The following is a 54591-nucleotide window of genomic DNA, read 5'->3' as shown; positions in this document are numbered from 1 at the left end:
CAGCATGCGCTGCAGGGCCTGCCCGGAACGCAGCCAGTCCGTGCGGCGGTCGTGGGGCGTGGACAGGACGACGACGGTGCCGGTGCCGGCGGAGCGGCTGCGGACGGAGACCCGGCGCCGGCAGGCCCGGGGCAGGTACGCGCGGCCGACCAGCAGGGTGGTGTCCGGGTGGTGGCGGCAGACCTCGACGGGCATGCCGTACGGGCCCACGCAGCGCGCCAGTTCGCCGGCATGCCCGATGTCCGCGCGGTGCGTGTCCTCCGCGGTGCGCACCAGCTCGGCCAGGAATGCCAGCTGCTCCGGGTCGTCGACGATCTGGAGGGTGGCTCCCTCGACCCGGGCCTGCTCGTGCAGACCGGCCAGCAGCTCGTCCGCGACCGGCTCGGCACCGAACCGGCCCCGGTGGGTGCGGCGGCGGTGCATCCCCTGGACGAGCAGCGCCTCGTCGGGGGTGCTCGGCAGGTGGGCGGCGTAGCCGACGCGGGCCAGGTAGTGGGAGTCGGCGGGGTCCGGCAGGAGGTCGACGACAGGCCGGAAGCCGAGATGCCGCACGGCGACCCGCACGTTGAACAGGGCCGCCCCGCAGGCGATGACGGCCTCCCTGCCGAACGGGTCGGTCAGCACCATCCGGCGGCCGCCGTCCAGGTGCACCTCGAAACCGCGGTCGTGGCCCTCCTCGACGAAGAACCAGGGCTGGCTGTTGTGCGGCGAGGGCGCGAGCGAGGCGGCGCGGGCCAGGTGAAGGGCGGCACGGCCCGGTTTGACGTGGGTCACCGACATGATGCATCCCGCCTTTCGCTCAACGTTCACCTCCAGCGTCGCCGTGCGCCGCGCCCTGGCACATGGGCCGTCCGACCCCGCCTGCCCGGGCTCAGCGACCCTGCTTGGGCCGTGGCACCGGCCGGCCGCTCCCGGACCGGCCGCCGGGCGGACCACGCGCGGGCAGCCGTGGCCCCGGGCCCCGAACGGCTGCGGGCGGCGCGGCCGTCCGGCCCTGCGGGGCAGGCCGTGCGGCACTTCCGGCGGCGGCCGGCGCGCGGTTCGCTGGAAGGGTCGGAGGAGGTTGCCATGTCCTGCCAGCCATGGTCCGTCGCCCGCGCCCGCCGGCACCGCCGCGCCGCCCTGCTCACCACGGCGCTGACGCTCCCGGCCCTCGCCCTCACCGCCTGCGGAGCGCAGCCCGCGGCACCCGGCGGCCGTCCTTCCGGCTCGTCCGCCGGCACGGGCACCTCGGGCGGCACGTCGGGCGCTCCCGCGCCCCTCACGTCCGTCCCGTCGACGCCGTCCGCGCCCACGCCGTCCGCGCCCGGCACGGGCGGGTCCGGCGGCACGTCGGTGAAGACCGTCGGGACGGCCGTCTACTTCCTGCACGGCGAGCAGGTCTCGCCCGTCCCGCGCGCCGTGACCGCACCCGCGACCGCCACCGCGGCCGTACGGGCCCTGCTCGACGGCCCCAACGGCTACGAGGCCCGCCACGGCCGCACCACCGCCGTCCCGTCCGGAACACGGCTGCGCTCACTCGTGATCCGCGACCACGTGGCCACCGTCGACCTCTCCGGCCGCTACGACGACGGAGGCGGCAGCCTGTCCCTGCGCGAACGGCTGGCCCAGGTCGTGTTCACCGTGACCCGCTTCCCGTCCGTGCACAAGGTCGCCTTCGAGATGGACGGCAGGCCCGTGCACCACTTCGGAGGCGAGGGCATCGTGCTCGACGGCCCGGTGGGCCGCGCCGACTTCGAGAACGTGTCCCCCGCCGTCCTGGTCGAGTCCCCGCTGATCGGCGATGCCGTCCGCACCCCGGTGCGGGTGCGGGGCAGCGCCAACACCTTCGAGGCCGAGTTCCGGCTGAAGGTCACCGACACCGCCGGGCACACCGCCGCCGACGTCCAGGTCAGGGCGACGTCGGGCACGGGCACCCGCGGCACCTTCGACGTGACCTTCCCCTACAAGGCCGCCCGCACCGGACCGGGCCTGCTCACGGCGTACTTCATGTCGCCGGCGGACGGCCGGCCCGTGACCGTCGACACCGTGCCGCTGACCGTGAACCGCTGACACCGGCCCCCGGCACGAGGACCCCGGCACGATCGTCGCGCCGGGGTCGTCCGGTACGGGTCGTACGTGCGGGCCGTTCGGCCCGCCGTCAGGTCCCGCATGCCGCGGCGGGCTACGCCTTGGCGGCGGGAGGGTGGTGGCCACGGCCCAGGCGCCGGGCCAGCAGGACCAGCGCGACGATGACCGGGACCAGCAGCGGGACCAGCGGCAGACCGATCACCGAGGCGACCAGCCCGAGGCAGAAGAACGCCAGGATCGTGGCGATCAGGTACAGCGCCGCCTCCGCCGTCATCGTGGGGATCTCACGGAAACTCATGATGCGCCTCCCTCCGGGGAGTTGTGCCGTGCGGGTCAGCGGTCCTCCCGCTCCCCGATCAGTTCGCCGGCGACCCGCGCGGCCCACGCCTCGATCGCGGGGAAGTCGCGGAAGTCGCCGCCCTTTCCGTTGCGCACCAGCATCCGGGCCAGACGTCCCTTGGCGCCCTCCTGCAGGCAGCCGCCGAAGGTGACGTGTTCGCGGGCGCCGAGCCGGTCCATGGCACGCCGCACGCCGGGCACCGGCGGGATGTCCTTCTCGGACGCCGAGGGGTCCAGCGGGCCGCTGCTGAAGAACCACACGGGGCGCTCGGCCAGTGCGCGGCGGTTGCGGCGCACGAACCGGCGGGCGTCCTTGTGCCAGCGCCCGGCGTACAGCCCTCCGCCGACGACGACCGCGTCGTAGCGCGTCACGCCGTCGACCGAGGCGGCCGGCTGCGCCTCGGCGGCGAGCCCCGCCTTGGCCATGACCTCGGCCACGGCCTCGGCGATCTGGGCGGTCGATCCGTTCGTCGTCCCGTAGGCGACCAGAACATGGGCAGGCATGGCGGTCCGCCTCCTCTCACAACCGGCGCAGCCAGTCGTCGGCCACGCCGTGCAGGGCCTGCTGCTGGGGCTGGATCTTGGCGTCGTCCAGCCGGAAGGTGAGCTTGTCGACCACGGCGACGACGCCGTCGATCTGCCGGGTCATGGACAGCGCGATCTCCTTCTCGCTCTTGCGCTCCATATGGCCCGCCAGCGTGACCACGCCTTCGGTCACGGAGACGTCGATGCTGCGCGGCGGCAGCCACAGGGCCCGTACCAGCACCTCTTCGATCACCTCGGTGCGGATCTTCGTGTCGGGCCGCAGGAAGACGGTCAGCAGGTCGCGGCGGGTGACGATGCCCACGAGCCGGTCCGCCTCGTCGAGCACGGGCAGCCGCTCGACGCGGTGCTGGACCATCGTCCGTGCCGCCTCCACGATGGTGTCGTCCGCGTACACCGTGACGGCCGGTTCGGTCATCAGCTGGCCGGCGGTGCGCGCGCCGGCCTTCGCGGCGTGCCTCCTGGCGCTCCGTGTCAGGCCGGCCAGCCGGGACCGCTTCTTCGGTTCGAAGGAATCGGGGGTGTCCGCCTGGCGGGCCATCAGGTCGGTCTCGGAGATCACTCCGATGACCTTGTCGTCCTCGTCGACCACCGGCAGTCCGCTGATGCGGTGCTCGCCGAGCCGGCGCGCCACCTCCTTGAACGGGGTGCCGTACTCGGCGCGGACGACCTCCGTGGTCATCACGGAGCCGACCTTGTTGTGCTTCATGACTGTCCCTCCTCAGCGGAGTCGGCGCAGATACGGGTCGTGGGGCCTGCGCGGCACCAGGCGCACCCGTGCGTCCAGCACGGTGACACCTCCCGGGGCCGCGAGGACGGGGTTGAAGTCGGCCTCGGCCAGCTGCGGCAGGTCGCTCGCCATCCGGGACAGCCGCAGCAGCAGGCGTTCGAGCTCCTCGAGGTCGACGGGCCGTGTGCCGTCCGCCCCGAAGAGAAGGGGGGCGCAGCGCGGGGCGGTGATCAGGTCGTGCACGTCGTGGTCGGTGAGCGGGGCGAGCCGCGCCGCGTGATCGGCGAGCACCTCGGTCGCGGTGCCGCCGAGACCGAACAGCACCAGCGGGCCGAAGACCTCGTCCTGGACCACGCCGGCGAACAGTTCGGTGCCGCGGTCGGCGAGCGGCTGGAGCACCACGCCGGTCAGCAGGCCGGCGAAGCGCGTCTCCAGGTCCCGGAAGGCGGCGCGCACCTGGGACTCTCCCCGCAGGTCGAGGTGGACCGCGTGCTCGACGGTCTTGTGCAGCAGGCCGGGCCAGTACCCCTTCATCACCACGCGGCCGTCCGCGCCGCGCAGCCGGTCGGCGGCGAGGGCGGCGTCGTCCTCGGTCTCGGCCCAGGCCCACGGCGACTGCCGGATGCCGTAGCAGCCGAGCAGCGCGGCGCAGGTGCGCGGGTCGAGCCAGCCGCCGTCCGGGTGGGCGTCGAGGTAGGCCTCGACGACGGCGTGGGCGCGCGTCGTCTCGACGCCGTCGAGCGCGGGGACGGTGCCGGCGGGCCGGGCCAGCCAGTCGGCGCGCCGGACGGCGTGGGCCAGCGCCCGTGCCGCCGCGTGGGGTTCGGCGTAGGACGGGACGGTGCCGCCGCCGGCCTGCAGCAGTTCGACCGGCAGGGCCTGTTCGAGCCGGATGACGGCGACGGGCTTGGTCCGTCGCGCGGGAGCGCGGGTGATCGCGCGGACGAGGTCGTCGCCCGTGGCCGCGGCCACCGCCGTGGGGACGAGGGCCACGAGCACGGCGTCGACTCCGCTGTTGCGCATGATCAGGTCGACGCAGTCCGCGAGCTGCTCCTCCGTGACGGCGGCGCTCGCGTCGACGGGGTTGCCGACGGCGGCGCCTTCGGGAAGCACGGCGAGCACGTCGTCGACGAGCCGGGGCGTGGGCGCCGGCAGCATCAGCCCGGCCTCGGCACAGGCGTCGGCCGCGAGCACGCCCGCTCCGCCGGCGTTGGTGACGATCGCGACGCGTCCGCCGGCGGGCAGCGGCTGGGAGTGCAACAGGGCCGCGGTCTCCAGGAGTTCGCCGACCGAGCGGGTGGCGGTGACGCCCGCCTGCGTGAACAGCGCGCCGCGCGTCATGGTGCGGGTGGCGGCGGCCGCGGTGTGCGAGGCGGCGGCGCGGCGGCCCGCGTCGGTGCGTCCGGCGTCGACGGTCAGCACGGGCATGCGGCGCGCCACGCGGCGGGCGGTCCGGGAGAAGGCGCGCGGGTTGCCGAACGACTCCAGGTGCAGCAGCGCCAGGTCGGTGCGGTGGTCGCTCTCCCACCACTGGAGCATGTCGTTCCCGCTGACGTCGTACTTGTCGCCCAGCGACGCGAAGGTGGACACGCCGATGCCGAGCCGGGACAGCCCGTCCAGCAGGGCGATGCCGACGCCGCCGGACTGCACCGCCACGCCGGCCGTGCCGGGGCGCGGGTGGCCGGCGGCGAAGGTGGCGTCCAGGCGCAGCCGGGAGTCGGTGTTGGACACGCCCAGGCAGTTCGGCCCGACCATGCGCATGCCGTAGGTGCGGCAGGCGGACACGAGGGCCCGCACCTGGTCGGCGTCGAGGCCGCCGGTGACCACGAGCAGGGCGCGCACGCCGGCCTTGCCGCACTCCTCGGCCACGGGGGCGACGCCCGCCGCGGGTACGGCGACGACGGCGAGGTCGGGGGTCCTGGGCAGGGCGCTGACCGAAGGGTGGGAGGGCACGCCGAGGATGGAGGTGGCGGCGGGGTTCACAGCGAACACGCGCCGGGTGTAGCCGCCGGCCTTCAGATGGTGCAGGATCGCCCGGCCCACCGAGCCCGGTGTGCGTCCGGCGCCGATGACGGCGACGGTCCTCGGCCGCAGCAGCGGTTCGAGGCTGGCCACGTCGGCGGCCCGCCCGCGCTCCTCCACGGCCGTGAGGTAGGTGTCGTTCTGGGTGAGTTCGATGGTGCAGCGCACCTCGGGGCCCTCGAAGCGGCGGGCGGTGCGCAGTCCGAGGTCGGCGAAGAGCCGGAGCACCTCGCGGTTCTCGCTCAGCGCGTCGGCGGTGAAGGCGGTGACGCCCTCGGCGCGCGCGGCGGAGACGAGGTGTTCGACGAGCAGCGTGCCGACGCCGCGGTGGTGCAGCCCCTCGGCGACCGCGATCGACATGTCGGCCTCGGTGCCCGAGCCGCCGGTGTCGAACTCGGCGAGACCGATCACCTGGCCCGACCGTTCGGCCAGCAGCGCACGGTATCCGGGATGCGGGGCGGCGCAGGCGCGGTCGGCGGCCATCTCGGCCGAGCGCCGGCTCACGCCGAAGAACCTCAGCCGCAGGTTCTCCGGGGACATCTCCTCGTACAGTCCCTGCAGTTGGCCGTGGTCGCCCGGCGCCACGGGACGGATGCACACGGTGGTGCCGTCCGCCAGCAGGGCATGGACCGGGGGGCCACTGGGCTTGTCGTCCGTCATCGCGGATCTCCTCCAGGTGTCTGTTCTCTTCGAGCGTCCGGCGGAACGGTGCGGGGCCCCATGGGCTGACCGGCGGTGACTTGAGGGCCGGACGGCCCTCGGTCCGCCGCGCCGGCGGAGGGGTCCGCCCCGTTCACGGTCGGGCGGCCCGGTCCGGCACCACGGCGACGGGGCAGTGGGCGCGGCCCACGAGGGTGCGGCCCGGGGAGCCGGGCGCCAGCTCCAGCGACCGGTGGCGGGACGCTATGACGACCAGCTGGGCGCCGGCGCTCGCCCGGACGAGCGCGTGTCCGCTGCGGCGCCGGGTGCGCCGGTCCCGGACGCTGACGCCGGGGTACTTCTTCCGCAGCCGGGTCAGCGGCCGTCGCAGGGCTTGCGCCCGCGTGCGCAGGACCAGCAGCTCGGCGCCGCGCTCCGCGGCTTCCGCGAAGGCGAATTCGGCGGCGTCCGCCGAGGTGGCGTCGGCCAGCACCACGGGGCCGTGCCGCCGTGTCCGGCCGCGCACCACCAGCAGCGGGACGCGTCCGTGGGCGGCCAGCCGGCCGGTGAGTCCGATCGCCCGCCGGTCCCCCACCACGGTGAGCGACGCGCTGCGCGACTCCGTCTCCAGCACCCGGGCCGCGTCGCCCAGCAGGACGTCGCTGGTGACCGTCACGTGCGGTGCGGCCTTGCGGGCGCGCCGCTCGGCCTCGCTCAGCCTGGCGTTCAGGCTGTCGCGCAGTGCGGCGCCGTCCGGGTCCCAGGGCGGCACGCCGGGCTGCACGCGCGCCGTCGCCCAGGCCAGGGCGTGCGCCAAGTGCAGTTCCGTACCGCGCCGTTCGGCCTCCAGTGCCGCGGTCTCCACCGCCGCCAGGCTCGACGGCGAACCGTCGACCCCCACCACGACCGGCCCGTTCATGACAGTCCTCCCGCCGTCGGCCCGTTCCGGGCGGGCTCGGGTGCGAGGCCCGGCCGGAACGGCATCGTGCGGCGGGGACCGTGCCCGCCGTTTCCGGCGGGACGGCCCCCGCCTCCCCTGACGCCCCTCAGCGTCGGGCCGCGGACCACCGGCCGCAGTGGGCCGTACGGGCCCAATGGCGCACCGTCCGGCCCTGCCCCGGCGCTCGTGCCGCGGCCAGCCTGGAGATGGGAGGCACCTTGCGCGGCGGACGCCGCGCGGAGAGTGGAGGTGTGCCATGACCGGACCCGTCGTCGTCGGACTCGACGGCGCCCCCGCGAGCGTCACGGCCGCGTGGTGGGCGGCGCGCGAGGCCGCGGACCGGCATCTGCCGCTTCTGCTGCTGCACTCCTGGACCAGCCGGCCGTTCGACGTGCCCGCCGCCCGCAAGGCCCTCGCCAGGCAGCGCCGGGGAAGTCAGATCCTGCAGCGGACGCAGTCCGAACTGCTGGAGCGGTACGCGGATCTCGACCTGGTGACGGAGCTGGTCCCGGTCGACGCGGCGCAGGCCCTGCTGGACGCGAGCGGCACCGCGTCGCTGCTGGTGCTCGGCTCCCAGGGACACGGGCCGTTGACCGGCTTCGTGCTGGGCTCCATCAGCCTGCACGTCCTGGGCCTGTCCCGGTGCCCCACCGTGACCGTACGGGCCGACGATCCCGCCGTGGAGAGCGGCTGGGGGCGCCCGGCCGCGGCCGACCGGCAGGAGATCGTCGTCGGCGTGCGGGAGGCCGGGCCGGCCTCCGCCCCGCTGCTGGAGTTCGCCTTCACCTCCGCCGACCTGCACGGCGCGCGGGTGCGCGCGGTGCGGGCGCTGCCGGTGTCGTCCCTGGTGACGCATCCGCCGGTCGGCCGTGCCGACGAGGGCTACGAGACGGACGAACACGGCCGGCTGGCCGCCGCGCTCGCACCGTGGCGGCAGAAGTTCCCCGGCATCGACGTCGTGGACCATGTCGCCCGCGGCCCGGCGGCGCAGGTGCTGCTCACCGCCTCCGCGCAGGGCATGCTCACGGTCCTGGGCCGACGGCGTCACCCGTCGCCGCTCACCTGGAAGCTCGGCCCGGTCGCGCAGGCCGCCCTGCACCATGCGCCGTGCCCCGTGGCCGTCGTCCCCCACGACTGACCCGCACCGGCCGAGCGAGCCCGTCATGACCACCGTCACCGCGAAGAAGCAGCTGCGCCGGCTGTTCACGGCCCTGTTCGTGCCGCCGACGCCCGAGTCCGTCCTGTTGTCCGTGACCACGACCGCGCTCCTGGCGGGCGGCGTCTGCCGGCTCGCCGGCGCTCCCGGCCTGGCCGACCTGTGCTGGGCACTGGGCACGGCCGCCGCCGTGCTCCCGGCGGTCGGCTGGGTGCTCGACGCCCTCCGGCACGGCCACGCCGGCGTCGATCTGATCGCCGTCCTCGCGCTCGGCGGCACCCTGGCCGTGCGCGAGTACCTCGCCGGAGCGCTCATCGCGCTGATGCTGGCCTCCGGCCGCACCCTGGAGGCGGCGGCGCAGCGGCGCGCCTCGCACGATCTGCGGGCGCTGCTGGAACGCGCGCCGCGCACCGCGCGGGTACGGACCGGGACCGAGGTGAACACCGTCCCCTCCAGCGAGGTCGCGGTCGGCGACCTGCTCGTCGTGGGCCCCGGCGAAGTGGTGCCCGTGGACGGCCGGGTGGCCGACGTGCCCGCCGTGCTGGACGAGTCGGCGCTCACCGGTGAACCCCTCACGGTGCGGCGGGTGCGGGGCGAGACGGTGCGCAGCGGCGTGGTCAACGGCGGCGACGCCTTCGAACTGCGCGCCACCGCGGTGGAGGAGGACAGCACCTACGCGGGGATCGTGCGGCTGGCCCGGCAGGCGGGCGCGGAGTCGGCCCCGGTGGTGCGGCTGGCCGACCGGTACGCGGCCTGGTTCCTGCCGCTGTCCCTGGCGGTCGCGGGGGTGGCCTGGCTGGCCAGCGGCTCCGCCGTGCGGGCGGTGGCCGTCCTGGTGGTGGCGACGCCGTGTCCGCTGCTGCTGGCGGCGCCGGTGGCCGTCGTCTCCGGGCTGTCCCGGGCCTCGCGGCTCGGGGTGGTCGTCCGCGACGGAGGGGCGCTGGAGAACCTGGGCCGGGCCAGGACCCTGCTGCTGGACAAGACGGGCACGCTCACCAGCGGCCGGCCCCGCGTCCTGGACGTGGTCGCGGCGCCCCGGTGGCAGCCCGCCGAGGTGCTGCGGCTGGCGGCCTCGCTCGACCAGTACTCCCCGCACGTCCTGGCACAGGCCGTGGTCGACGCGGCGCGCGAGCGCGGGCTTCGCCTCTCCGTGCCCGCGGACGTGTCGGAGGAGCCCGGCCGGGGCGCGTCCGGCACGGTGGCGGGACGCCGGACGGCGATCGGCCGGCGTGAGGAGGACGCCCGGCCGCCGGACTGGGCGCGGTCGGTGGAGAACCGGGCGCTGCTGGACGGGGCGGCGGTGGCCTGGCTGTCCGTGGACGGCGACCCGGTCGGAGCCGTGCTGCTGCGCGATCCGCTGCGTCCGGACGCGCCGCGCACCCTGCGCCGGCTGCGCGCCTCCGGCATCCGGCGGCTGGTGATGCTCACCGGTGACCGTGCCGCCCCCGCGCGCGAGGTGGGCGCCGTCCTCGGCCTCGACGACGTACGGGCCGGACTCACCCCGGCCGGCAAGGTCGCCGCGGTCCGGGCGGAGCGCGAGCGCGCGGTCACCGTCATGGTGGGCGACGGGGTGAACGACGCTCCGGCGCTCGCCGCCGCGGACATCGGCGTGGCGATGGGGGCCCGGGGCTCCACGGCCTCGTCGGAGGCGGCCGACATCGTCCTGACCACCGACCGGGTGGACCGGCTCGCCGACGCCGGGGCCATCGCCGTACGGGCGCGGCGCATCGCCGTGCAGAGCGCGCTCGGCGGCATGGCGCTGTCGCTGGCCGCCATGGCCGCGGCCGCCTTCGGTCTGCTGGCGCCGGCCGCCGGCGCGCTGCTGCAGGAGGGCATCGACGTGGCGGTGATCCTCAACGCCCTGCGGGTGCTGCGCGACGACCGGCAGGGCCGGCCGGTGCTGTCGCCGTCCACGGAGGCCCTCATCCGCCGCTTCGCCGCGGAACACGACGACCTGCAGGACGTGCTGGACGCCGTGCGCGACGCCGCCGACCGGCTGTCGGACGGGGCGGGTGCGGAGTCCCTGGCCGCGGTGCGCGAGGTGCACCGGCTGCTCACGGAGCGGCTGCTGCCGCACGAGTACGCCGAGGAGCACCAGTTGTATCCGGCGCTCGCCCCCACCCTCGGGGGCCCGGAGGCGACCGCCACCATGAGCCGCGCGCACGCGGAGATCGAACGGCTCGCCCACCGCGTCGCCACCCACCTCACGCTGGCCGGCCCCGACGGAGCCCTGTCCCCGGAGCAGCTGGACGACCTGCGGGCCTGCCTCTACGGCCTGCACTCCGTGCTGCGGCTGCACTTCACCCAGGAGGAGGAGAGCTACTTCTCCCTCTCCACGACCGGACAGGGCCCGATCGGCCGGCCGTAGGACCGGTCGGCCCATCCCGGTGGCGGTGCCGACTGCGCACCATGACGGTGTGCCCCGTCCCGCGGCAGAGGCCGAGGGCGTCGCGAAGGTCTCGGAGGTGACCCCCATGAGCACGGTTCCCTCGCGGCGGTCGTCCGGACGTCCCGCCACCGTTGTGCACCTGCCCTGTGCCCGGCGCACCGTCGGCGTGGAGGCGGCGCTGCGGCTGCCCAGTGTGATGGTGCTGGTGGTCGAGGACGCGTGCACCGTGATCGCCCTGCACGACTGGCGGCGGCGCGAGCCCCACCGCCTGCGCCCCTTGGCCCGCCGCCGCTGGCGGGCGGAGGGCAGGCGGCTGCGCGCCAAGGAGCAGCGGATGCGGGAGCTGGCCGCGCAGTGCCTGGACGCGCCGGACTGACCGAAGGGGGTGCGATGAAGGAGACCCTGCCGCTGGGGCGGATCGCCGGTGTCCGGGTCGGTCTGCACTGGAGCGTGCTCGTCATCGTCGGCCTCGTGACCGTGATGCTCGCGGGCGGACGGTTCCCGGACGCCCACCCGGGCCACTCCGCCTGGGCCTACGACGTCCTGGCGCTGCTGACGGCGCTGGTCTTCCTCGCCTCGCTGCTGGCCCACGAGCTCGCGCACGCGGTCGTCGCCCGGCGCAACGGCGTCCAGGTCGACGGCATCACCCTGTGGATGCTCGGCGGCGTCGCCCGGCTGCGCAGCGAGGCGCCCACCCCGGCGGCGGAGCTGCGCATCGCCGGTGTGGGCCCGCTGACCAGTGCGGTGCTGGGCGCGGCGTTCACCGGCCTGGCCCTGTGGCTGGACGCGATGGGCGTCTCCGGCCTGGTCGTGGAGGCGGCCGCCTGGCTGGCCGCGATCAACGTCGTCCTGGCGGTGTTCAACGCCGTTCCCGCCGCCCCGCTGGACGGCGGACGCCTGCTGCGGGCGTATCTGTGGCACCGCACCGGCGATCCGGTCCGGGCCACCCGCAGTGCCTCGGCGGGCGGACGCGCCGTGGGCTGGTTCCTGGTCGTGGCCGGCTTCGCCGCGGTGCTCTTCCAGGGCAGCCTGTCGGGACTGTGGTCCGCGCTGATCGGCTGGTTCCTGATCACCGCCGCCACCGAGGAGGCCCGCCGGGCCGAGCTGGGCGGCGTACTGGCCGGGCTGCCGGTCCGTCAGGTGATGACCCGCGACCCGGTCACGGTCCACGACTCGACGACCGTCCTCGCGTTCCTGGCCGAGGGGCCGTTCGGCGCCTACCGTCACTCCGCGTTCCCGGTGCTCGCCGCGGACGGCACGCCGGCCGGACTGGTCACGGTGCGGCTCGTCGACCGGGTCCCCCTGCAGGCCCGTTCGGCGACCACGATCGCCGATGTGATGCGTCCCCTCACGGACGTCGCGACCGCGTCCCCCGACGAGCCGGTCGTGGACCTGATCCCGCGTCTGGAGGCGAGCCGGGACCGCCGGGCCCTGGTCCTCGACACCGGGCACCTCGTCGGCATCGTCACCCTCGCCGACGTCAGCAGGGCGCTGACCTGGCTGACGGCGACGACCCGGCCGCGGGCGTGAGAGTGCGGCCCCGCCGCCGGACAGGGCCCCTCGGACACCGGCCCCGGGCCCTTCGGCCCGCGCGACGGCCCTCCGGCGCGCGGCACGGTGGGATCGAAGGCCTTTCAGGGGAGATCTGTGAGGAGGCAGCCGTGTCCGGATGCGCCGATGACAAGGGCATCGTCGTGGGCGTCGACGGTTCCGCGGCCTCACGCGCCGCGCTGCGCTGGGCCGTTGAACAGGCGCACGCCCTCGGCGTCGAGCTGGTCGCCGTGCACGCCTGGGAGCCGGCCAGCGGGTTCGCCCCCTACGCACCCGTCTCCGCGCGCCCCACCCCGACGGAGCAGCGCGCACGGGCCGCCGAGGTACTCGCCGCCACCGTGCGCGCCGTCTTCGGCCCGCACCCGGGCACCGGCACGCACGCCGTGCTGGCGGAGGGCCCACCCGCGCGGGTCCTGCTGCAGCAGGCGCGCGGGGCGCTGCTGCTCGCCCTGGGCCGCGGGCCCCGCGAGCAGGGGGAGGCGCGGGGGGTGGGCCCGGTGGGCCGCGAGTGCCTGCGCCACTCCACGGTGCCCGTCGTCGTGGTGCCCGCCCCCGAGCGGCCGGAGCGTCCCCCCGAGGGCCGACGGGGCGCCAGGTCACTGCACACGGCCGGCGTCACCCGGGGGCACCGGACGAACCGGAACGCGCGGGACCGCGCGATCGACACGAGGTGATGACCCATGGACGTCCTGGTGGGATACGCGACCGCCCACGGCTCGACGCGCGGGATGGCCGACCGTGTGGCGGCCGGACTGGACAAGGCCGGTCTGCGGGTGGAGGCCAGGGAGCTGGGGACGGTCGACGACGCCGACGCCTACACCGCCTTCGTCCTCGGCAGCGCGGTGCACGGGCAGACCTGGCTCGAGCCGGCCAAGGACTTCCTGCGCGACAACGCGGACATCCTCGGCACCCGCCCGGTGTGGATCTTCAGCGTCGGGATGCCGGCCGCGCTGCACGGGCCCTGGAAGCGCCTTGGGCCCAAGGAGGAGCCGGTGATCGTGGAGAGCCTGCCCGGCGAGCTGCCCTACCGCGGCCATCGCCTCTTCTCGGGTGTCATCGCCCCGGAGCAGCTGCCGTTCACCGGGCGCCTGATGTTCCGCCTGGTCGGCGGCCGGTTCGGCGACTACCGCGACTGGGCCGCCGTGGACGCCTGGACGTCCGGGATCGCCGACGACCTGACGCGCTGACGGCTGGGCCGTTCGGTCCCGGTTCCGGTCCCGTACCGGCCCATGATCCGGGGTCGATGGCCTCATGACGGCGCGACCTGTCCCGTACCAGGCTGGTCGGTGCGGGGCGGACAACGGGGCGGCCTCCGCCCCGCCGAGCGCGAACGAGGCGGTGACCATGCGATTCGACGACCGTACGGATGCGGGACGCCGGCTGGCGCCCCTGCTGGCACACCTGCGCGGCCAGGACGTCGCCGTCCTGGGACTGCCCAGGGGCGGGGTACCCGTGGCCTTCGAGGTGGCACGGGAGCTCGACGCTCCATTGGACGTCCTCGTGGTACGGAAGCTGGGCGTGCCCCGGCAGCCCGAGCTGGCCTTCGGTGCCGTGGGGGAGCACGGGGTCCTCGTGCTCAACGACGACGTGATCGAGGAGGCGGGGCTGGGACCGGACGAGCGGCAGACGGTGGAGCGGGTCCAACGGGCCGAGGTGGAACGGCAGTCGGAGCGCTACCGCCGCGACCGTGTGCCCGTGCCCGTGGCCGGGCGGAGCGTCGTGGTGGTGGACGACGGGCTGGCCACCGGCGCCACCGCCGAGGCCGCGTGCCGCGTGGTCCGCGGTCAGGGGGCGAGCCGGGTCGTGCTGGCCGTACCGGTGGGGACGGAGCGGACCGTGCTGCGTCTGCGCCGCACGGCCGACGAGGTGGTCTGTCTGCACTCGCCGCGCTTCTTCGGCTCGGTCGGCGCCTGGTACCGCGACTTCACCCAGGTCCCGGACACGCAGGTGGCCGCCCTGCTGCACCGGGCCGTCCGGCCCGCACCGCCGGCCGCGTCCCGTCCCCCTGCCCCACCACCCGCCACTCCACCACCCGCCACTTCCCCGCCCACCACTTCCCCGCCCGCCGACTCCCCGCCCGCTGCCGAACGCCCGCCCCGGCACCGGGAGATCGAGATTCCCACGCGCCATGTGCGGCTGGCCGCGCGGTTCGTCCTGCCCGAGGAGGCACCGGCCGTCGTGGTGTTCGCGCACGGCAGCGGCAGCAGCCGCCACAGCCCGCGCAACCGGTACGTCGCCGACGTCCTGGACCGGGCGGGCCTGGGCACCCTGCTGCTGGACCTGCTCACCGAGGACGAGGAGGGCGACCGGCACAACACCTTCGACATCGTCCTGCTGGCCAGGCGGCTGCGCGCCGCCGCGGACTGGCTGCGCCGTGAGACCGGCCTGCCCGTCGCCTACTTCGGGGCCAGCACCGGCGCGGCCGCCGCGCTGCAGGCCGCCGCGGTGGACCCTGCCATCCGCGCGGTCGTCTCCCGCGGCGGCCGCCCCGATCTGGCCTCGCCCGCCGCGCTGGCGCACGTGCGGGCCCCCACGCTGTTCGTCGTCGGCTCGCTCGACACGCGGGTCCTGAGCCTGAACCGGCTGGCCGCCGACTGGATGCACTGCGACCACCGCATCGCCGTCGTCCCCGGTGCCGGTCATCTCTTCGAGGAGCCGGGCACCCTGCCCACGGTCGCGGCGCTGGCCCGCGAATGGTTCACCGGTCACCTCGCGTTCGACCCCGCTGTATATGGTCGGGCGACGGCGGAGGGCGACAGGGGGCGGGTGGGGCATGGGCCAGGCGTCGCGGGGCGGCAGGACGGCTGAGCTGGAGCGGCGGCTCGGTGTCTTCGACGCCGTGGTCATCGGGCTGGGGTCGATGATCGGCGCGGGCATCTTCGCCGCGCTGGCGCCGGCCGCGCGGGCGGCGGGGTCGGGACTGCTGGTGGGGCTGGCGGTCGCGGCCGTGGTGGCCTACTGCAACGCCACGTCCTCGGCCCGGCTCGCCGCCCGCCATCCGCAGTCCGGAGGGACGTACGTGTACGGCCGCGAACGGCTGGGCGCGTTCTGGGGGTATGTCGCCGGCTGGGGATTCGTGGTGGGCAAGACCGCGTCGTGCGCGGCGATGGCGCTGACCGTGGGGTCGTACGTGTGGCCGGAGCAGGCGCACGGCGTCGCGGTGGCCGCGGTCGTGGCCCTGACCGCGGTCGACTACGTGGGCGTGCAGAAGGCGGCGTGGCTGACCCGGGCGATCGTGGCCGTGGTCCTGGTGGTGCTGGCGGCGGTGGTCGTCGCCTGCCTGACCTCGGCCGACGCCCGCGCCGGACGGCTGGACACCGGCCCGGACACCTCCGTCCGCGGCGTGCTGCAGGCCGCGGGTCTGCTGTTCTTCGCCTTCGCCGGGTACGCGCGCATCGCCACCCTGGCCGAGGAGGTGCGCGACCCCGCGCGCACGATTCCGCGGGCGATCCCCCTCGCCCTGGGCATCACCCTCGTCGTGTACGCGGCGGTCGCCGTGTCCGTGCTCCTCGTCCTCGGTCCCGCGCGGCCGGCCGGGGAGAGTGCGCCGCTGGCCGAAGCCGTGCGGCAGGCCGGAGCGCCGGGCCTGGCCCCGGTCGTGCGGGCGGGTGCGGCGGTGGCCGCCCTCGGGTCGCTGCTCGCCCTGATCCTGGGCGTCTCGCGCACCACGCTGGCCCTGTCCCGGGACCGCCGTCTGCCCCATGTCCTGTCCGCCGTGCACCCCCGGTTCAAGGTCCCCCACCGCGCCGAACTCCTGGTCGGTGCGGTCGTGGCCGTCCTCGCCGCCACCACGGACGTACGCGGCGCCATCGGGTTCTCCTCCTTCGGCGTGCTCACCTACTACGCCGTGGCCAACGCCTGCGCGTGGACCCTGACCGAGCGGGAGAACCGGCCGCCGCGGGTCGTCCCCGTCGTCGGGCTGGCCGGCTGTCTGGTCCTCGCCTTCACCCTGCCCGCCTCCTCGGTGGCCTGGGGAGCGGCCGTACTGCTCCTGGGAGTCGCCGCCTACGGGGTGCGCAGCCGCATCACCGCGCGCGGAAGGTCCTGAGCCCGCGCACGGCCCGCGGCGCACCGCTCACCCGCGGGCGCCGAGGCCACCCGGCCACCTCCGCGACCGGCCGTCGGTCCGCCGGCACGGAGGGGGCGCGGGTGGCGGGAGCTCAGCGGTCCCGGCCGGGCGCGGGCGCACGGCAGAGGTGCCGGGCGATGCGTGTGGCGGCGAACTCGGTCCCGGCGACGAACCGCATCATCGGGCCGAACATGGGCGCGGCGAGCGATCCGGTGAAGTACAGGCCCGGCACCGACGATTCGAGGGCCGCCGAGAGGTGCGGGGCCCTCGAACCGCGCACGCACACCACGGAGTCACGGACCGCGGCCGACAGGAACGGCACCGCGTCCAGGTCGAGCCGGTAGCCGGTCGCCGCCAGCACGTGATCGACGGTCATGGTGCCGGGTCCGCCCGGCCCGTCGACCTCCAGGCGCACCCCGGCCCGTACCGCTTCGGCACCCACGACGCGGCAGGAGGTACGGACCGCGACGATGCCCTCGACCCTCTCCCGCAGCCACCAGCCGCCCGAGGGCCCGAGCGCCCGGCGGAAGAGCAGCAGGCGTGCCGCCGCGGGCATCCGGCGCACCCCGCCCGGGGCCTTGCAGACCGCCGCCAGGATCCAGCCGGTGCCCAGCGGCGAGGCGGGTTTGGCCACCCGCTCCGTCAAGGGCCGGGCGAGGTCCGGCTTCATCCCCCACAGCACCCGCGGCTCGCGCACCAGGACCTGGGCCTTCGCACCGGCCTCGTGCAGCAGGGCGGCGCTCTCCAGCGCCGACTGCCCGCCCCCGATCACGACGACGCGCCGGCCGGCGTAGTACGACAGGTCGGTGTGCTGGCTGGTGTGGGAGACCAGGGCGTCCCTGCCCGGGCCGTCCGGGGCGAGCCGCCGCAGCTCCGCGGGGATGTGGGCGAGGCCGTTGAGGCCGGTGGCGGCCACGACCGCCGCCGCCTCGATCTCCCGTCCGTCGTCGAGGCGGACGAGGAAGGCCGCTCCGGGTCCGGGCCGGTCGACGGCGGTCACCCGGGCCTGGTCCACCTCCCCCACGTACTGCTTCTGGAACCACATCCCGTAGCGCACGAAGACGTCGCACGGGATCGGTGTGAGCTCGGTCAGCTCCGGCTCGCCGTGAACCCGGCGGAAGTCCGCCAGCCGGCCGCCCGGCCCCGGCGCCGAGAGGTCGGTGGCGTCCGGAGTCGATTTCAGGAACATCCCGGTGGCCATCGCGTGCCGCCAACTGCCCAGCACTTCACCGAAGACGCGCACCGGCACGCCCGCTGCCCGCAGATGCGCGGCCACCGAGAGACCGTACGGCCCCGCACCCACGATGACGACCGGAAGCCCCCCGCGCCCGGTCAACGCCTGCTCGCCGACGGGGCGTTGCCCCGGAAGCGACTGCGTCATGCATCCCCCACTTGGTCCTGACGCCGCCTTCCCCAAAGCAGCGCGACATGTGGGATGGTGCGTCCGGCGCAGGCCCGTCGCACCCGTCCCCCTCCGTGGCTCAGTGTGACGTGTCGCCGCGCTCCCGGTCGACGATATCGGCACACGTTGTCCAAAACGTGGTCGAAACGTGGACGACGAATTGCCTACCGATCCCCCGTGGCCTCGTCCCACGCACAAGCGGGCGTCCGCGAACAGATTCGATCAATGGCATGGGACCGGCTCACCGGTCCGCGGGGTCCGGCCGCCCGTCGGCCGGCGTGCCGCGCGCGCCCGCCGCCCACCGTCTGCGGACGGCGTCCTCGTGCTCGCTCTGCTCCAGTGCGCGGTCCGCGGCGGCCAGGGCCGTCTCCAGGCGCGGCACCCAATGCCGGCGCAGGGCCCGTAGCCGGCGCCGGGTGCGGACGACCTCGTCGCCGACGGCGCGGGAAGCGGACCGGGCGGCGGCGTAGGCGGCCGCCGCCCGCACCGCTTCGGCGTAGGCGGCCTCGGCGTGGAGGAGGGCGGTGTTCGCGGGCGTGGGGTCGTCCGGCTCCCGGGGCGGCACCGCGCACGTCACGCTGCCCGGGTGGCGTACCCCCATGGTGGAGGCCCAGGAGACCTCCAGCTCGGCGCGGCGGGTGAAGTCCGTGGTGTCCAGTGCCTCCTCGCCGTTCAGCAGCAGCCCGCGCCGCAGCCATCGCTCGGCCTGCCCCAGCCGCTGCCGCCAGCGCTCGCCGGCGTCCTGCTCGGCGCGCAGCAGTTCCGCGTGGCGGGTCCGCAGGACACGCAGCTTCTGGTCGAGCAGGTCCGCCCCGCGCCTGGCGACGTCGAGGCTGCGGCGCAGGCGCAGCCGGCCGGCCCGGCCGGGCGGGACACGCGGTTCGGCCATCGTCTCACCCGCCTTCCTCCGCGCCGTGGGCGTCGAGGAACGCGGCCGGGAGCATGGCCAGTTGGCTGCGCGGAAGGGTGAGCAGCACCTGCCAGGCGCGGTCCAGCGTCTGCTCCAGGGTGCGCCGTTCGTCCCGCCCCTGGTGCACGAGGCCGTGGGCGAACGCCTCGTCGAAGTCCAGGTAGGTCCGGTCGGCGGGGCCGAGGGATCCCTCGCCCACGAGATCGGCCAGTTCCCTGACCTGCCGGGCGCGGGCCAGCGCGGACAGCAGCTGGGCGGCGACGTCGAGATGGTCCTCGCGGGTACGGCCGGGCCCGGCTCCCTTGCGCATCAGCCGGGACAGCGAGGACAGGGCGTCGACCGGCGGATAGACACCCCGGGCGTGCAGCTGCCGGGAGAGCACGATCTGCCCCTCCGTGATGTATCCGGTGAGGTCCGGGACGGGGTGCGTGATGTCACCGGCCGGCATGGTCAGCACCGGCAGCACGGTGACCGACCCCGGCAGGCCGCGGATGCGGCCGCAGCGCTCGTAGAGGGAGGCCAGGTCGCTGTAGAGGTAGCCGGGGTAGGCCCGGCGGGCCGGGGTCTCGCCGCGGGCGGCGGACACCTCCCGCAGCGCCTCGGCGTAGCTCGTCATGTCCGTCATGACCACCAGGACGTGACGGCCCTCGGCGAACGCCAGCTGCTCGGCGACGGTGAGCGCGATGCGCGGGGTGAGGATGCGCTCGATCACGGGGTCGTCGGCGGTGTTGAGCAGCAGCACCAGCTCGCCCGCGGCCGACCGCTCCTCCAGCGCGTCCCGCACGAACTCGGCGTCCGGGTGCGTCACCCCCATGGCGGCGAAGACCACGCAGAACGGCTGCCCTCCGGCCGTCGACCGGGCGGCGATCTGCGTCGCCAGTTCGAGGTGGGGCAGGCCGGCCGCCGAGAAGACCGGGAGCTTCTGCCCCCGCACCAGTGTGGTGAGCGCGTCGACGGCGCTCACGCCGGTCAGCACCGGCTCGGCGGGCGGCTCGCGGCGCAGGGGATTGACCGGGCGGCCGGCGACCGCCGAGGCGGTGGCCCCGAAGACGGGCGGGCCCCCGTCGAGCGGCTCGCCGCGGCCGTTGCACACCCGGCCCAGCCAGCCGGGACCGACGGGGATGCGCAGGGGAGAGCCGGTGAAGACGGCGCCGACGCGCGCGGGGTCCATGCCGGCGGTGTCCTCCAGCACCTGGACCACGGCCGTGCCCCGGTCCACCTCCAGCACGACACCGTGGCGCCGCTCCCCCGACCCCAGCGTGAACTGGACGAACTCGTCCCAGCCGACGCCGTCGACCTTGTCGATGACCGCCAGCGGGCCGCTCAGCTCACGCACCGACGTGAACTCGGCGCGGCCCCAGTCGGGCCTGTCGTTCACGACACCTCCCCGAGCCGGGCGAGCATGTCCGCGCGCAGGGTGTCCACGGTCGCCGCGTCGTGCGGGCCCGCCTCCTCGCGGGCGCGCAGGACGGGCGAGAAGTCGGCCTCCTCGATGTGGGCGGCCGGCACTCCCGCGTCGGCCAGTTCGTGGCAGCGGGCGACGACGGCCAGCACCGCCTCGGCCAGTGCGGCCGTCTTCCTCGCACCGCTGTAGGCGTCCCGTTCGGACAGCGCGCTCTGCTGGAGCACGCCCTCGCGCACCAGCCGCCCGCCCAGGACGCTGACGCGTTCACGCGCGGGCAGGGCGGTGATGCCGAGCAGGTCGACCAGGTCGGCCAGCCGGTCGGCCTCGGCGAGCAGCCCCGCGACCCGGGCGCGGCGGGCGGGCGTGTCCGGGTCGTCCGTGGCGGCGCGGTGCGCGTCGAGCGCCTCGGTGTCGCGGGAGAACGACTCGGCCCAGGAGACGGCCGGGTAGTGGCGGGCGTAGGCGAGTTCGCGGTCGAGGGTCCACAGGCAGCGGACGAAGCGCTGGGTGTGGGCGGTGACCGGCTCGGCCATGTCGCCGCCGGGCGGGGAGACCGCGCCGATCACGGTGACGGAGCCGGTGCGGCCGCCGAGGGTGGTGACCGCGCCGGCGCGCTCGTAGAACGCCGCGATCGCCGAGGCGAGGCCGGCCGGGTAGCCCTCCTCCGCGGGCAGGGCGCCGGTGCGGGAGCCGAACTCGCGCAGCGCCTCCGCCCAGCGGGAGGTGGAGTCGGCGATGACCACCACGTCCAGGCCCATGTCGCGGAAGTACTCGGCGACCGTCACCCCGCTGTGGATGCTGGCCTCGCGGGCCATCATCGGCATGTTGGAGGTGTTGGCGACGATCACCGTCCGGTCGGCGAGGCGCCCGCCGGTGCGCGGGTCGGTGAGCGCGCCGAACTCCTCGATGACGTCGGCCATCTCGTTGCCGCGCTCGCCGCATCCGACGTAGACGATGACGTCCGCGTCGCACCACTTGGCGATCTGCTGGAGCAGCACGGTCTTGCCGGTGCCGAAGCCGCCGGGGACGGCGACCGTGCTGCCCAGCGCCACCGGGAAGAGCAGGTCGATGACGCGCTGGCCGGTGTTCAGCGCCCGGGTGCTGCGCAGGCGTTCGCGGACCGGCCGCGGTGTGCGCACGGGCCACCGGGTGGTCAGCGGGACCACGGTCCCCGCCACCGTGGCGACGTCGTCGTCGGCGGCGAGGCGGCCCGCGGCGGCGATCCGTTCCACCCGTCCCGCGCAGCCGGGCGGGACGAGCACCGGAAGCGGCACGGGCCCGGCGTCGTGGATCTCGCCGAGGACGTCTCCCGGCGCGAGCTGCTCGCCCTCGGCGGCCCGCGGCGTGAACGCCCAGGTGGGCCCGGGGCGTCCGCTCCGGCCGCCGGCCCCGGGTTCCAGCCAGGCCCCGGCCGTCCGCAGGGGGCGCAGCAGTCCGTCGAAGATGCCGCCGAGCAGGCCGGGACCGAGCGCCGCGGACAGCGGCCGGCCCAGCGGGCGGCAGGGCATCCCGGGGGCGAGGCCGCCCGTGTACTCGTACGCCTGGATCGTGATGACCGCGTCGCGGATCGCGACGACCTCGCCGGGCAGTTCCTCCTCGCCCAGGGCGACGAGGTCGTGCATGGCGGTGCCGCCGACGTGCTCGGCCTGCACCAGCGGGCCGGCGACCCGCAGGATGCGGCCGGTGACGTGCCGCGTGGACGTCACGGTGCCCACAGCCGGTCCACCTCCCCGCCGGCCCGGTCCAGCGCCCGCTGGGCGATCGCGGCCAGGCCGCAGTCGAGCCGGCGCCCGGGGGCGTCGCCGACGACCCCTCCGCCGGGCGCCTCCGTGATCCGCGCGTCGGGCCCCAGCACCTGCCGTACATACGCGGTCAGGCGCCGGCGCACGGCGGGGTACGCGGCGGTGCCGCGCAGTGCCTCGACACGGTCCACGACCTGCCGGCACAGGTCCTCCCAGATCTCCCGGCGGGCGGCGAGCTCCCTCGACCGTGCGGCGCGCCGGACCCGGTTGCGGGCGGCGGCGCCGGAGACCTCGGCGTCGTGAGCGCCCTGGCCGCGGGCCTCGGCGAGGACGGCGGACGCCTGCGTCTGCGCCGCCAGGACGGTGGCCCGGGCGTCCTCGGCGGCCGCCGCGAGCAGGGCGTCGGCGTCCTGCGCGGCGTCCCGCAGGAGCCGGGCCCGTACCGGGTCGAGCGCCGGCGAGGCGGCGGCGGGCAGCGGAGGAGTCCTCATGACGGCATCACCGCGGTGAGCGGGTCCTGGGCGTCGCGTGCTCCGGGTCCGAGCGCGGCGGCCGCGGCGGGCGTGAGGATCACCAGGCCCACCTCCGCCGGGAGGCCGCTCCAGGCCGCCCGCACCGCCTCCGGGTTCTCCGCCGGGAGGACGACGACACCCGCCGTCGCCAGCCCGATCACGCGCTGCCGCTCGCCGATCGCTGCCACGTGCGTCATGGTCAGGACTTTCCGATCAGGATGATGGCGACGACCAGGCCGTAGATCGCGATGCCTTCGGCGAGGCCGACGATGACCATGGCCCGGCCGAACAGCTCGGGCCGTTCGCTGAGCGCCGCGATGGCCGCGGCACCCGTGTACGCCACGGCGATCGCGGCACCGATCGAGGCGCCGGCGACCGCGATCGCGGCGCCGATCAGGGCCGCCGAGCCCGAGCCGGAGCTCTGGGCCGCGGCGGCCGTGGCGGTGTGCGCCTGTGCCGCGCCGCCGCTCAGGGCGACGAGCAGGAGCGCGAGGGCCCCGGAGAACAGCGCCGCGTCCGCCGCGAGGACCCACCGCAGCGCCGCCTTGTCGCGGCGGCGCAGCAGACGTCGGGTCCCGGCGAACGCCACGACGAGCACGGGGAGCGCGATCAGCCAGGCGATCATGTGGTCACCTCCATGGCGGGTGGGGTGGCTGGGGGCACGGACGGTGCCTGGGTGGGCACGTGCCAGGGGCGGAAGGGCCGGCCCTCGGCGTCGAAGACCCGGGAGAACAGCTCGTAGAACTCCAGGCGCAGGGCCTGTACGCCGGCGACGAGCGCCTCCAGGGCGAAGGCGAGCGCGTTGCCGAGCAGCAGGACGAGACACCCGGCGACCACGCCCGCGGGCCCGGAACCGGTCAGTGCCGTGGTCCCCTGCCAGACGATGGCGCCCAGGGCCGCGTGGGTGAGGCCGAAGGCCGCGAGCCGGGCGAAGGACACCGTGTTGGAGCCGATGCGGATCACCACGTCGAAGAGCTGGACCCCGGTCTGCAGGGCGCCCGAGGCGCCGCCGCCGGAGGCCGTGAACAGCCCGGTGCCGGCCAGCGCCAGCCCGGCGAGGGCGAGCAGCGCGCCGCCCGCGGCGAGGACGCGTGCGTGGCCCGCGGTGCCCGCCGCGAGGAGCGCGAGGCCGAGGAAGACCGCGGCTCCCGCGATGCCGGACGCGGCGTACAGGGCACGGCTCGGGCCGCCCTCGCGCCAGCGGTTGACGATGCCCGCCGCGTACGCGAGGGCGAGCAGGACCGCGCCCACGGCGATCGCGGCGGCGAGCAACCGCAGGGGTTCGTCGAGGGGGTTGAGCCACAGCACCGGCAGCACGCCGGTGGGGCCGAAGAATTCGCCGTACGCGAGTCCCGCGAGGGTGCTCGTCACCCCCGCTCCGGCCAGGAACGGCCAGACGGGGCGCAGGGACGCCAGGCGGCGTGGCCGGCCGGTCCGCAGCAGGAGCGCGCCGAGCAGGAGCAGGAGGCCGTGGCCGGCGTCGCCGAACATCATCCCGAACATGGCGACGTAGGCGATCCCGGCGGGCACGGTGGGGTCGACGTCGGCATACGGGACGGTGCCGTAGGTGCGCACCAGCGGGACGAGGGAGCGGCGGACCGTGCTCGTGTCCCGGAGCCGGGTCGGCGGGTCGATGCCGCGGGGCGCGCGCAGCGGCACGAGGGCGCCTCCGGTGTACGCCAGCCGGGCGGACAGGCGCGGCACCTCGGCCGCCGGGCACCATCCGGCCAGCGCGGCGACGGTGCCGTGCCGCACCGCCGCCTCCCGGTACGCCTCCAGTTGGGCCTCCCCCGCGAGCAGGTCGGCCCGGCCCGCGGCCCCGAGTGCGTCGAGGTCGGGTGCCGTGGCGGACAGCAGGGGGCGGACGGGGCCCGGACCGAGCGCCTGGAGCCGGCGGGCAGCGGGTCCGGGCCTGCCGTGCCCCGGCTCACCGGCTCCGTCGAGTTCGACGCAGCCCGCGTCCGCCACGCACACCAGGGCGTCCCGGAGCACGGCGCGGGGGGCGACGACGGCCACCCGGTCCATGCGCGCCGGTGTCAGGGAGTCGGCCCAGGAGTTCATCGTGGACCTCCGGCGCCCGGCCGCCCCGCGCGGCACGGACGACACCCCGCCGGCCGCACACGCGCCGGAGCCGTCCGATCAGCCCAGAAGTTCATCGAAAGCCTCCAGCCCCCGGCCGCCCTGCGCGGCGCACTCCAGCCCCGCGCGCACACGCCAGGCGTCGGTGCCGAGCACCGCCACCGCGCCCACGACGGGTGTCGTGTCGAAACGTGCCTCGTGCAGCAGCCGCAGGCCGTCGCGCTCGACCGTGCTCCACCAGCGCGCCTCGGCCCGCCACAGGTCGCCGGGCGTCTCGACGCCTTCCAGCGCCCACTTGGCCGGCGCCGTCAGGCCGGCGCGGAACGCGCCGAAGGCGGTCGCCCGCACGGCCGCCGTGCCGAGCAGCCGGATCGCGTGCCGGGTGGTCGGCCGGCGACCGGCCACGAAGGCCTCACGGGCCCACAGCAGGGCGGCCTCGCCCGCCGCCCAGCGGGCGGCCGACGGGACGTTCGCCGCGGTGCGGGCGGCCGCCGACCACCGCATGGCGGCGATCACCGCCGCGGGCGACTCGGAGCCGGGGTCCCCCCACGGGGAGGCGGCGAGTTCGGACCGCAGCTCGGCCGGGCTGCCGGCCCGGGACAGCCGGGGCCAGACCGTCGACAGCGCCCCCAGCCGGTAGGGCGGCGGCTGCGGCGCGCCCGCCAGGGCGCGCAGCCGGGCGCGGGTGTTCGCGATCTCGAAGGGCGACGCGAGCAGGCGTACGGCGGCGGAGCCGGGCCGTGGCTGCCAGCCGGCCAGTACCCGCAGCTGCCACAACAGGTTCTCCGCGACCGCCCGTTGGGCCTCGGCGATACCCGCCTCGACGTCGATCCCGCGGCGGTAGGGGGTGGCGGCCAGCGCCCGCAGGGCGTCCGGCAGGCCGGGTGCCGCGGCCAGGCGCCGCGCCGTCGCGGGTCCGGCGCGGCCGGCGGCCATGGCCTCGGCCCGGGTCACCCCGGCGACCCATCCGGCGCCCATGGCGTTCCCCTGTGCGGTCCGTCCGGCCCGGCGTCGGGCGCAGCGGTCAGTTCGCGAACGGTCCGGGCCGCCAGACGTTCGGCCAGGTCGTGGGTGCGGCCGAGTGCGCGCTCCCGCATCCGCGCCACGGCCCGCGCCGCCTCGGCGTCCGCGCGGGCCGCCGCGGCGGAGGCCTCCTCGCCGAGCCGGGCCGCGGTCGCCCGCCTGACCTCCGGGGCCTGTTCCCGCGCGGTCCGCACGATGCGCTCGGCCCGCCGTGCCGCCGTACGCCGACGTGTCGCGGCGTCCCGCGCCGCCGTCTCGCGCAGCGCGGCGGCCTCGGCGGCGGTGTCGTCCAGAAGCGCGAGCGGGGGCCTCAGCTCGGCGGCGAGTTCGGCGGACCGGTCCGCGGGCACGGCGCCGCCGACGGCGGGGCCGGGTGAACCGGCCGGCCGGAAGCGCGCGAGGAACTCGCGGAATCCAGGCATGACGACCTCCGAGCCCGACCACGGCGTCCGCTGGTGGCCTGCTTTCACGCTACGAAAACGGCGTGGCGGCCCACAGGGGCCGTTTGACCTGCGGAAGGGGCCGGGCGGCCCTGTGCCCGCCGGCGGCGCGGGCGCGATGGTGAGTACAGGAGACGCGTTGCGCGCGGACCACGGGAGGCTGCCATGAGCGACCATGACGCCCGGGAAGCAGGCGCGGCATCGGTGGAGGCACGCCGTTCGGTGCCCACCGCCGCCCCCAAGCCCGCCGAGGAATCCCGCCAGAACCTGATGGTGCGCTATCTGCAGGCCATGGCCTCGCACGAGTCGCACGCCGACCGGCTGCCGCCCGCCCCGCGCACCATGACCGGCCCGGCCCGGCGGGACGTGCCGCCTCCGGGGACGATCTCGGAGCTTCAGATCGGCCACATCGCGCGGCGGACCGCGACCGGGGTCACCCCCGACACGCCGTTCGCGGACGTCGCCCGCATGCTCGCCCGCGAGCAGCTGGGGGCGGTTCCCGTCGTGGACGCCTCCCGGCACGTCGTCGGCGTGGTCGCGGAGTCCGATCTGCTGGCCGAAGCGGCCACCCTCGCCACCGCGGACGAACACACCGGCACGCTGGGGAAGTTGCTCGGCCGCCGCCAGCGGGGCCTGGGCGCCGGTATCACGGCCGCCGCGCTGATGACGGCACCGGCGCTCACGGTGCACCCGTGGACGCCCGTCGTCGAGGCGGCCCGTACCGCGGCCCGCTCCCGGATCAGGCAGGTGTACGTGACCGATCACAAGGACCGCCTCGTGGGCGTGGTCAGCCGCGGCGAGCTGCTGCACGCCCTGGTGCGGGACGACGCGGCCCTCCGGGCGGAGATCGTCTCCCACGTGCTGCGCGAGGAGCTGGAGGTCGATCCGAGGAACGTGGGCGTGCAGGTCAGGCACGGGGTCGTCACCCTCACCGGTTCGCTCGCCGCGGACCTCGTACCGCGGCTGACCGACGCGGTGGCACGCATTCCGGACGTGCTCGAGGTGGCGGACCACCTCACGGCGGTCTGAGCCCCGGCGCGCCCTTCGGGTGGAGCCGCCGACGCCGACCAGGAAGGACCGGCCATGACCCACACCGCGACGGAGACCGTCCGGCAGACCCCCGGCAGGTACCGCCTCGACGTCACCCACGTCCACGGCGACGCCTACGACGTCGACATCCGCGGCCATCGGCTGCTGGTGGACCAGCCCACCGAGGCGGGCGGCACGGACGTGGCGCCCACACCGGTCGAGCTGTTCGCCGCGTCCCTCGCCACCTGCGTGGCCTTCTACGCGGGCCGTTATCTCGCGCGGCACGGCCTGCCCCGTGGCGGACTGCGGGTGCACACGGAGTTCACGACGGCATCCGACCCGCCGGCCCGGGTGGAGTCGCTGCGGGTCACCGTCACTCCCCCGCCCGCACTGTCCGACCAGCGGCATGAGGCCCTGCGCGCGGTGGTTTCGCACTGCACCGTGCACAACACGCTGTGCCTGCCGCCACGGGTCGAGATCGAGCTGGCGGCGCCGGGGCACTGAGCGCGGCGCCGCGCCGGGCGAGGCGTCCGCGCGGCGGGGCGAGGCGGGTTGGTCGAGGCCGTGACGCGGCAGGCCGTGACAGGGCAGGCCGTGACAGGGCAGGTCCGCCCCCTCCTGCGGGCCGGGTGGCCCATGGCGGGCCCCGGCTCCCGCGGCGAAGCGTGGAGGGGAGAGCCGTCCGACCAGCCTGGGGGTCCGGTGCCGAGTCGTCCCACAGCGAGTCTTCCGGGCGCCCGCGGCGCCCCGGCGGCGGACGGTGCGCCGCCGTCCGGCACACCGGCCCCGCCGGTGCAACGGCTGCGTACGGACGAGGTGTTCACGGCGTTCGGCGGCTCGCCGCGCGGGCTGTCCGCCGCCGAGGCGGGTGAACGGCAGGGAACGTACGGTCCCAACGAGTTGCCCCGCCCGCGCCGCAAGGGCGTGTGGCGCCATTTCCTCGCCCAGTTCACCGATCTCTTCGCCCTGGTGCTGATCGCGGCGTCGGCGCTGACGTTCCTCGCCTACGCGCTGCAGGACCCCCGCGACGCCGGCAACCTGCAGCTGGCCTTCGCGATCCTGGGCGTCGTGGTGCTGAACGCGGTGATCGGCTTCGCCCAGGAGTACTCGGCCGAGCGGACCGCCCAGACGCTGCAGGCCATGGTGCCGCACACCTGCCGGGTGCTGCGGGACGGGGAGCTCCTGGAGCCGCCGTCCGCCGCGCTGGTGCCGGGCGACCTCGTCGTCCTGGAGGCGGGCGACGCGGTCTCCGCGGACTGCCGGGTGGTCGCCGCGCACGGTCTGTCGGTGAACAACGCGCCGCTGACCGGGGAGAGTTCGGCGGTCGGCCGGGTCGGCGGGCCGACCGCGGCCGACACCGCCCTCGACTCCCGCAACTGCGTCTTCATGGGCACCACGGTGGTGGCCGGGTCGGGCAAGGCGGTCGTCTACGCGACCGGGGCGGCGACGGAGTTCGGCAGGATCTTCCGGCTCACCGACGAGGCCCCGCGCCAGAGGACACCCCTGCAGCGCGAGGTCGCCGTGATGGCACGGCGGGTGGCGGCTCTGGCCGTGGCGATCGGCGCGGGCATGTTCGCGCTGCGCCTGCAGACCGGGCAGCCCCTGGTGTCGGCCTTCGTCTTCGCGCTCGGGGTGATGGTCGCCCTGGTGCCCGAGGGGCTGCCCGCGACCCTGTCGGTGTCCCTGGCCATCGGGGTGCGGCGGATGGCCCGCCGGCAGGCCCTGGTCAAGAAGCTGCTGGCGGTGGAGGCCCTGGGCTCGACCACCGTGGTCTGCACGGACAAGACCGGCACCCTCACCCAGGCGGAGATGACGGTCACCCGGATCTGGAGCGACGGGACGTGGCACGAGGTGTCCGGCGTGGGGTACGCGCCGGCCGGCGTCGTGGCCGGCGCGGAGGATCTCGGTGAACTGCTGCGCAGCGCGGCGCTGTGCACGGACGCGCGGCTGGTGCCCCCGGCGGGGCCGGAGGGCTGGCGGGTGCTCGGCGACACCACGGAGGGCGCGATCCTCGTCGCGGCGGCCAAGGCGGGTCTGCACCCGGCCGCGGAGCGGGACGCGGCGCCGCGCATCGGCGAGTTCCCCTTCGATCCCGTGCGCAAGCTGATGAGCACCGTCCACCGGACACCCACCGGTGACGTCCTGTGCGTCAAGGGCGCGCCGCAGGAGGTGCTCGCCCGGTGCCGGCGCATCCGGCTGCGCTCCGCCGAGCACGCGCTCGACGGCCCGCTGCGGGACGGCGTTGTCGCGGCCGACGACACGATGGCGGCAGCGGGGCTGCGGGTGCTGGCGGTGGCCGTCCGCCCGGTGGACGGGCCGCCGCGCACGGCGCAGGAGGCCGAGTCGGATCTGGTCCTCCTCGGCCTGATCGGCATGCTCGACCCGCCCAGGCCCGAGGTCGCCGAGGCCGTGCGGGCCTGCCACCGGGCCGGCATCCGGATCGTGATGGTGACCGGTGACCACCCGCTGACGGCGGAGGCGATCGCCCGCCGCGTCGGCATCGTGTCCGGTCCCGCGCCGACCGTCGTGACCGGCCCCGGGCTGGACGCCATGGACGCGGCCGCGCTGGACCAACTGCTCGCGGCACCCGGGCAGTTGCTGCTGTGCCGGGTCAGCCCGGAACACAAGATGCGCGTGGTGGGGGCGCTGCAGGCGCGCGGCGAGGTGGTGGCGGTCACCGGGGACGGGGCCAACGACGCCCCCGCCCTCAAGCACGCCGACATCGGCGTGTCCATGGGAGCCACCGGCACCGACGTCGCCCGCGAGGCCTCCGAAATGGTGCTGCTGGACGACTCGTTCGCCTCCATCACGGCGGCCGTGGAACTCGGGCGGTCCGTGTACCGCAACATCCGCAAGTTCCTCGCCTACCTCTTCAGCCACAACATCGCCGAGCTCGTCCCGATCCTCGCGGCGGCCTTCGCCGGCTTCCCGCTGGTGCCGCTGACCGCCGTGCAGATCCTGGCCATCGACCTCGGCTCGGACGTGCTGCCCGCCCTGGCGCTGGGCGCCGAGCCGCCCGAACCGGACACGATGGACCGCCCGCCCCGCTCGCGCCGCGAGCGGCTGTTCTCCGCCGGACTCGTGCGCCGGTTCCTGTTCCTGGGTGCCGTGCAGTCGATCGGCGTGTGCACGGTGTTCTTCTGGCAGGTGCACGCCTCGGGGATCGCGTACGCGGACTTCACCGGCGACGACCCCGCCTACCGCAAGGCCATCACGCTCACCCAGGCGGCGATCGTGGTGAGCCAGTTCTTCAACGCCCTGGCCGTGCGCACGGACCGGCAGAGCGTGTTCACCGTCGGGGTGTTCTCCAACCCCCGCCTGATCGCGGCGGGTTGCTTCGGCATCGGGCTGATGGCCGCGATCAGTTACATGCCTGTTCTGCAGGACGTGTTCAACACCGCGGCCCTGAGCGCCGCCGACTGGGCCGTGCTCGTCGGTTTCGGCGTCCTGCTGCTGGCCGCGGAGGAGGCCCGCAAGTGGTGGGCGCGCCGCAGGTCCGCGCCCGCCGTCACCGGAAAGGAGGCGACGCGATGAGGGTCATCGTGGTGGGCTGCGGCCGGGTGGGTTCCCAGCTCGCGGTCCAGCTGGTCAACGAGGGCCACGACGTGCGCGTCATCGACCGCGACCCGAGGACCCGGCGGCTGCTGCCGTCCGGCTTCGCCGGGCAGGTCCTGCACGGCAACGGCTTCAGCCGGACGCTGCTGGAGTCCGCCGGCATCGCGCTCGCCGACGCGTTCGTGGCCGTCACCTCGGGAGACAACACCAACATCGTCAGCGCCCGCACGGCGAAGGAGACCTACCGGGTGCCGATCGTGCTGGCCCGCATCTACGATCCCCGGCGGGCCGACATCTACCGCGGCCTGGGCATCCCGACGATCGCCAGCGTGCGCTGGACGGTGCACCAGCTGCACCAGATGCTGCTGCACCGCCACCTCACCCCGGAGCTGGACTTCGGCAACGGCGAGACACTGCTGGTGCGCTCCCGGCTGCCCGCCTATCTCACCGGCCGGCGGCTCGGCGGCCTGGAGGTGGACGGCGAGATCCGCGTGGTCGAGGTGACCCGCGGCGGACGGTCGTTCCTGCCCGCCTCGCACACGGCCGCCGAGGCGGACGATCTGGTCACGTTCGCCGTCGCCGCCGACGCCCTGGGCCGGCTGCGCGGCTTCCTGGACAAGGAGCTCGGCACATGAAGGTCATCGTCGCCGGGGCCGGACGCCTCGGCACCCAGATCGCCCAGGTGCTCGGCGCCGCCCGCAACCAGGTCACGCTCGTGGACCGGGACGACGAGCGGGTCGCCGCGCTGGAGGGCCGGGTGCCCGCCCGGCTGTGCGCCGGCGACGCCTGCGAGCCGGCCGTGCTGGAGGCCGCGGGCGCCCACGCCGCCGACCTGGTCGTCGCCACCACCGGCGAGGACGAGGACAATCTGGTCGTCAGCCTGCTCGCCAAGCGCCAGTTCGAGGTTCCCCGGGTCATCGCACGGGTCAACGACGACGAGAACGCCTGGCTCTTCGACGGGCGCTGGGGCGTCGACACGGCCGTACCGGCCGCCGCGCCCCTGGTCTCCCTGGTCGAGGAGGCGACCAGCGCGAGCGACACGGTGGCCCTGCTGCGGCTGAGCAAGGCGGGCGTCAACGTGATCGAGACGAGCATCGGGCCGCACTCCCGGGCCGCCGGGCACACGCTCGCGGAGATCGCCGTACCGCACGGCATCGTGGTGGCCACCGTCGTGCGCGCCGGGGATCCGCTGGCACCCGCGCCGGAGCTGGAGCTGCGGGAGGGCGACGAACTCCTCGTGGTCTCCCACACCGCCACTCCGGGCGAGGTGCACGCGGTCTTCCAGTGAGCCGCCGCGGGAACGGGCCCGCGGCGTGTCAGTCGCCGTCGCCCTCGCCGCCGGAGGCCGTCTTGGAGTAGCCGTTGTGCCAGGCGGCCTTGGCCCCCGAGTCACCGATGCGGTAGACGTCCACGACGGCTCCCGCGGCGATCACGACCGACAGCACGGCGGCCGCGACGCGCACCGGAGCGGCGGTCCAGCGTGTGCCGCGCGCGTCCCCGTCCGCGTCCGCGGACGCGACGGTCCGGCGGGTCGCCCACCAGACGAAGACCGCCAGCAGGAGCAGGCCGCCCGCCCACGGGAGCATCCCGTCACCGAGCTCGGCGTGCCGGCGTACCAGGGAGTTGCTGTCGACGTGTGCCTCCAGCCACTCCCCCGCCTGGGTGGTGAGCGGCACGCTCGCGAGCGTGACAAGGGCGAGCAGCGGCAGCACGACGCCCATGCGCCGCGCCGCCGCCGGCCAGAGCGCGCACACGACGAGTGCCAGTGCGGTCAGGGGGACGAGGACGACGACGAAATGCACGAGCAGCACGTGCGCCGGCAGGCCGTTTACCAGGCTCATAGGTTTCCTTCAACAGGTTGGACGCATGATTTTTTTCGATCAGGCGCGTCACCCTGGCACAGGAAGTTCTCAGCTTCTTCTGAGAGCGGCGCTTTCTTGTCAGCGCCCTCGATACGCCCGGAAACGGTGGCGCGGCGCGGTCGCCCGGCGCGGTCTCAGCCCCGGTCTCCGCTGCCGTAGGGGGCGTACAGATCGAGCAGCCGGGCGCGGGCCGCGCTCAGCCTGCGGTTGACGGCCTCGCCGACCCACAGGGCGATCCAGCGTCCCATCTCGGGATCGGCCTCGCACATCCGCAGGACCGCCCGCGCGTCGAACTCGTGGGCCCGCACCGGGCCCACCGTCCGGGCGCCGAACCGCCACCGGTAGGGCCGGTAGAGCCACGAGCAGCCGAGGAGTTCGCCCGATTCGACGGTGTCGATGACGGCCGCGCGGCGCCCGGGCACCCTCGTGTCGAGGGCCACGGTGCCCGACTCGACGATCCAGAAGTGATCGGCCCGGCCTCCCTCCACGAACAGGCGGGTGTCCGGCGGGTAGCGCACGTCGTGCGCCATGCTCATGAGCCTGCCCCGGTACACGGCGGGGAGCTTCCTGGTCGTCCGGGGGGTGATCGCGGTGGTCATGGCTGAGCCTCCTGGTGCGCCGGGCCGGCACGACGGCCGTCACGGGGACGTCGCCTGTCTTCAGCGTCGGCCACGACCGGGGCCACCACATGGGCCGATCGGTCCCCGCCGCGGGGGCCGACGGGGCCCTGTGGAGGCGCGCCGGCCGCCACCGGGTCCCGTCGCCACGGGTCAGCCGTTCCAGGGTCAGCCGTTCCAGGTCCAGTCCGCGACCTCCGGCAGGTCCGTGCCGTGCACGCGGATCCAGTCGTGGTGCCGCTGGCGGGCGTCCTCCATGCGCTGGCGCACGGCCGCGGCGCGCACCGCGAGTCCGGGCACCCGGTCGATGACGTCCATGACCAGCCGGTAGCGGTCCAGGTCGTTGCGGACGACCATGTCGAACGGCGTGGTCGTGGTGCCGGACTCCTTGTAGCCGCGCACATGCAGGTTCCGGTGGCCGGAGCGGCGGTAGGCGAGGCGGTGGATCAGCCAGGGGTAGCCGTGGTAAGCGAAGATCACCGGCTTGTCGGCGGTGAACAGGCCGTCGTACTCGAAGTCGCTCATCCCGTGCGGGTGTTCCTCGCGCGGCATCAGGCGGGCCATGTCGACGACGTTGACCACCCGGACCGCGAGGTCCGGCAGGTGGCGGCGGAGCAGCTGGGCGGCGGCCAGCACCTCCAGGGTGGGCACGTCGCCGGCGCAGGCGAGGACCACGTCCGGTTCGCCGCCGTTCTCGCTGCCCGCCCACTCCCAGATGCCGGCGCCGCGGGCGCAGTGGGCGCGGGCCTGGTCCATGGACAGCCAGTCGAAGCACGGTTGCTTGCCGGCGACGATCACGTTGACGTAGTCGCGGCTGCGCAGCGCGTGGTCGGCGACCGACAGCAGGGTGTTGGCGTCCGGCGGCAGGTAGACCCGGACGACCTCGGGGCTCTTGTTGAGGACGTGGTCGACGAAGCCGGGGTCCTGGTGGGAGAAGCCGTTGTGGTCCTGGCGCCACACGTGCGAGGTCAGCAGGTAGTTGAGGGAGGCGATCGGGGCGCGCCAGGGCAGCCGCCTCGACGTCCGCAGCCATTTGATGTGCTGGTTGACCATGGAGTCGACGATGTGCACGAAGGCCTCGTAGCAGGAGAACAGGCCGTGCCGGCCGGTGAGGAGGTAGCCCTCCAGCCAGCCCTGGCAGGTGTGCTCGGAGAGGATCTCCATCACCCGCCCGTGCCGGTCGAGGTGCTCGTCCACCGGCAGGTGCTCGGCCTGCCACGCCTTTCCGCTGGCGTCGAAGACGGCCTGCAGCCGGTTGGAGGCGGTCTCGTCCGGGCCGACGACACGGAAGTCGCGCCGGGCGGCGGTGTCCTCCATGACCTTTTCGAGGAGGTCGCCGAGGACCCGGGTGGGCTCGTGCAGCGTCGTGCCGGGCTTGTCGACGGGTACCGCGAACCGGTCCAGGGAGCGGATGGGCAGTTCGCGTACGAGCAGGCCGCCGTTGGCGTGCGGGGTGGCGCCGAGGCGGCGGTCGCCCTCGGGGACGCAGGCCAGGGCGTCGGCGACGGGACGGCCTTCGGCGTCGAACAGCTCCTGCGGGCGGTACGAGCGCAGCCACTGCTCCAGCTGCCGCAGGTGCTCGGGGTTCTCGCGCACGCCGGCCAGCGGGACCTGGTGGGCGCGCCAGGTGCCCTCCACGGGCACTCCGTCGACCTCGGCGGGGCCGGTCCAGCCCTTCGGGGTGCGCAGCACGATCATCGGCCAGTGCGTGCGCTCCGCCACCCCGTCCTCGCGGGCCGAGCGCTGCAGCAGCGTGATGCGCTCCAGCGCGGTGTCCATCGCCCGGGCCATCGCGCGGTGCACGGTGGCCGGGTCGTCGCCGCTGACGTGGATCGGCGCGTGCCCGTAGCCGCGCAGCAGCTCGTCGAGTTCGTGCTCGGGCAGCCGGGCCAGCACCGTCGGGTTGGCGATCTTGTAGCCGTTGAGGTGCAGGATGGGCAGGACGGCACCGTCGTGGACGGGGTCGAGGAACTTGTTGGAGTGCCAGGAGGCGGCCAGTGGCCCGGTCTCCGCCTCGCCGTCGCCGATCACGCAGGCGACCAGCAGGTCGGGGTTGTCGAGGGCGGCGCCGTAGGCGTGCGAGAGCGAGTAGCCCAGTTCACCGCCCTCGTGGATGGACCCGGGGGTCTCCGGCGCGACATGGCTCGGCACCCCGCCGGGGAAGGAGAACTGGCGGAACAGCCGCTCCATGCCGGCCTCGTCCCGGCCGACGTCCGGATATGTCTCGGCGTAGGTGCCCTCCAGCCAGGAGTTGGCCAGCACGGAGGGGCCGCCGTGGCCGGGCCCCCAGATGCACAGGGCGTCGATGCCGCGGGCCTTGATGACACGGTTGAGGTGGGTGTACACGAGGTTCAGGCCGGGTGAGGTGCCCCAGTGCCCGAGCAGCCGCGGCTTGATGTGCTCGGGTGTGAGGGGCTCACGCAGCAACGGGTTGGCCATGAGGTAGATCTGTCCGGCGGCAAGGTAGTTGGCGGCACGCCAGTGCAGATCCAGGGTGCGCAGCTCCTCGTCGGTCAGTACGGTGCTGCTGTCCTGGTGTTCGGCCTTGGGCATCAGGGACTCCGGAAGTCATCGACGGGGTGACGGGCGATGGAGGCGGCATGGCCGGGAAGAGCGAGGCGGCGCTGCCGCGCAAGACGTACGAGAAGGAACTGCTGCGCCTGCAGACGGAGTTGGTGAGGGTGCAGGAGTGGGTGCGGGCCGAGGGTGCGCGCCTCGTCGTCGTCTTCGAGGGACGGGACGCGGCGGGCAAGGGCGGCACCATCAAGCGGGTGGCGGAGCATCTCAACCCCCGTGTGGCACGGATCGCGGCGCTGCCGAAGCCGACCGAGCGTGAGCGCACCCAGTGGTATTTCCAACGGTACGTGGAACATCTGCCGGCCGCGGGCGAGATCGTGCTCTTCGACCGGTCCTGGTACAACCGGGCCGGTGTCGAGCACGTGATGGGCTTCTGCAGCAAGGAGGAGCACCAGCTCTTCCTGCGGCAGTGCCCGATCTTCGAGCGGATGCTGGTGGAGGCCGGGATCCTGCTGCGCAAGTACTGGTTCTCGGTCAGCGACACCGAGCAGCAGGAGCGGTTCCGGCGCCGGCTGGAGGATCCGCTGCGGCGCTGGAAGCTGTCGCCGATGGACCTGGAGTCGATCACCCATTGGGAGGCGTACTCCCGGGCGAAGGACCAGATGATGGTCCACACGGACATCAGTGAGGCGCCGTGGTTCGTCGTGGAGAGCGACGACAAGCGCCGGGCGCGGCTGAACATGATCGCCCACCTGCTGAGCACGGTGCCCTACCACGACGTGCCGCCGCCGGTGCTGAAGCTGCCGGACCGGCCGGCGTCGACCGGCTACCTGCGCACGCCGCGCGACCTCCAGAACTACGTTCCCGACCACACGGCCAGCCTGTAAGCGGATCACTGCGCCCGCACCTTCTGCGGCACCACGGCGACCGGGCAGGCGGAGTGGTGCAGCAGCGCGTGGGCGACGCGGCCGAGCTGCATGCCGAAGCGCCCCTCCCGGCGCTTGGCCCCGACGACCAGGAGGTCGGCCCCGCGCGAGAGGTCGGCCAGCACCTTGCGGGCGTGTCCCTCGACGGTGCGGCGACGCACGTCGGCGTCCGCCGGGACCTCCTTCAGCGCCGCTTCCAGCGCCTCCACGGCCCGCTCCCGGTGCAGCCGGGCGGGCTCGCCGGCCATCAGCGGGTGGTCGGTGGTCTCGTGCGCGGGGCACCGCCAGGCCCGTACGGCCTCCAGGGGAACGCCGCGGCGGCGCGCCTCGTCGACGGCGAAGCGGACGGCCGGCGCCGCCTCCTCGTCCTCCCCCACACCGAGGAGGACGCGTCCGTGGGCGCCGGGCACCGCCTGCTTGTCGTGGCTGCCGCGCAGCACGATCACGGGGCAGTCGGCCTGCGCGGCCACGCTCAGGCCGACGGAGCCCAGCAGGAACTCGGCGACACCGCTGCGGCCGCGGCTGCCCACCACCACCGCGGAGGCCGTCCGTCCCTCGTGGACCAGGCCGTACTCGGGCTCCTCGGGCAGCACCACGGGCGTCACCTTCATGTCCGGATGGCGGGCGAGCGCCCGCCGGGCGGCGTGCTCGACGACGTCCTCGGCGAGTACTTCCTCGGACGGCTTGCCGAGGTCCGCCGAGAGCGAGCCGCCCTCGTAGCGCTCCCACAGCGAGGCGTACACCACCCGCAGCGGCACGCCGTGCAGCACGGCCTCGTCGGCGGCCCAGTCGACGGCCCGCAGGCTCGGCTCGGAGCCGTCCACGCCCACGACCAGGGGGAGGTCCATCATCGTTTCGACTCCTCGGGGTTGGTGTCAGGCGTGGGCGACCACGACGACGGGCGCGGCGGCGTGGTGCAGGGCCGCGTGGGTGACGTGCCCGATGTGGGTTCCGATGCGGCTGCGGCGCGCGCGGCGGCCGACGACGACCAGCGAGGCGCCCGCCGAGGCGTTGACGACGTGCAGCGCGGGGCTGCCGAACCGGGACTTCTCGGTGACCTCGACGTCGGGGTACTTCTGCCGCCAGGGGCGCAGTGCCTCGGTCAGGGCGGCGGACTCGCGCAGGGCGACCGAGTTGTGCGCGGCCAGGTCGCCCGACATGCCGTAGGCGTAGTACGGGGGCGGGTTCCAGCCGTGCACCACCGTGAGGGACGTCCCGCGCCGGACCGCGGCGTCGAAGGCGAACTCCAGCAGCGTCTCGTCGGGGTGCCTGGTGTCCAGCCCGAGGACGACGGGCCGGAAGGGCGCGGCGGCCGAGGGGATGCCCGCCGGGTCCGGCTCGTGCTCGTCCGCGGCCTGTTCGCCGGCCCGGACCAGCACCACGGGACGCGCGGTGTGCGCCACGACGGAGAGGCCGACGGAGCCGACCATGAACCCGCCGATCCCGCCCATCGCCCGCGAGCCGAGGACCAGCAGCTCGGCCGCCTCGGCCTCCCTGGCCAGCACCTCGGCGGGACGTCCGCTCGGCTGCTCCGTGCTCACCGCGAGATGTGGGTGACGCAGCCGGACGCCCTCGGCGCTCTCCCGCGGGATGCGCTCGGACCAGTCCTGCATCGTCTCGCCACCGACCAGCGGGGCCTGGGCCATGGGCTCCGGGAGCGGCTCCCGCACATGAACGATCTTCAACGGCAGGTCACGCATCTGCGCCTCGCGCGCCGCCCACTCCACCGCGGCGCGGCTCTCGGGCGAGCCGTCCAGACCTGCCACAACGGTGCGCACCATGGTTCGCCTCCTGATCGGTACCTGTGTCCAGCGTGGCCCGGCGGACGGTCGCCACCGCAGGGGCCGCAGGTCCCCGGCCGGGACCGACCGGCCCCACACTCGCCCGCCGGTCCGGCGATCTCCATGGGCTGAACGGCCCCATCCGCGCTCCGACTTGGCCGACCGCCGCGCCAGCTCTCGCGGCCGGGGGCGGCGCGGTGGATTCTGTGACCAGGGCGGCGAGAGGAGAGGCATGTCCCGCGCCTCGTGGTGGCGCCGTACGGCGCCCGGCCTGGCCGTACTGGCCGGTTACCGACGCTCCTGGCTGCGCGGTGACCTGCTGGCGGGCCTGACCGTGGCCGCGTATCTCGTGCCGCAGGTGATGGCGTACGCGGGTGTGGCCGGGCTGCCGCCGGTCGCCGGGCTGTGGGCGATCCTGCCCGCCCTCGCGCTGTACGCCATGCTCGGCTCGTCCCCGCTGCTGTCCGTCGGGCCCGAGTCGACGACGGCGCTGATGACGGCGACGGTGGTCGGCCCGCTCGTCGGCGGCGACCCCGGCCGGTACGCCACGCTGGCCGCCGCCCTGGCCGTCACGGTCGGCCTGCTGTGCCTGGCGGCCCGGCTCCTGCGGCTGGGTTTCGTCGCGGACCTGCTCTCCCGGCCCGTCCTGATCGGCTATCTGGCCGGGGTCGCGCTGATCATGATCGTGGATCAGCTCCCCAAGCTGACCGGAGTACCGACGACGGGCTCGGAGTTCTTCCCCCAGCTCTGGTCCTTCGTACGGAACCTCGGCCAGGCCCAGGTCGCCACGGTGCTGCTCTCCGCGCTCTCCCTCGCCGTGCTGTTCACGGTGGTGCGGCTGACCCCCGCGGTCCCGGGGCCGCTGCTGGTGGTGGTGCTGGGGACCGCCGCGGTCGCCGCCTTCGGCCTGGACGACCGGTTCGGCATCCAGGCGATCGGCACGGTCCCGGCCGGGCTGCCCACGCTCGCGGTGCCGGACCTGACCGAGATCCCGCGCCTGGTGCTGCCCGCCCTCGGGGTGCTGCTGGTCGCCTACACGGACTGCATCCTCACGGCGCGGGCCTTCACCGGCCGGCCCGAGGACGGCGGCGCGGAGCTGGACGCCAACCAGGAGTTCCTGGCGCTGGGCACCACCAACATCGGGGCCGGTCTCCTGCACGGGTTCCCGGTGAGCAGCAGCGCGAGCCGCACCGCCCTCGCCTCCTCCTCGGGCGCCCGCAGCCAGGCGTACTCCCTGGTCTCCGGTCTGGTGGTGCTGGCCGTCCTGCTGTTCCTCAGCCCGTTGCTGACCAGCACCCCCGCGGCCGCCCTCGGCTCGCTGGTGGTGTACGCGGCGGTCCGGATGATCGATCTCGCGGGCTTCCGCCGGCTGGCGTCCTTCCGCCGCCGTGAACTGCTCCTGGCGCTCGGCTGCCTGGCCGGGGTACTGAGCCTGGACATCCTCTACGGGGTCCTGGTCGCCGTCGGCATGTCCGTGGTGGAGCTGCTGAGCCGGGTGGCCCGTCCGCACGACGCCGTCGAGGGGCTGGTGCCCGGCATGGCGGGCATGCACGACGTGGACGACTACCCGCAGGCCCGCACCGTCCCGGGCCTGCTGGTGTACCGCTACGACTCGCCGCTGTTCTTCGCCAACGCCCAGGACTTCCACCGCCGGGCCCTGGCCTCCGTCGACGAGCAGACCGAGCCGGTCCGCTGGTTCCTCCTCAACACGGAGGCGAACGTCGAGGTGGACATCACCGCGCTCGACGCGGTCGACCGGCTGCGCCGGGAACTCACCGCCCGCGGCATCGTGTTCGCCCTCGCGCGGGTGAAGCAGGACCTGCTGGACCAGCTGGAGGCGTACGGCCTCGCCGACTCGGTGGGCAGGGACCTGATCTTTCCCACCCTGCCCACGGCGGTGGCCGCGTACCGCGCATGGGGCAGGAAGCCCTAGCTAGGTGTATCGCCCCGCGGGATTGTTGAGGCGGGTCGGTGCGCCCAGGGGCCGGCCGGGCCTTCGCGGCAGGCGCGCCGGTTCAGCTCTTCACCAGCGGGCGGCCGGCGGCCGGGCGCGTCCCGGGGGTCGTCGTCGCGGCCGGCGGGGTGCCCGGGGAGCTCCGCTCGGCGCGCCGCTGCTGCCGGCGCAGATACAGCGCGTCCAGTGCCGCGCTGAGCACGAAGGTGACGGCCATGGCGATCACCAGGAGGACGGCGAACTGCCGCCAGAACTCCGGCGTCAGGCTCGTACCCATGATGTTCCCCTTCCTTGGGCTGCACCGGGTGGGCCTTCACCTCCATCGAACCGCCGGGCGCCGCCCGGCACAGGGTGCCGGCAGGGTGGCGCGGGACGCCGGACGGCCCGTTCCTGGGGCCGGGTGGCCCCTGGTTCCCCGCGGGCGGCGGGACCAGGCTGGCAGTGGAAGTCCCGTACGCCTTACTGGGAGGCACGCCATGAACGCTCCCGCCACGATGAGCATGCCGCGGGCGCTGTCCGCCGAGCACCGGCAGCGGCTGTTGCGGCTCGCCCGTGAAGTGTCGTTCCCTGTGGGCGCCCGGCTGTTCGAGGAGGGCGGTCAGGCCGACCGGTTCTGGATCATCCGCACGGGCACGATCGACCTCGACATGCGCGTGCCCGGACGCCGCGCCGCCGTCATCGAGTCCCTCGGGCACAACGAACTCCTGGGCTGGTCCTGGCTGTTCCCCCCGCACACCTGGCACCTCGGCGCCGAGGCGTCCTCACCGGTGCGGGCGTACGAGTTCGACGCCACCACGGTGCGGACGATCTGTGCGGAGGACCCCGAGTTCGGCCGCAGCGTGGCCGAGTGGGTGGGCATGGTCGTGGCGCACCGGCTGCAGGCGGCCCGCATCCGGCTGCTGGATCTGTACGGGCCCTACGGCAGCGGGAACCAGCGGTGACAGCGAGCGTTCGAGGAGGCGTCATGCATGGGTCCCCCCACATCGTGGGCGACGTGATGACCCGGTCGGTGGCCGCCGTCGGCCGGGGGACGCCGTTCAAGGACATCGTGCGGACCATGCAGGACCGCAAGGTCAGCGCGGTGCCCGTGACGGACGGCGGCGGCAGGGTCCTGGGCATCGTCTCGGAGGCCGACCTGCTGCCGAAGGAGGAGTTCCGCGACAGCGACCCCGACCGCTACACGCAGCTGCGGCGCCTGTCCGACCTGGCCAAGGCGGGCTCCCTCACCGCCGAGGAACTGATGACCTCCCCCGCCCTGACGGTCCGTGCGCGGGCCACGCTCGCGCAGGCCGCGCGGGAGATGGCGCGGGCGCGGGTCAAGCGGCTGCCGGTCGTCGACGCCGACGGGCGGCTGGAGGGCATCGTCAGCCGGGCGGACCTGCTCAAGGTCTTCCTGCGCGGCGACGAGGAGATCGCCGAGGAGATCCGGCGCGAGGTCGTCTCGTACCTCTTCCACGCACCGGAGTCCTCGGTGACGGTCGAGGTCCGGGACGGAGTCGCGACGCTGGCCGGCCGGGTCCGTGACACGTCGCTGGTGCCGGTGGCCGCGCGCCTGGTGCGGGCGGTCGAGGGGGTCGTGGACGTGGAGTTCGCGCTCGACGGCCCGGACCGCCCCACCACCTGAGCCGCGCGGTCGCCGCCGGGTTCGCCGGGTTCCGGGCCCGTCAGCCGGTGGTGTGTCCCCAGTGGCGTCCTACCCGCTCCCACTCGACGCCCCACTTCTCGGTGGCGCGGCGTTGCACCCGCAGCCGGGTCAGGTACCCGCCGACCAGGACCGTCGCTCCGGCGGCCAGCGCGACTCCGGTGCCGGCCAGCACCACGCGGGTGGCCGCCTCGGCGGCCGTCACCGGTGGCGCCACCAGACGGCCGTGGCCGTTCGTCCACGCCCGCACCGTGCTGCCCGGTTGCGCGGTCGGCTTCACGTTCATGAACCCGGTGTGGACGGTCGCCCTGCCGTCCTGGACGTCGGTCCAGTGCACGGTCGCCACGACCCGGTCGTACCGCAGGCCGGTGACGACGTCGCGTCCGCTGCCCGGCACGGTCTTCACCAGCACCGCCGTCACCGGACGGCGGCCTGCCCGGTCCCCGTCCACCGCGTGCTGCGCGGCCCGGGCCCCGACGATCCCGGCGACCACCGACGCGACGGCCGCGACCACCCAGGCGGCCAGCACGATCCACGCCTCCACCACATCGCTGCGCCGTCGCAGCGGATTGCTCCGCCACCGCCACCCGAGGACCTTTGCGCGTCTCACCTTCCGCATCGGTCACACCCCCTTACCGGCGCAATGAGGACGGACACACCTAAACGGTCTCACCAGATCACCGCCGAGGGGAGGGGGAAGACCGATCGCCCGGGCCCGAAGCGGTGAGTGGGGCCGGTCGGCCCTAGTGCGACCGGCTCAAGCACGTCATGATCGTCATGACGGACGGCCCGCAGCCCGTGCGTCATACCTCCCGGGATCAAGGGGTCGACATGACCGAAGCACGGACCTTCTCAGCACAGGACCCGATCCGTGTGTTCCTCCTCGACGACCACGAGGTCGTCCGGCGCGGTCTGGCGGACCTGCTGGACGCCGAGCCGGACATCTCCGTGGTCGGAGACGCCGCGAACGTGGAACACGCACTGGTCCGAGCGCCTGCGGTGCGCCCGCACGTGGCCGTCCTGGACGTACGCCTGCCCGACGGGAACGGCATCTCCGTCTGCCGCGACCTGCGCAGCCGGATGCCGGAGCTGGCCGTGCTGATGCTGACGTCGTTCGACGACGAGGAAGCTCTGCTCGACGCCATCATGGCCGGGGCCTCGGGCTACGTGCTCAAGCAGATCCGGGGCTCGGACCTGGTGTCGGCGGTCCGCACGGTCGCCTCCGGCCAGTCGATGCTCGATCCCGCCACCACCGCGCGGCTGATGCGCTCCCTGCGGGCCGAGCCGGCCGAGCCACCGAGCGTGGCCCCGGAGCTCGCGGGCCTGTCCCCGCGCGAGCGGGAGATCCTCGCGCTGATCGGGGACGGACTCACCAACCGCGAGATCGGCAAGCGCCTGTACCTGTCCGAGAAGACGGTCAAGAACCACATCTCGCGGCTGCTGGCGAAGCTGGGCGTCCAGCGCCGGGTCCAGGCCGCGGTGCTCGCCACGCACCTGGAGCAGCCGGAGCCGGAGAGCCGCCCCGTGCGCTGACGGCCGCCGTGCCGCCCTGCTCCGCCTCACCGCGCCTGTCGTCCTGCGGCGCCCCCGCCCGGGCGGGGGCGGCTCACCGCACAGCGCCTGCCCGGTGCGCGGTGGTCGCGGCGCGCGTGCTCACGAGGCCCCGGTCGTCGTCTGCGGCTGCTGCTGGGCCGGCGCGGGCGGCTGGGCCGGGGGCTGCGGTGCCGGCCGCGCGGCCGTGGACGCGCCCTCCCCCTCGTCGTCCCCCCGGGAGCTGTGGTCGTCGTCCTCCCCGGACCGCCCCGCGCCGGACGGTGCCGCGGGGCTGTGCACGGATGCCGTGGTGGGGGGTGCGGGGGGTGCCTGGGCCGCTGAGCCCCCCGGCAGCAGATGCGTGTAGAGGCTGCCCAGAGCCGCCGCCGCGGCCACGGCCGTGACGGCGATCCACCGGGTCAGCCGCCGGCTGCGGCGCAGGCCGCGGTCGCGGGCGAGAGGGGAACCGGCCGGGGCGGGTGCCTGGTGCGAGTCGTCGGGCCGTGGCGCCATGGCGGCACTCCTGGTGATCGGCGGCCGGGTCCGGCCGCGTGCATCTCCAGGCTGCTGCGCCGGCTCCCGGAATCTCGCTCACGTCTCCTTCAGAACCGGTAAAGATCTCGGTCCGCCGCCCCGTCCGCGCCCCTCCGCGGGCCACGGCGGAAGATCCAGTACGACGGTCAGCCCGCCGCCGGGGGTGTCCTCCAGCCGTGCCGTCCCGCCGTTGACCGTCGCCAGCCGGTGCACGATCGCCAGCCCCAGCCCGCTGCCCCGGGCCTCGGGGTTGCCGAACCGGCGGAACGCCACGGACTTCGCCTGCGCGGACATCCCGGGACCGTCGTCGCGCACCCGCAGCCGCACGACGTCGCCTGCCGTACGGCGGTGGTCGACGGTGATGTTGCCGCCGTCCGGCACGGCGTCCACCGCGTTGGCGATCAGGTTGTCGAGGATCTGCTCCAGATGACCGGAGCCCAGGGAGACGGTCAGGGCGGGCCCGCCGGACCCGGCGGTCAGCCTGAGTCCCCGTTCCTCCGCCACCGGCGACCAGGCGGCCACCCGTTCGGCCACCACCTCGTCGACCCGCACCGCGGCCGGACGGGGCGTCGCCTGCTCGGCCCGCGCCACCTCGAGCAACCCGTCGACCAGCCGGGACAGCCGGGCGATCTCCTCCTGGGCGCCGGCGAGTTCGGCCGCGGTGGCCGTCCCGGCCCCGGCGGCCAGGACGTCGAGCCGCAGGCGCAGCGCGGTCAGCGGTGTGCGCAGCTGATGGGACACGTCCGCGATCACCGCGCGGTGCCCGTGCACGAGCGCCTCCGTGCGGGCCGCCATGGTGTTGAAGGTGGCGGCCAGCCGGCGTACCTCGGGCGGGCCCGTCCCGACCTCGGCCCGTTCGTCGAGCACGCCCTCGCCCAGCCGCCGGGCGGAGGCGTCCAGCGTCGACAGGGGGCGGCTGACCCAGTGGGCGAGCCGCAGGGACAACACCGCGGTGGCGGCCAGCCCGGCGACGCCGATCACGGCGGACCAGCCCCAGATCGCCGCGATGCGGGCGTCGAGCGGGCCGGCGGAGCGGGCCAGGACGACCGCTCCGGCGGGCCGGTGCACCTCACCGGCCGGCTCCGCGGCCAGCAGCCGTCCCTCGTTCTCCGGCGGCTCCGGCTCGTGCCCGGCCAGCACGCCCGGCACCAGCTCCCGCGCCTCCTCGGTCTGCGCCGCCGTGCAGGGCGTGGCGGCCACCACGCGCGCGGAGGCGTCGTAGACCGCGGCGCAGTCACCGGCCCGGGCGGCGGCGGCGAGTTCCCGGCGCATGGCGGTGGCCGGCTTGTGGTCGGAGAGGTGTTCCTCGGCCGCCGCGGCGATCACCCTGGTGTCCGCGCGCTGGCTGTCGCGATAGGCGACGCGCTCGCGCGCCGTCATCAGCACCGCCAGCGGCACGACGGCGAGCACCAGCAGCACCGTGGTCAGGACCAGGAGGGTCCAGGTGACCCGGCGGCTCACGACGGCTCCCCGGACTGCCCGTCCGAGGCGGGCGCGCCGAGCCGGAAGCCGTGCCCGTAGACGGTCTCGATCAGACCCGGTACGCCGAGCTTGCGGCGCAGCGCCGCGACGTGCACGTCCAGTACCTTCGTCGGCCCGTACCAGTGGGCGTCCCAGGCCCGCTCCAGGATCTGCTGCCGGCTCACCACCCGGCCCGGGTCGGCGGCCAGGCACTCCAGAATGCCGAACTCCTTCGGTGTCAGCCCCACCGTCCGCCCGCCGACCGTGACCTGCCGCGTGCGCAGGTCGAGGGCCATCGGCCCGTGGCGCAGGACCTCGGGCCCCGCCGGACGCCGGCGGCGCAGCACCGCCCGGATCCGTGCCAGCAGTTCGGCCAGCCCGAACGGCTTGACCAGATAGTCGTCGGCGCCCTCGTCCAGGGCCACCACCCGGTCCGCCTCCTCGCCGCGGGCGGTGACCGCGATGATCGCGGCGTCGGACCGGGCCCGCAGCATCCGGCACACCTCGACGCCGTCGATGTCGGGCAGTCCGAGGTCCAGCAGGACCACGTCGGGCGTGGGCGCCACGAGCGCGGCCCGGCCGTTGCCGACGCCCTCGGCCGTGTAGCCGGCCTGCCGCAGACCGCGCACCAGCGATTCGGCGATGCCCCGGTCGTCCTCCACGACCAGCACCCGCGTCCGTTCGGCCGCGCCGTCGGCCTGGGCGTTCATGCGTGTGTCCCGCCTCCCGGCGATGCTCCCGAACTCATCGCTCCTCGCTCCAGCCTGGGCAGCCTCGGCCCCCGGCGGCAGGGGCCGTTCGTCCTCCTTCCGGCGCCGCCGGCCCACAGGCGGACGACCCGACGGCCGGCGTCGCCGGCGTGGATTCCGCCTCGCCCCGGGGACGGCCGGTGGGCATCAGCGGATCTCCAGCACCTCGTCGACCGGGCGCCGCGGGGTCGCGGTCCCCGCGGGGCCGTAGCCCAGGCGCAGCACCATGTGCACGAAGCCCAGGGCCGAGCGCGGGTCGCGGGCCAGTTCCCGCAGGTCCTCCCGCTCCAAGGAGTGCGAGGTCAACGAGGTCGCCAGCCCGTTGAGCGTGGCCGTCAGCAGCACGCGCTCCAGGGCCTGCCCGGCCCGCAGCCAGTCCTGCGGCCGGTCCCGGACCGTGCCCAGCACGGCCAGGTGCGGCGTGGTCTCGAAGACCGCGGACGGGCGGCCGGGCACGGCCCGGCGGCCGGCGAAGTCGCGGACCGGGGCGCGGCCGCCCTCCTTGCGGGGCCCGAAGGCGGAGTCGGGGATGCCGTCGACGGCCGCCTCGTCCCCGCCCCGGGTCCACCGCCGTATGTCCTCGAACCGCTCGGGCTCCATGCGGTCGCGTCCCTCGACGTCGCGGACGTGCTCCAGCAGGGCCTCCACATGCCACTCGCCGGGGAAGACGAGTCCCGCGCCCTCCCGCCGGGCGGCCTCGCTCAGCTGCTCCTCGACGGCCACCGGTACCGGTCTGTCCTGGAAGGGGTGGCGGCTGGTGTGCCGGCGGGCGATCGCCGGGAACAGCCGCGCCAGGTCGTCGTCCGGACGGTCGGTGCCGGTGAGGCGCACCGCGGCGAGCAGCTCACGGTCGGCCTCGGCGGGGAACAGGACCGTGTCGGTGCGCAGGCCGCTGTCGGCCGCGGCGACGCGGAGGTTGAAGAGCGCGGCGCCGCATCCCAGGTGCAGGGCCCGGTTGTCGGGGTCGGTGTGCGGCATGGCCCGTGCGAGGTCGGCCCGCAGTTCGAGGGTGCCGGCCTCCCGGTGGTGGCGGAACAGCCAGGGCTGCGCGTTGTGCAGCGAGGGCGCGGCCGCGGCAGCGGACACCAGGGCCTTCACGTTCGTCGTGTCGAGTGGCTGCGCCGGCATGGGCGCACCTCCCCTCGGGCGGGCGGCGGGTCACTGCTTGGTGAGGGTCGGGCCGTTCCCGCGCAGCACGTCCAGGCCGCGGCGGTACTGCTCCTCGTCGATCTCCCCGCGGGCGAAGCGCTCGGCCAGCAGTTGCTCCGCCGAACTGGGCGTGGGCGGCTGCGGTGACCTCGATGTGCCGTTCAGGCTTCGGTAGAGCAGGACACCCACGGTGATCAGCAGGGCCCACAGCAGGACCGTGCCGAACGACATGGTGAACCAGCCCCAGCCGTTCATGTCGTGTCCGTTCCAGTACATCAAGGCTCGCTCCCCTCGCTCGCCGTGCGGCGGTGGGTCCGCACGGTCTCGTCCACACCGACAGCCTCACACCGGGCACGACCGGCGAGGGAGGGGCCGTCCGGTCTCGGCCCGGGCCCATGCGGCCCTCGTCGGCGTCACTCCCCCAGCACCAGCCGGCCGGTGTCGCCCGGCTGCAGGCACACGGCGCGGCCCGGCAGCCGGACGTCGATCGGCGAGCCGTCGGACGACGGCACCGCGATCTCCAGCAGCCCGCGCTCCAGCCGCAGCCGCACGCCCCAGTGCTCCTGGTAGCGCAGCGCGAAGCCGTAGGAGGACAGCTCCGGCAGCGGCACCGGATCGAGCCACAGCGCGCCGCCCCTGGTCTCCAGGCCGGTCAGTCCGCGCTGGACGAGGTCGAGGGTGCCGGCCATGGCGCCGAGGTGGATCCCCTCACCGGTGGTGCCGCCCTGGACGTCGGCGACGTCGCCGCGCAGGGCCTCCAGGCAGAACGTCCACGCCTCGGCCCGCCGCGCCCGGGCCAGCACCCAGCCGTGGACCAGGCCGCTGAGTGTGGAGCCGTGGCTGGTGCGCTGCAGGTAGTGGTCGACGGTGCGGCGCCAGAGGTCCTCGTCCAGGCGCACCCCCAGGCGCCGGAACAGGCCGCGCAGTTCGGCCGGTCCGAACAGGTAGCCGAGCATCAGGACGTCGGCCTGCTTGGAGGCACGGTAGCGATTGACGGAATCGCCCTCCGCCTCCAGGATCCGGTCCAGGCGCCGGATGTCGCCGTACTGCTTGCGGTAGCCGTCCCAGTCGAGCTCGGTGAGGTCGCCGTAGCCCTCGAACTGGCTGATGACACCCTCGTGGAAGGGTACGTGCAGACTGCGGGAGACGTCCTCCCACTGTTCGAGTTCGCCGCCGTCCAGGCCGGTGCGCTCGACGAGTTCGCGCCGCCGCGGCTCGGGGAGGGACTCCAGCAGTTCCAGGGCGCGGGCGAGCACCCAGGCGGCCGTGACGTTGGTGTACGCGTTGTCGTCGAGGCCGGGGCGGACCGCGCCCGGGTAGGCGTCGTGGTACTCGTCGGGGCCGACCACGCCCTTGATGCGGTGGCGGCCGAGGGCGTCGTCGTAGACGGCCGAGTCGGCCCAGAAGCGGGCGATCTGCAGCAGCATCTCGGCGCCCTTGGTGTGCCGGAACTCGGCGTCGCCGCTGGCCTCGCAGTACTGCCACACGTTGTACGCGATGGCCGAGCCGACATGCTGCTGGAGGTGGGAGTGGTCGGGCAGCCAGCGTCCCGAGTGCGGGTTGAGGTGCAGCTGCTGGGTCTCCTCGCGGCCGTCGCTGCCGCTCTGCCAGGGGTACATCGCGCCCCGCCGGCCCACCGCGCGCGCGGCGACGCAGGCCTGTTCCAGACGCCGGTGACGGTAGCGGAGCAGGGCGCGGGAGACCTCGGGGAAGTGCAGGTTGAGATACGGCAGCACGAACAGCTCGTCCCAGAAGATGTGACCGCGGTAGGCCTCGCCGTGCAGTCCGCGGGCCGGCACCCCGACGTCGAGGTCGGCGGTGTGCGGGGAGAGCGTCTGCAGTACGTGGAAGAGGTGCAGCCGCAGGATGCGGCCGGCCTGTCCGTCGACGTCCAGGTCCGCGCGGCGCCAGAGCTGGTCCCAGGCCGTGAGGTGCGACTCCAGCAGCTCGTCGAAGCCCGGCGCCCGGGTCACCCGGTCGACGGCGGCGAACAGCGGGTCGCTGATCGCCGGGTCGCGCGAGGTGTGCAGGGCGACGGTCTTGTCGACGGTGACGGTGCGTCCGGGCGCCAGGTCCAGGCTCAACCGCTGGACGGCGCGCGGGACTTCGTGGCTGATCACGGCGGGGACCTCGGCGCCGAGGCGGGCCGCCATGCCGATGCGGAGGTCCGAGGTGCGGGTGCGGCAGCGCAGCCACACGGTGTCCGGTGCGGACGTGCCGGTGTGCACATGGGTGAGGTGACGGCCGTCCAGCTCCCGGTAGCGGGGCACACCGGCGTTGGTGACGGAGCCGTCCAGGGCCGCCTCGACGTCGAGCCGGCCGGAGAAGCCCCCGGCCGTGAACTCGGTGCGCAGTGCGGCGAGATGGGGGTCGGCCATGTGCACCAGCCGCTGCTGACGCACCGTCAACGTCCGCTCCTGGCCGAGGCCGAACGTCGTACGGCGCTCCAGCAGCCCGGCCGACAGCCGCAGGACCTCCCGGTGTTCGAGCACCGTGGCGGTGTCGGGGGTGAGCCAGGACCCGCCGGAGAGGCGGAAGCGCACCGGCAGCCAGTTCGGCACGTTGACCATGTCCTCGTTCTCGACCTGGCGGCCGGACACGTCGGAGGTGAGCCGGTTGTAGCAGCCCGACACGTAGGTGCCCGGGTAGTGCACCTCGTCGGCGACGCACTCGGGCAGCGCTCCCCGCGTGGCGAGGTAACCGTTGCCCAGAGTGCACAGCGCCTCCCGCAGACGGGCGTCGGCGGGGTCGTACCCCTCGTACTCCCAGGTCCAACCCGTCACGTGCGTTCTCCTCTACGACAACACCGCGCAGGCGGTGCCCGGTCACGCCTGCTGCGGCACGATCGCCACCGGGCAGTCGGCGTGGTGCAGCAGGGTGTGCGCCACCCTGCCGAGCTGGAGGCCGAAGTGCCCTTTGCGGCGCCGTGCGCCGACGATCAGCAGGTCCGAGCCCGCCGAGCGGTGCAGCAGCACCTTGCGGGCCGGCCCCTCCACGGTGATCCGGCGCATCCGGACCGTCGGGTGCTCCGCGGCCGCGTCCTCGACGAGGTGGTCGAGCAGCGCGGACGCCTGCTCCTCGTGCTGGTGTGCCGGGTCCTGGGCGAGGCCGGGGGCGTCGGCGCCCTCGTGGGCGGGGCAGCGCCAGGCGCGCACGACGTCCAGGGTGCACCCGCGGGCCTCGGCCTCCTGGAAGGCGAACCGCACGGCCTCACCGCCGGTCGACGGGTCGCCGGCACCGAGCAGGATCCGCTCGTGGGTGCCGGCCAGGCCGGCCTTGTCGCCCCGGACCACGACCACCGGACCGTGGGCGCGAGCCGCCACGGCCAGTCCGACCGAGCCGAGCAGCAACTCCGCCAGCTCCCCGCGGCCGCGTGAACCGGTCACCAGGACGGAGGCGTTGTGGCCCTCGCTCAGGAGTGCGGAGACCGCTTCCGCGGGAATCACCTCGGCGGTCACCTTCACGTCGGGGTTGCGCCGGTGCGCCCGCTCCGCCGCGGAGGCGACGACGTGCTCCGCCAGCACCCGCTGCGAGGAGCGGTCCAGGCCCGCGGTCGGCACGTCGCCCTCGTAACGCTCCCACAGCGAGGCGAAGACCAGCCGCAGCGGCAGGCCGTGCCGGGCCGCCTCGTCCACGGCCCAGTCGACCGCCACGAGACTCCCGTCCGATCCGTCGACACCCACGACCAGGGGCAGCTCCATCGTCCTCACCGCCTAGGTAGATCCGTGCACAGGCTCGTCATGGGGCTCCACCCTCACGGTGGCATCGGCAGACCGGCCGCGGCAGGGGTGGTTCGGCCCTCGTGCCGGGCCGCTCGGCCCAGGCACGGGCCGGGTCGGTTCATGCGGTGGGCAGGGGCACGACCTCGCGCTGCGGACCGCCGAGGACGACCTTGAGGGCACCGGTCTCGCCGGCGTGGGCGAAGACCTCGTAGGCCTCCTCCATGCGTTCGAGCGGGAAGCCGTGGGTGACCAGCTGGGAGGTGGGCAGGCGCCCGGCCGCCGCCATCCGCAGCAGCGTCGGCGTGGAGTGCGTGTCGACGAGGCCCGTGGTGATCGTCACGTTCTTGATCCACAGGTCCTCCAGGTGCAGGGTCGCGGGCTTGCCGTGCACGCCCACGTTGGCCACGTGCCCGCCCGGGCGCACCATGCGCGTGCACAGCTCGAAGGTCTCCGGCATGCCGACCGCCTCGATGACGACGTCGGCGCCGAGGCCGTCGGTGAGGTCGGCGATCAGCTGGTCGGGCGCCTCGCTCGCGTCGGCGACCGCCTCGGCGCCCAGCTTCCTGGCCGCCTCCAGCCGGGACGCGGCCAGGTCCACGGCGACGACGCGCTCGGGCGCGAACAGCCGGGCCGTGGCGATCGCGGCCAGGCCGATGGGCCCCACGCCGACCACGACGACGGTGTCTCCGGGACGCACGCGTCCGTTGAGCACGCCCACCTCGTACGCCGTCGGGAAGATGTCGGCCAGCAGGACGGCGTCCTCGTTGCTCACCGAACCGGGCAGCGCGTGCACGGAGAGGTCGGCGTACGGGACGCGGACGTACTCGGCCTGGGTGCCGTTGATCAGGTGGCCGAGGATCCAGCCCCCACCGCCCCGGCACTGGCCGTACATCGCCTCGCGGCAGTAGCGGCAGCGTCCGCAGGAGGTGATGCAGGAGACCAGGACCCGGTCGCCCGGCCGTACGCTGCGCACGTCGCCGCCGACCTCGACGATCTCGCCGACCGCCTCGTGCCCCAGCACGGTGCCGGGGCGCACCTCGGGTACGTCGCCCTTGAGGATGTGCAGGTCGGTCCCGCAGATGGTGACGGCGTCGACCCGCACGATCGCGTCGGTCGCCGCCTCCAGGTCCGGGTCCGCGACCTCTTCCCAGGCACCCTGTCCCGGGCCGTGGAACACATAGCCTTTCATGTCCGCCCTCACCCTCCTGATCAGCGGGTTCATGGAATCGCCGGTGATGCCCCCGCGGTTCCAGCTTGACCGGAACGCCCGCCGTCCGCACGGGGCCGGTCGGCCCCCACGGGTCCGGTCACCGGACCAGCACACGCTCCCCGGAGCGGGGCACGACGGCCGTCCAGCCCAGCGTGTGGTCGATGCGGTCGCGCAGGGCGGCGGCCGCGTCGGGCTCGCCGTGCACGAGGTAGGTGGCGCGCGGCGGGGCGGCGCCGCGCAGCCAGTCGACGATCTGTGCGGCGTCGGCGTGCGCGGAGAAGTGCGGCACGTCGGCGACCTGGGCGCGCACCGGTACGTACTCGCCGAACATCTTCAGGGCCTTGGCGCCGTCGACGAGGTCGCGGGCGCGGGTGCCCCGCGCCGCGAAGCCCACCACGACGACGGCGTTGCGCGGATCGGGCAGCAGGCGCCTGAGGTGGTGCAGCACGCGGCCGCCGGTGGCCATGCCGGAGGCGGAGACGATCACGGCCGGTCCGCCGGTGTCGGCGATGGCGGCCGACTCCTCGACGGAGCGGGCGGTCCGGAACGGCTCGGGGCTCAGGGCGGCGGTGCCCGCCGCGGTGACCTCCGTCCGCAGTTCCGGCGCCCCGGCGCGCACGGCGTCGCGGTAGACGTCGAGGGCGGCCAGCGCCATCGGGCTGTCGACGTAGACCGGCACCGCGGCCGGCAGCCGGCCCTGGTGGCGCAGTGCGGCGAGCTCGTGCAGGACGGTCTCGGTGCGGTCGAGGGCGAACGCGGGGATCACGACCGTGCCGCCCCGGGCGAGGGCGCGGGTCAGCACGTCCGCGAAGTGGGTCCGGCCCGCCTCCTCCTCGTGGCGCCGGTTGCCGTACGTCGACTCCACCAGCAGCACGTCGGCCCCGGAGAACGGCTCGGCGGGGCGCAGCAGCGGGTGGCCCGGGCGGCCCAGGTCGCCGCTGACCGCGAGGGTGTGCCCGTCCTCCAGGGTGAGCAGGGCCCAGGCCGAGCCGAGGATGTGGCCGGCGGAGTGCAGCGTGACGGAGGTGCCGGTGTCGAGGGTCGCGGGGGTGCCCACGGGTACGGCGTCGACGAGCTTGAGCGTGCGGTCCACGTCCGCGTCGTCGTAGAGGGGCCGGGCCGGCCGGTGCTTGGACCAGCCGTGCTCGTTGGCGTGCCGGGCGGCCTCGACCTGGAGCTTCGCGCTGTCCCGCAGCACGATCTCCATCAGCCGTGCCGTGTACGGGGTGGTCACGATCCGTCCGCGGAAGCCGTGGCGGACCAGCCGCGGCAGGTATCCGCAGTGGTCCAGGTGCGCGTGGGTGACCACCACCGCCTCGATGTCCCCGGCCTCGCAGGGCAGGGCGCGCCAGTTGAGCCTGCGCAGGTCGGCCAGGCCCTGGAACAGCCCGCAGTCGACGAGGACGCGGGCGTGGTCGCTCTCGACCAGGAACTTGCTGCCGGTGACCGTTCCCACGCCGCCCAGGAAGGTCAGCAGTGCGGGTCGCTGGCGTGCCGGTGCGGTGCCGGCCGGGTGCGGTTCGTCGACGGTCATGACGTGCCTCTCCTCCTGGCTGCCGGCCGGGATTCAGGGCCGAAGGGCCCTGGTGCGGCCGGCGGCCGCGTGGTGGGGTGGAGGTGACGGGAAGGGCCCGTAGGAGGCGCGGAGGAGCGGCCGGCAGCCGCGCACCGCGCGATCAGGATCCGCGAGAAGCGGGTGGCGCCCTTCCCGCCGTTCCTGTCCGCGTCCGGACTCGGACAGGCAGGTGCGCGGCCGGCGTACCGGCCGCGCACAGCGGCTGCGGCGAAGCGCCCTGAGGCGCTCAGCTCTGCCGCACGGGGATGGTCTTCGTGGCCGTCTTGGTCTCGGGGACCGGGATCGTGACGGTCAGGACGCCGTCCTTGTACTCAGCGGTGGCCTCCTCGCCCTTGGCCCCGGCCGGAAGCCGGACGGAGCGGGCGAAGGTGCCGTAGTGGAACTCCGTGCGGTGCTTCCTCGTCGTCTCCTCACCGCGCTCGGCCCGCAGGGTCAGAACGCCTTCCGTGACGGTGATCTCGACATCCTTGGCGGGGTCGATGCCCGGGAGCTCGGCCCGCAGCACGTACTTCTCGTCCGCCAGGAACTCCTCGATGCGGATGCCGTGCAGCCCGGCGACCGTGTGCGCCCCGGGGAAACCCGTCTCGACCCAGCCGAACAGGTCGGGCAGGGTCGGCCAGCCCGGCAGTCGCTCGATCATGCCAGCCATGTCTCCCTCCTCCTCTTGTTCTTCGCCGCTTCCAGCCTCCCGCGGCGTCGGGAGGCGCGCGTGGGCCGGTCGGGCCCGGTACGGGCCCCACCGGCCCGGTCGCCCCAACATCCCTGAGGCCACCGCGGGGTGGGGCGCCGTGACAACCGGTTACGCCGACCGTC

52 protein-coding genes (1 of these 52 running past the window's edge) are annotated in these 54591 nt (G+C 74.9%); 19 read left to right on the top strand and 33 right to left on the bottom strand.

The genetic code is table 11. From position 1 onward, the window contains the following. Positions 1-780: the 5' portion of an Acg family FMN-binding oxidoreductase gene (locus ACIRPX_RS01550; protein WP_404187242.1), read on the bottom strand. Its footprint begins 216 nt before the window's first position; the window shows 780 of its 996 coding nt (coding positions 1-780); it begins with the start codon at positions 778-780; its stop codon lies beyond the left edge, outside the window. Between the two features lie 288 nt (positions 781-1068). Here ACIRPX_RS01550 and ACIRPX_RS01545 point away from each other — a divergent pair, with 288 nt between their 5' ends. Further along, the gene (locus ACIRPX_RS01545) at positions 1069-2052 is read left to right on the top strand and encodes a GerMN domain-containing protein (protein WP_404187241.1); all 984 of its coding nucleotides are present in this window, start codon (positions 1069-1071) and stop codon (positions 2050-2052) included. 112 nt (positions 2053-2164) lie between these two features. Here the strand turns inward: ACIRPX_RS01545 and ACIRPX_RS01540 are convergent, their stop codons facing one another. The 5 genes from ACIRPX_RS01540 to ACIRPX_RS01520 all read right to left on the bottom strand — a co-directional run bounded on the left by ACIRPX_RS01540 (position 2165) and on the right by ACIRPX_RS01520 (position 7262). After that, positions 2165-2368 carry a hypothetical protein gene (locus ACIRPX_RS01540; protein ID WP_404187240.1) on the bottom strand — a complete coding sequence of 68 codons (204 nt, stop codon included), beginning with the start codon at positions 2366-2368 and terminating at the stop codon, positions 2165-2167. 35 nt (positions 2369-2403) lie between these two features. Beyond that, positions 2404-2913 (bottom strand): flavodoxin domain-containing protein, encoded by a 510-nt coding sequence (locus ACIRPX_RS01535; RefSeq protein ID WP_404187239.1) that lies wholly within the window; start codon positions 2911-2913, stop codon positions 2404-2406. Between the two features lie 16 nt (positions 2914-2929). Next, positions 2930-3661 carry a CBS domain-containing protein gene (locus ACIRPX_RS01530; protein WP_404187238.1) on the bottom strand — a complete coding sequence of 244 codons (732 nt, stop codon included), beginning with the start codon at positions 3659-3661 and terminating at the stop codon, positions 2930-2932. Positions 3662-3673: 12 nt separating this feature from the next. Beyond that, positions 3674-6364, bottom strand: coding sequence for a GNAT family N-acetyltransferase (locus tag ACIRPX_RS01525; RefSeq protein WP_404187237.1), 2691 nt, complete (start codon positions 6362-6364; stop codon positions 3674-3676). Between the two features lie 133 nt (positions 6365-6497). Then, the gene (locus tag ACIRPX_RS01520; RefSeq protein WP_404187236.1) at positions 6498-7262 is read right to left on the bottom strand and encodes a universal stress protein; all 765 of its coding nucleotides are present in this window, start codon (positions 7260-7262) and stop codon (positions 6498-6500) included. 277 nt (positions 7263-7539) lie between these two features. Between ACIRPX_RS01520 and ACIRPX_RS01515 the strand changes: the two genes are divergently transcribed. From ACIRPX_RS01515 to ACIRPX_RS01480, 8 genes are all read left to right on the top strand, one after another. Beyond that, positions 7540-8421: a universal stress protein gene (locus ACIRPX_RS01515; RefSeq protein WP_404187235.1), complete on the top strand. Its 882-nt coding sequence runs from the start codon at positions 7540-7542 to the stop codon at positions 8419-8421. 25 nt (positions 8422-8446) lie between these two features. Next, positions 8447-10807 (top strand): heavy metal translocating P-type ATPase, encoded by a 2361-nt coding sequence (locus tag ACIRPX_RS01510; RefSeq protein WP_404187234.1) that lies wholly within the window; start codon positions 8447-8449, stop codon positions 10805-10807. A 106-nt stretch (positions 10808-10913) separates the two neighbouring features. Then, positions 10914-11204: a hypothetical protein gene (locus ACIRPX_RS01505; protein WP_404187233.1), complete on the top strand. Its 291-nt coding sequence runs from the start codon at positions 10914-10916 to the stop codon at positions 11202-11204. Between the two features lie 14 nt (positions 11205-11218). Then, positions 11219-12358 (top strand): site-2 protease family protein, encoded by a 1140-nt coding sequence (locus tag ACIRPX_RS01500; RefSeq protein ID WP_404187232.1) that lies wholly within the window; start codon positions 11219-11221, stop codon positions 12356-12358. A gap of 131 nt (positions 12359-12489) precedes the next feature. Then, positions 12490-13053: a universal stress protein gene (locus ACIRPX_RS01495; RefSeq protein WP_404187231.1), complete on the top strand. Its 564-nt coding sequence runs from the start codon at positions 12490-12492 to the stop codon at positions 13051-13053. A gap of 6 nt (positions 13054-13059) precedes the next feature. Beyond that, positions 13060-13566: a flavodoxin domain-containing protein gene (locus ACIRPX_RS01490; protein ID WP_404187230.1), complete on the top strand. Its 507-nt coding sequence runs from the start codon at positions 13060-13062 to the stop codon at positions 13564-13566. A gap of 157 nt (positions 13567-13723) precedes the next feature. Beyond that, positions 13724-15187, top strand: a complete 1464-nt coding sequence (locus ACIRPX_RS01485) for a phosphoribosyltransferase family protein (protein WP_404187229.1) — start codon at positions 13724-13726, stop codon at positions 15185-15187. Then, positions 15153-16427, top strand: coding sequence for an APC family permease (locus ACIRPX_RS01480; protein ID WP_404187228.1), 1275 nt, complete (start codon positions 15153-15155; stop codon positions 16425-16427). Before ACIRPX_RS01485 ends, ACIRPX_RS01480 begins: the two co-directional genes overlap by 35 nt. A 112-nt stretch (positions 16428-16539) precedes the next feature. Here ACIRPX_RS01480 and ACIRPX_RS01475 read toward each other — a convergent pair whose 3' ends face one another. From ACIRPX_RS01475 to ACIRPX_RS01430, 10 genes are all read right to left on the bottom strand, one after another. Continuing rightward, positions 16540-17829 carry an FAD-dependent oxidoreductase gene (locus ACIRPX_RS01475; RefSeq protein WP_404187227.1) on the bottom strand — a complete coding sequence of 430 codons (1290 nt, stop codon included), beginning with the start codon at positions 17827-17829 and terminating at the stop codon, positions 16540-16542. Positions 17830-18091: 262 nt separating this feature from the next. After that, on the bottom strand, positions 18092-18739 hold the full coding sequence (locus tag ACIRPX_RS01470) for a V-type ATP synthase subunit D (protein WP_404187226.1): 648 nt from the start codon (positions 18737-18739) through the stop codon (positions 18092-18094). Positions 18740-18743: 4 nt separating this feature from the next. Further along, complete coding sequence (locus ACIRPX_RS01465; protein ID WP_404187225.1) at positions 18744-20138, bottom strand: V-type ATP synthase subunit B; 1395 nt, start codon at positions 20136-20138, stop codon at positions 18744-18746. After that, positions 20135-21880 carry a V-type ATP synthase subunit A gene (locus tag ACIRPX_RS01460; RefSeq protein ID WP_404187224.1) on the bottom strand — a complete coding sequence of 582 codons (1746 nt, stop codon included), beginning with the start codon at positions 21878-21880 and terminating at the stop codon, positions 20135-20137. Before ACIRPX_RS01460 ends, ACIRPX_RS01465 begins: the two co-directional genes overlap by 4 nt. Continuing rightward, positions 21868-22398: a hypothetical protein gene (locus ACIRPX_RS01455; protein ID WP_404187223.1), complete on the bottom strand. Its 531-nt coding sequence runs from the start codon at positions 22396-22398 to the stop codon at positions 21868-21870. The genes ACIRPX_RS01460 and ACIRPX_RS01455 overlap by 13 nt, the downstream gene beginning before the upstream one ends. Beyond that, positions 22395-22616, bottom strand: a complete 222-nt coding sequence (locus ACIRPX_RS01450; RefSeq protein WP_404187222.1) for a hypothetical protein — start codon at positions 22614-22616, stop codon at positions 22395-22397. Before ACIRPX_RS01450 ends, ACIRPX_RS01455 begins: the two co-directional genes overlap by 4 nt. A gap of 2 nt (positions 22617-22618) precedes the next feature. Next, positions 22619-23044, bottom strand: coding sequence for an ATP synthase subunit C (locus ACIRPX_RS01445; protein WP_404187221.1), 426 nt, complete (start codon positions 23042-23044; stop codon positions 22619-22621). Further along, complete coding sequence (locus tag ACIRPX_RS01440) at positions 23041-24480, bottom strand: V-type ATPase 116kDa subunit family protein (RefSeq protein ID WP_404187220.1); 1440 nt, start codon at positions 24478-24480, stop codon at positions 23041-23043. Before ACIRPX_RS01440 ends, ACIRPX_RS01445 begins: the two co-directional genes overlap by 4 nt. A 78-nt stretch (positions 24481-24558) precedes the next feature. After that, a complete protein-coding gene (locus ACIRPX_RS01435; protein WP_404187219.1) occupies positions 24559-25476 on the bottom strand; it encodes a hypothetical protein in 918 nt (305 codons plus the stop codon). Next, a complete protein-coding gene (locus ACIRPX_RS01430; RefSeq protein WP_404187218.1) occupies positions 25449-25943 on the bottom strand; it encodes a hypothetical protein in 495 nt (164 codons plus the stop codon). The genes ACIRPX_RS01435 and ACIRPX_RS01430 overlap by 28 nt, the downstream gene beginning before the upstream one ends. Before the next feature lie 183 nt (positions 25944-26126). Between ACIRPX_RS01430 and ACIRPX_RS01425 the strand changes: the two genes are divergently transcribed. From ACIRPX_RS01425 to ACIRPX_RS01405, 5 genes are all read left to right on the top strand, one after another. Then, entirely contained in the window at positions 26127-26990 is an 864-nt protein-coding gene (locus ACIRPX_RS01425) for a CBS domain-containing protein (RefSeq protein WP_404187217.1), read from the top strand. A gap of 54 nt (positions 26991-27044) precedes the next feature. After that, positions 27045-27494, top strand: a complete 450-nt coding sequence (locus ACIRPX_RS01420; protein WP_404187216.1) for an OsmC family protein — start codon at positions 27045-27047, stop codon at positions 27492-27494. Between the two features lie 288 nt (positions 27495-27782). Beyond that, entirely contained in the window at positions 27783-30524 is a 2742-nt protein-coding gene (locus ACIRPX_RS01415) for a cation-translocating P-type ATPase (protein ID WP_404187215.1), read from the top strand. Continuing rightward, complete coding sequence (locus ACIRPX_RS01410) at positions 30521-31180, top strand: potassium channel family protein (protein ID WP_404187214.1); 660 nt, start codon at positions 30521-30523, stop codon at positions 31178-31180. The genes ACIRPX_RS01415 and ACIRPX_RS01410 overlap by 4 nt, the downstream gene beginning before the upstream one ends. After that, positions 31177-31833 (top strand): potassium channel family protein, encoded by a 657-nt coding sequence (locus ACIRPX_RS01405; protein WP_404187213.1) that lies wholly within the window; start codon positions 31177-31179, stop codon positions 31831-31833. Before ACIRPX_RS01410 ends, ACIRPX_RS01405 begins: the two co-directional genes overlap by 4 nt. 28 nt (positions 31834-31861) lie before the next feature. Here the strand turns inward: ACIRPX_RS01405 and ACIRPX_RS01400 are convergent, their stop codons facing one another. From ACIRPX_RS01400 to ACIRPX_RS01390, 3 genes are all read right to left on the bottom strand, one after another. Continuing rightward, positions 31862-32386, bottom strand: a complete 525-nt coding sequence (locus ACIRPX_RS01400) for a DUF2231 domain-containing protein (protein WP_404187212.1) — start codon at positions 32384-32386, stop codon at positions 31862-31864. Positions 32387-32541: 155 nt separating this feature from the next. Next, positions 32542-33006, bottom strand: coding sequence for a Crp/Fnr family transcriptional regulator (locus tag ACIRPX_RS01395; RefSeq protein ID WP_404187211.1), 465 nt, complete (start codon positions 33004-33006; stop codon positions 32542-32544). Between the two features lie 186 nt (positions 33007-33192). Continuing rightward, entirely contained in the window at positions 33193-35577 is a 2385-nt protein-coding gene (locus ACIRPX_RS01390; protein WP_404187210.1) for a phosphoketolase, read from the bottom strand. 47 nt (positions 35578-35624) lie between these two features. Between ACIRPX_RS01390 and ppk2 the strand changes: the two genes are divergently transcribed. After that, positions 35625-36428, top strand: coding sequence for a polyphosphate kinase 2 (gene ppk2 / locus ACIRPX_RS01385; protein WP_404187209.1), 804 nt, complete (start codon positions 35625-35627; stop codon positions 36426-36428). Positions 36429-36433: 5 nt separating this feature from the next. On the opposite strand, the gene ACIRPX_RS01380 is transcribed toward ppk2, so the two are convergent. Together ACIRPX_RS01380 and ACIRPX_RS01375 are read right to left on the bottom strand one after the other, a co-directional pair. Then, complete coding sequence (locus ACIRPX_RS01380; protein WP_404187492.1) at positions 36434-37315, bottom strand: universal stress protein; 882 nt, start codon at positions 37313-37315, stop codon at positions 36434-36436. A 27-nt stretch (positions 37316-37342) separates the two neighbouring features. Then, on the bottom strand, positions 37343-38248 hold the full coding sequence (locus tag ACIRPX_RS01375; RefSeq protein WP_404187208.1) for a universal stress protein: 906 nt from the start codon (positions 38246-38248) through the stop codon (positions 37343-37345). Between the two features lie 232 nt (positions 38249-38480). On the opposite strand from ACIRPX_RS01375, the gene ACIRPX_RS01370 reads away from it, so the two are divergent. Continuing rightward, positions 38481-40181 carry a SulP family inorganic anion transporter gene (locus ACIRPX_RS01370; RefSeq protein WP_404187207.1) on the top strand — a complete coding sequence of 567 codons (1701 nt, stop codon included), beginning with the start codon at positions 38481-38483 and terminating at the stop codon, positions 40179-40181. 82 nt (positions 40182-40263) lie between these two features. On the opposite strand, the gene ACIRPX_RS01365 is transcribed toward ACIRPX_RS01370, so the two are convergent. Further along, positions 40264-40479 (bottom strand): hypothetical protein, encoded by a 216-nt coding sequence (locus tag ACIRPX_RS01365; protein WP_404187206.1) that lies wholly within the window; start codon positions 40477-40479, stop codon positions 40264-40266. A 199-nt stretch (positions 40480-40678) separates the two neighbouring features. On the opposite strand from ACIRPX_RS01365, the gene ACIRPX_RS01360 reads away from it, so the two are divergent. Together ACIRPX_RS01360 and ACIRPX_RS01355 are read left to right on the top strand one after the other, a co-directional pair. After that, positions 40679-41143 carry a cyclic nucleotide-binding domain-containing protein gene (locus ACIRPX_RS01360; RefSeq protein WP_404187205.1) on the top strand — a complete coding sequence of 155 codons (465 nt, stop codon included), beginning with the start codon at positions 40679-40681 and terminating at the stop codon, positions 41141-41143. Between the two features lie 23 nt (positions 41144-41166). Continuing rightward, positions 41167-41826, top strand: coding sequence for a CBS domain-containing protein (locus ACIRPX_RS01355; protein WP_404187204.1), 660 nt, complete (start codon positions 41167-41169; stop codon positions 41824-41826). 40 nt (positions 41827-41866) lie between these two features. Here the strand turns inward: ACIRPX_RS01355 and ACIRPX_RS01350 are convergent, their stop codons facing one another. Further along, entirely contained in the window at positions 41867-42463 is a 597-nt protein-coding gene (locus ACIRPX_RS01350) for a hypothetical protein (protein WP_404187203.1), read from the bottom strand. Positions 42464-42675: 212 nt separating this feature from the next. Here ACIRPX_RS01350 and ACIRPX_RS01345 point away from each other — a divergent pair, with 212 nt between their 5' ends. Further along, on the top strand, positions 42676-43377 hold the full coding sequence (locus ACIRPX_RS01345) for a response regulator (protein WP_404187202.1): 702 nt from the start codon (positions 42676-42678) through the stop codon (positions 43375-43377). A 120-nt stretch (positions 43378-43497) separates the two neighbouring features. Here ACIRPX_RS01345 and ACIRPX_RS01340 read toward each other — a convergent pair whose 3' ends face one another. From ACIRPX_RS01340 to ACIRPX_RS01295, 10 genes are all read right to left on the bottom strand, one after another. Then, positions 43498-43890 (bottom strand): hypothetical protein, encoded by a 393-nt coding sequence (locus ACIRPX_RS01340; protein WP_404187201.1) that lies wholly within the window; start codon positions 43888-43890, stop codon positions 43498-43500. Positions 43891-43968: 78 nt separating this feature from the next. Further along, the gene (locus tag ACIRPX_RS01335; protein ID WP_404187200.1) at positions 43969-45372 is read right to left on the bottom strand and encodes a sensor histidine kinase; all 1404 of its coding nucleotides are present in this window, start codon (positions 45370-45372) and stop codon (positions 43969-43971) included. Beyond that, a complete protein-coding gene (locus ACIRPX_RS01330) occupies positions 45369-46082 on the bottom strand; it encodes a response regulator transcription factor (protein ID WP_404187199.1) in 714 nt (237 codons plus the stop codon). Before ACIRPX_RS01330 ends, ACIRPX_RS01335 begins: the two co-directional genes overlap by 4 nt. Positions 46083-46268: 186 nt before the next feature. After that, positions 46269-47249, bottom strand: coding sequence for an Acg family FMN-binding oxidoreductase (locus tag ACIRPX_RS01325; RefSeq protein ID WP_404187198.1), 981 nt, complete (start codon positions 47247-47249; stop codon positions 46269-46271). A gap of 30 nt (positions 47250-47279) precedes the next feature. Beyond that, positions 47280-47546 (bottom strand): SHOCT domain-containing protein, encoded by a 267-nt coding sequence (locus ACIRPX_RS01320; RefSeq protein ID WP_404187197.1) that lies wholly within the window; start codon positions 47544-47546, stop codon positions 47280-47282. 137 nt (positions 47547-47683) lie between these two features. Further along, a complete protein-coding gene (locus tag ACIRPX_RS01315; protein WP_404187196.1) occupies positions 47684-50053 on the bottom strand; it encodes a glycoside hydrolase family 65 protein in 2370 nt (789 codons plus the stop codon). 42 nt (positions 50054-50095) lie between these two features. Next, positions 50096-50971 carry a universal stress protein gene (locus ACIRPX_RS01310; RefSeq protein WP_404187195.1) on the bottom strand — a complete coding sequence of 292 codons (876 nt, stop codon included), beginning with the start codon at positions 50969-50971 and terminating at the stop codon, positions 50096-50098. 139 nt (positions 50972-51110) lie between these two features. After that, a complete protein-coding gene (locus tag ACIRPX_RS01305) occupies positions 51111-52181 on the bottom strand; it encodes a zinc-dependent alcohol dehydrogenase family protein (protein ID WP_404187194.1) in 1071 nt (356 codons plus the stop codon). A gap of 118 nt (positions 52182-52299) precedes the next feature. Beyond that, complete coding sequence (locus ACIRPX_RS01300) at positions 52300-53736, bottom strand: MBL fold metallo-hydrolase RNA specificity domain-containing protein (protein WP_404187193.1); 1437 nt, start codon at positions 53734-53736, stop codon at positions 52300-52302. 268 nt (positions 53737-54004) lie between these two features. Beyond that, complete coding sequence (locus ACIRPX_RS01295) at positions 54005-54427, bottom strand: Hsp20/alpha crystallin family protein (RefSeq protein WP_404187192.1); 423 nt, start codon at positions 54425-54427, stop codon at positions 54005-54007. Positions 54428-54591: the final 164 nt, after the last annotated feature.

Source organism: Streptomyces sp. NPDC101225 (genome assembly GCF_044767585.1).
Lineage (GTDB): Bacteria > Actinomycetota > Actinomycetes > Streptomycetales > Streptomycetaceae > Streptomyces.
Note: the sequence above shows the minus strand (reverse complement) of the source record. Positions and strands in the feature narration are given on the sequence as shown.

Coding starts and splice junctions, on each gene's coding strand:
- ACIRPX_RS01295 (WP_404187192.1), bottom strand. CDS start 54,427: ATGGCTGGCATGATCGAGCGACTGCCGGGCTGGCCGACCCTGCCCGAC.
- ACIRPX_RS01390 (WP_404187210.1), bottom strand. CDS start 35,577: ATGCCCAAGGCCGAACACCAGGACAGCAGCACCGTACTGACCGACGAG.
- ACIRPX_RS01480 (WP_404187228.1), top strand. CDS start 15,153: ATGGGCCAGGCGTCGCGGGGCGGCAGGACGGCTGAGCTGGAGCGGCGG.
- ACIRPX_RS01500 (WP_404187232.1), top strand. CDS start 11,219: ATGAAGGAGACCCTGCCGCTGGGGCGGATCGCCGGTGTCCGGGTCGGT.
- ACIRPX_RS01300 (WP_404187193.1), bottom strand. CDS start 53,736: ATGACCGTCGACGAACCGCACCCGGCCGGCACCGCACCGGCACGCCAG.
- ACIRPX_RS01535 (WP_404187239.1), bottom strand. CDS start 2,913: ATGCCTGCCCATGTTCTGGTCGCCTACGGGACGACGAACGGATCGACC.
- ACIRPX_RS01375 (WP_404187208.1), bottom strand. CDS start 38,248: ATGGTGCGCACCGTTGTGGCAGGTCTGGACGGCTCGCCCGAGAGCCGC.
- ACIRPX_RS01485 (WP_404187229.1), top strand. CDS start 13,724: ATGCGATTCGACGACCGTACGGATGCGGGACGCCGGCTGGCGCCCCTG.
- ACIRPX_RS01420 (WP_404187216.1), top strand. CDS start 27,045: ATGACCCACACCGCGACGGAGACCGTCCGGCAGACCCCCGGCAGGTAC.
- ACIRPX_RS01430 (WP_404187218.1), bottom strand. CDS start 25,943: ATGCCTGGATTCCGCGAGTTCCTCGCGCGCTTCCGGCCGGCCGGTTCA.
- ACIRPX_RS01510 (WP_404187234.1), top strand. CDS start 8,447: ATGACCACCGTCACCGCGAAGAAGCAGCTGCGCCGGCTGTTCACGGCC.
- ACIRPX_RS01545 (WP_404187241.1), top strand. CDS start 1,069: ATGTCCTGCCAGCCATGGTCCGTCGCCCGCGCCCGCCGGCACCGCCGC.
- ACIRPX_RS01530 (WP_404187238.1), bottom strand. CDS start 3,661: ATGAAGCACAACAAGGTCGGCTCCGTGATGACCACGGAGGTCGTCCGC.
- ACIRPX_RS01520 (WP_404187236.1), bottom strand. CDS start 7,262: ATGAACGGGCCGGTCGTGGTGGGGGTCGACGGTTCGCCGTCGAGCCTG.
- ppk2 (WP_404187209.1), top strand. CDS start 35,625: ATGGCCGGGAAGAGCGAGGCGGCGCTGCCGCGCAAGACGTACGAGAAG.
- ACIRPX_RS01360 (WP_404187205.1), top strand. CDS start 40,679: ATGAACGCTCCCGCCACGATGAGCATGCCGCGGGCGCTGTCCGCCGAG.
- ACIRPX_RS01445 (WP_404187221.1), bottom strand. CDS start 23,044: ATGATCGCCTGGCTGATCGCGCTCCCCGTGCTCGTCGTGGCGTTCGCC.
- ACIRPX_RS01490 (WP_404187230.1), top strand. CDS start 13,060: ATGGACGTCCTGGTGGGATACGCGACCGCCCACGGCTCGACGCGCGGG.
- ACIRPX_RS01365 (WP_404187206.1), bottom strand. CDS start 40,479: ATGGGTACGAGCCTGACGCCGGAGTTCTGGCGGCAGTTCGCCGTCCTC.
- ACIRPX_RS01400 (WP_404187212.1), bottom strand. CDS start 32,386: ATGAGCCTGGTAAACGGCCTGCCGGCGCACGTGCTGCTCGTGCATTTC.
- ACIRPX_RS01525 (WP_404187237.1), bottom strand. CDS start 6,364: ATGACGGACGACAAGCCCAGTGGCCCCCCGGTCCATGCCCTGCTGGCG.
- ACIRPX_RS01450 (WP_404187222.1), bottom strand. CDS start 22,616: ATGACGCACGTGGCAGCGATCGGCGAGCGGCAGCGCGTGATCGGGCTG.
- ACIRPX_RS01475 (WP_404187227.1), bottom strand. CDS start 17,829: ATGACGCAGTCGCTTCCGGGGCAACGCCCCGTCGGCGAGCAGGCGTTG.
- ACIRPX_RS01505 (WP_404187233.1), top strand. CDS start 10,914: ATGAGCACGGTTCCCTCGCGGCGGTCGTCCGGACGTCCCGCCACCGTT.
- ACIRPX_RS01345 (WP_404187202.1), top strand. CDS start 42,676: ATGACCGAAGCACGGACCTTCTCAGCACAGGACCCGATCCGTGTGTTC.
- ACIRPX_RS01470 (WP_404187226.1), bottom strand. CDS start 18,739: ATGGCCGAACCGCGTGTCCCGCCCGGCCGGGCCGGCCGGCTGCGCCTG.
- ACIRPX_RS01380 (WP_404187492.1), bottom strand. CDS start 37,315: ATGGACCTCCCCCTGGTCGTGGGCGTGGACGGCTCCGAGCCGAGCCTG.
- ACIRPX_RS01410 (WP_404187214.1), top strand. CDS start 30,521: ATGAGGGTCATCGTGGTGGGCTGCGGCCGGGTGGGTTCCCAGCTCGCG.
- ACIRPX_RS01435 (WP_404187219.1), bottom strand. CDS start 25,476: ATGGGCGCCGGATGGGTCGCCGGGGTGACCCGGGCCGAGGCCATGGCC.
- ACIRPX_RS01320 (WP_404187197.1), bottom strand. CDS start 47,546: ATGTACTGGAACGGACACGACATGAACGGCTGGGGCTGGTTCACCATG.
- ACIRPX_RS01540 (WP_404187240.1), bottom strand. CDS start 2,368: ATGAGTTTCCGTGAGATCCCCACGATGACGGCGGAGGCGGCGCTGTAC.
- ACIRPX_RS01395 (WP_404187211.1), bottom strand. CDS start 33,006: ATGACCACCGCGATCACCCCCCGGACGACCAGGAAGCTCCCCGCCGTG.
- ACIRPX_RS01425 (WP_404187217.1), top strand. CDS start 26,127: ATGAGCGACCATGACGCCCGGGAAGCAGGCGCGGCATCGGTGGAGGCA.
- ACIRPX_RS01310 (WP_404187195.1), bottom strand. CDS start 50,971: ATGGAGCTGCCCCTGGTCGTGGGTGTCGACGGATCGGACGGGAGTCTC.
- ACIRPX_RS01305 (WP_404187194.1), bottom strand. CDS start 52,181: ATGAAAGGCTATGTGTTCCACGGCCCGGGACAGGGTGCCTGGGAAGAG.
- ACIRPX_RS01330 (WP_404187199.1), bottom strand. CDS start 46,082: ATGAACGCCCAGGCCGACGGCGCGGCCGAACGGACGCGGGTGCTGGTC.
- ACIRPX_RS01340 (WP_404187201.1), bottom strand. CDS start 43,890: ATGGCGCCACGGCCCGACGACTCGCACCAGGCACCCGCCCCGGCCGGT.
- ACIRPX_RS01370 (WP_404187207.1), top strand. CDS start 38,481: ATGTCCCGCGCCTCGTGGTGGCGCCGTACGGCGCCCGGCCTGGCCGTA.
- ACIRPX_RS01355 (WP_404187204.1), top strand. CDS start 41,167: ATGCATGGGTCCCCCCACATCGTGGGCGACGTGATGACCCGGTCGGTG.
- ACIRPX_RS01325 (WP_404187198.1), bottom strand. CDS start 47,249: ATGCCGGCGCAGCCACTCGACACGACGAACGTGAAGGCCCTGGTGTCC.
- ACIRPX_RS01515 (WP_404187235.1), top strand. CDS start 7,540: ATGACCGGACCCGTCGTCGTCGGACTCGACGGCGCCCCCGCGAGCGTC.
- ACIRPX_RS01405 (WP_404187213.1), top strand. CDS start 31,177: ATGAAGGTCATCGTCGCCGGGGCCGGACGCCTCGGCACCCAGATCGCC.
- ACIRPX_RS01440 (WP_404187220.1), bottom strand. CDS start 24,480: ATGAACTCCTGGGCCGACTCCCTGACACCGGCGCGCATGGACCGGGTG.
- ACIRPX_RS01455 (WP_404187223.1), bottom strand. CDS start 22,398: ATGAGGACTCCTCCGCTGCCCGCCGCCGCCTCGCCGGCGCTCGACCCG.
- ACIRPX_RS01350 (WP_404187203.1), bottom strand. CDS start 42,463: ATGCGGAAGGTGAGACGCGCAAAGGTCCTCGGGTGGCGGTGGCGGAGC.